A 57,671-nucleotide genomic window follows, 5' to 3' on the forward strand; every position below is an offset into this window, starting at 1 on the left:
ACGCTTGAAATTTGCAGTGATGATCTCATCTAAATTTGACCTTGTCTGCTCGCTTTTTGTGCTGGTTTTTAAAACATCATTTTGCGAATTTCTAAATTTTAAAAATTCTTTTTGTGGGATCTTTGCCTTGTGGCGGAGGGACTTTATCTTATAGGCGAGCTTGGCGTCATCAAAGACATATCTTTTTATATCTTCAACGACGCGAAGCCCTTCTTTTAGCCTATTTAGATTCGCATCTATCACTCGGTAGATGCGCTCGTCATTAGTCATTTCTATTAAAAATGCCTAAAATTTGTAGTAATGATGTAAATAAATTTACAAAATCAAGATACAAAGCAACTGCACCTTCAACTGGTGTCTCGTAGTTGCCACGGATGATATTTTGTGTATCAAAAAGTATGTAAGCACTAAATAAGATCGATGAAATACTTGCGATTACAAGTTGAAACATCGTGCTTTTAACGAAAATGTTGATGATCGCTGCTACAACGATAACTATCAAAGTTATAAATAGCATCTTGCCCATCGTTGTAAAGTCGCGTTTTGTATTCATCGCAAAGACGCTTAATGCACCAAATGCAACTGTTGTCAAACCAAATGCTTGGGCCACGATACTAGCGCCACTTGGCATAGCAAGGATCGCTGAAAGTAGTGGAGTTAGCGTAAGACCACTTACAAATGTAAATGCAAAAAGAAGTATTAAATTTAATCCCTCTTTACGTTTAGCCGCCATTAGACCAAAAAGCAACACAAACTCAAGTATCACAAGTCCCCAAAACAAAAATCTATTTGCCGCAAAAACGCCAGCGATGCTAATGCCTACATAAGCGCCAGCAGTAGCTGAAAGTAGTGATGCTGCAAAAAGTTGATAAGTTTGTTTTATAAAAGTGCTTAGTGAGCTTTGAGAATACGCAAGCTCTTCTTGATTTTGCTTAGCGTAGTTTCTATCATACAAACTCATTTTTTCTCCTTATGAATTTTTGTGGTGAGTTTAGCCTAAAATAATTAAATAATAAATAAAAAGAAGTTTAATAAAAATTATTAGTTTAAAGTCCATTTTAGAGGGCATTTTTTTGATTAAATAAAAGTTGCTATAATCGCGATAAAAATATAAAAAATGGAGATAAATTTTATGGATGATTCAATACTTGAAGGTGCAGTAAAATTTATGGAAGATGGCTTTTTAGAGCACGAAGAGCTCTTTAAAAGCTTGCAAAATAAACAAGATCCGCATACGCTTTTCATATCTTGCGTGGATTCAAGGGTCGTGCCAAATTTGATAACAAACTGCCTGCCAGGCGAGCTTTTCATGGTGCGTAATATCGCAAACATCGTGCCACCATATAGAGTGAGCGAAGAGTTTTTGGCGACCACTTCAGCGATTGAGTATGCGCTTGAAGTTTTAAACATCAAAAACATCATCATCTGCGGACACTCTGACTGTGGTGGATGCGCGGCACTTTACGCAGATGAAAAGAAGCTAAAAAACACCCCAAATGTTAAAAACTGGATAAAACTGATCGAGCCGATCAAGCGAGAAGTGCTTAAATTTACAAGCGACGATCCAGCCAAAATGGCGTGGCTAACCGAGAGGCTAAACGTGATAAACTCGATCGAAAACATAATGACCTATCCAAATGTCAAAGAGGAGTATGAAAGTGGTAAGCTTCAAATTTATGGCTGGCACTACATCATAGAAACTGGCGAAATTTTTAGCTACGATTTAAAAGAGGGCACGTTTAAACTTCTAGCGGACAAAAGAGGCGAAAATGCGTAAATTTCTAACCATCATCCTGCTTTCTTTCATAACTCTTTTTGGCGCTGATAACAACGTAACGCAAGAAGACGATATCATCAGCATAACAAATCAAATTCAAACCCTAAACAGCCAGATAAATATCATAAAATCTCAGCAAAAAGACCTAAACGCTTCAAAGATCGATAACTCAAATTTGATCACTCTTCAAAAGAAAAAGAGCGATCTTTTAGAAAAGATACCAAACTACGTCATGCAGATCGAGGTAACACAAAGCGATATAAATAAATTTAATCTGCAAAAAGAGGCGCTAGAGAAAAAGGTCGCAAGACTTGAGAAGCAGTCAAACAAGGACGCCTATATCCAAAGTGCTATCGAGCTTGAGAAGATGAAGGTTGATTACGCTTACTACTCAGCGCTTATTAGCCTTGAAGAGATCTTTAAAAAGGGTGCTAAAGCAAATTCTATAAGAGATGTGATAGATAATGGACTTTTAAATTTACAGACAAATTCTTATGTAAGTATAAAAGATCTAAAAGACTCACTAAATGACACTTCAGGCTCTTACGACAGCGCCTTTTTTGACCTTGAGCTGAAAAAAGAGAGTGAAGAAGAAATTTTAATCTATCTTAAAAATAACGCCGATCTTCTAAGCTCAAGCATGCTCTTGTCTGAGCTAAATTTAGTCGATGCAGTCGAGTATATAAACAAAACAACAGCCATAAATTCAAGCAAATTTAACATCGGCAAGATCGTTGTTATCGTTGCGATATTTTTATTTTTCGTCTCGCTAACTAGAATTTTAGCCAAGCTCACCTACTGGGTGATGTCACTCGTCGCTTCAGGCGAAGGGGTAAAAGAGGCTAAAAATCAGATCGTTGATATCATCAAAAAGCCGATCTCAGCACTTCTTATCATCTATGCGCTAAACATCTGTATCGGCATTGGATTTTATCCAGTGCCAGTGCCTCTAACGGTAGCAAATATCTTTTCTATCATATATATAGTCGCATTTTCATGGCTTGTCCTCACCATACTAAATGGCTACGGCATCGCTATACTCGACAAGATCGCGCAAAAAAGCAAGCGTAAAGAGGTGATAAACCTAGCACTAAAAGTGATCTACGTGATCGTGCTAATCATCACACTTTTACTGATCCTTCAAAAGCTTGGCTTTGATATCTCAGCACTCATCGCCTCACTTGGTATCGGTGGTCTTGCTGTTGCCTTCGCTGCTAAAGACATCATCGCAAACTTCTTTGCATCTGTTATGATGCTCTTTGACAACTCATTTTCACAAGGCGACTGGATAGTTTGTGGCGACATCGAGGGCACGGTCGTTGAGATAGGATTTAGAAAAACAACAGTTAGAAGCTTTGATAACGCCCTTATCTTCGTGCCAAACTCAAAGCTAGCGAGCGATCCTGTTAGAAACTGGAGCAGAAGAAAGGTCGGTAGACGCATAAGAATGGTTATTGGCATCGAGTATGGACCAACTACAGAAGAGATCAAAAAATGTGTAAATGACATCAAAAATATGCTGATAAATCACCCAGATATCGCTAAAAGTGAAGATATCGCGGCTAATAAAAGAGGATTAAAATATAGACAAAACATAGTCTCAGTTGATGACTACGCTGGATATAAGTCAAATTTATTTGTCGTGGTTGATGACTTTGCTGATAGCTCGATAAACATCCTAGTTTATTGCTTTGCCAAAACTATCGTTTGGGGAGAGTTTTTAGATGTAAAACAAGATGTAATGCTAAAAATTATGGATATTTTAAAGCAAAATGGTCTAAATTTTGCATTCCCAAGCCAAAGCTTGTATATAGAAAATATCAAAGATAAAATTTAAGGAGAGAAAAATGAGTGATGATTTTGACTACGAAGAGGTAGAAGAAGACTACTCTGAATTTAACGATGAGGATGAGGATAGTAGCGATAGCTATGACTATAACTACGACGAAAATGACTACAACTATGAAGATAGCGATGAAGATGAGGATAGTTACGACTCGTATTAAAATGGTCTAATTAAATTTAATGGATGAAATTAACGGAGAGAATGCTTGGTACAGGAATTTATAGAGCAAGATAGCTATAAGGCTATCGATGACATTTACAAAACGATATTAAACGTAGCGATAGTAAGTAACGCCTTTGTCTTGATCGTGCTTTGCAGTTTTTACTTTGACTTAACGATCATTTTTATCTGTTTTTTATTTCTTTCTATTAGCACTGCTTTAAGGATTAGATTTAATATCAAATACAGATTTTTAATCTCTGCCATCTTTCAACTAAATGTCATCACCGCAGTTATCGCTGGCGTTGTTGGCATGGGCTGGAGCTCTAATATATGGATAACACTCCTTGGCGTTATCTTTATAAACTACTTTTTGGCTTTTAACCAAAGACTTCTTACCTACTCTGTCTGCCTTCTTGAGCTATTTGTCCTTTTGTGGCTATATCTTACATATAAGGATAAAGTAGTTGGGATAGACTCCATGGTACAAATAGGCTCAACCTGTATAAGCGTTTTCTTTACTTTTTACTTGGTCTTTAGGCTTTCTTTTTTCTCTGATGCGATCACATCTAGTGGCTACAAACAGATCAGCGAAGAGAAAGAGGAGATAGAGAGAATTTCTAAGTATGACTTTTTAACTGGTCTTTTAAATAGACGCTCTATTGAAAGAACTCTTAGATATGAGCTAAAAGAGCTTAGAGAAAAAAGCAGTGACGCAAATTTAGTCGTTATGCTAGGAGATATAGATAACTTTAAAAAGATAAATGACACCTATGGACACGACTGGGGCGATAAGGTCTTAAAAGAGATCGCAAGGGCCTTGCAAGATACTTTTAGAGAAAATGACCACATTTGTAGGTGGGGTGGAGAGGAATTTCTAGTTATCTTGCCTGAAGTTAAAACTGAAGACGTAAAAAAGGTAGAAACCAGACTTGGTACAAGGATAGCACAGGTAAAGTTGCCTGATAAGAGCTCTGTAACCATGACCTTTGGTCTGGTTCTTTGTGCAAATGGCGTTATAACTGATATCGACACAGTCATAAACAAAGCTGATAAAAAGCTATATGAGGGTAAGAAAAATGGCAAAGACCGCATCGAGTATGAGATCATGAAGGCAAATAAGGACAAAGACAATGCCTAAAATTTCACTTTATATCTCACAAAAGATCATCGTCTTTTCGCTCCTAGCTGTACATACTTTTTACCTAGTTATATTTTGCCTCATGGGCGAAGAAATTTTAACTGTGGCAAACATCCTATCTGTTAGCATATATCTTTTTGCACTAAAGATACTCTTTGATAGCGAAGAGAATAACAAGATCGTGATGTTTATCTTGCAAGCAGAAATTTTACTCCATGCCTCACTTTGCGTCTTTATCCTTGGACTGGGCTGGGGCTTTGAAATTTTATTTTTAACATCGACAATTAGCCTCTTTTTCTTATCAGTTAGCTTTAAAATGTTAAGCAGACTTATCTCTTTGCTAGATATCGCGGCATTTTTGCTTTTTTATCTAGTGATAGATATACCAGTAAAAGATGATACTTTATATAAAGAGATATTTTTTGTATTTAACCTAACTGCATCTTGCGTGTTTGCTGTCCTAACATCATTTTTGCTAGAGAGCTCAAATTTATTTATATTCTTAGGCATCTTAGAAGAGAAAGAGTCTGCTAAGGCTGTCTTTAACCACGACCCACTAACTGGGCTTTTAAACCGCGCTTCGATGCAACAAATTTTTAGACAAAAGAATTTATTTGACAGTAATGACTTTGCTATCGTGATGTGTGACATCGATAACTTTAAAAAGATAAATGACACCTACGGACACGGAGCAGGCGATGAAGTGCTAAAGAGCCTTTCTAAAATTTTCAAAAACGCTTTTAGAAATGAAGATAGGGTTGCAAGATTTGGCGGCGAGGAATTTCTAGCTGTTATATTTGATGTTAAAAAGGCAAAAGCAGTTAGCATCTTAGAGCGTATCAGAGAGACACTTAATCAAAATGTAGTTGAATTTGAAAACAATAGGATCATAGCGACGATGACATTTGGCGTCGTGGCACATAGTGGCAACACTGAGGTAAATATCGAGCGTATGATCAAGCAAGCTGACGAGCTACTTTACGTTGGTAAGCGAAATGGTAAAAATATCGTTATGAGTGCGGATTACGATCCAAAAGGATAAATTTAGAGGCCTAGGCCTCTAAATTTTAATGTCCATACATTATGTTTGGTAGCCAAAGTGAAATTTGTGGTATATAAGTAACCAAGATAAGACCAAAGAACAAGGTTAGCGTCCATGGCAAGCACGCCATGATGACCTCTTTTAAGTTCATATTTGTAAGACCGCTTGCGACAAATAAATTTAGTCCAACAGGCGGAGTCACCATACCTATCTCCATATTTACAACCAAGATGATACCAAAGTGTATAGGATCGACGCCAAGTTGCGTAGCTATCGGAAGCAAGAGCGGCACCATGATCATGATAACGCTTGAAGGCTCCATAAACTGACCCATGATAAAGAGCAATATATTTACAAATATCAAAAATCCTATCATGCCAATATTTGCGTCAAGTATCATCGAAGCGATCGCTTGCGGGATCTGCTCGCTAGTTAGCAAATAGGCAAAAACAACGGCGTTTGCGATGATGAAAAATATCATAGCTGTTGTAAGGGCTGAGTCTAGGCAGATATCCCAAAGGTCTCTTATCTTTATATCTCTATAGATAAAAAGTGAGATAAATAGCGCATAGACCGCACTTGCTGCAGCAGCTTCAGTCGGAGTGAATATGCCTCCATAAATTCCGCCAATAACCACAACGACGATTAGAAGCGCCCAAAATGCTTTTGCAAATTTCTGCACCCTTACTTTAAATGGCTCAGCCTTAGTCGCTTTAAATCCAAGCTTTTTTGCTCCGACATAGGTCTGCACTAGCATAAAAGCACCAAGCATAAGACCAGGTACGACGCCCGCCATAAAGAGCTTGCCGATACTAACCTCAGCAGTTACGCCATAAACTATCATAACAACTGAAGGCGGGATCAAAATTCCAAGCGATCCAGCCGTGGTTATGCCGCCCACTGCGTACTCTTTTGGATAGCCAGCCTCTTTTATCGCTGCAAACATAATTGAGCCAATAGCCACAACTGTCGCAGGCGAGCTTCCAGAAACTGCTGCAAAGATGATGCAGGCAAATATCGCACTCATAGGAAGACCGCCTGGCAAGTGTCCGACCATAGACTTTGCAAAGTCGATGATACGTCTTGCTGAGCCGCCTTTACTTAGTAAATTTCCAGCCAAGATAAACATCGGTATCGCCATTAGCGAAAATTTATTGATACCATCAAAAATTAGCTGCGGGATCGTAGCGATGTCTATGTCTGTAAAAAATATCATCGTTAAAACGGTGCTTGTGCCTAATGAAACCGCGACTGGCACGCCTATTAGCATCAGTGCAAAAAGCAGGATAAATAAAAATGCTATTGTCATCTTTTTTCTCCTTAGTCTTTGACTACGCTACCGTGAGCTAGCTCGTGCGCTTCGTTATTTACGACTTGTGCAGCAGGTGTAAGAGCCACTTTGATAGCCTTTTCAGCCGAGCGGTAGCTAGCTGTGACGAAGGCTATTGGAAGCACTAGCATAGGAACCCATTGAGGTATGCCAAGGTCTATGATCATCTGCTCGATCTCGTGCAAAATTTTAAGATAATCAACCGAATAAACCGCGATAAATATCAAAAAGACAGTTGTTAAGATATGCGAAAAGAGTAAGCACGCCTTTGCAAGCGCTGGTGGAAATTTCTCCACCAAGATAGTTACGCTTACGTGGATGCCCTTGTTAAAGCCATACGCTGCGGCAAAAAAAGCCGACCAAATAAATAAGTAGTTTGATAGCTCACTCGCCCATGACCAGCTTTTGTCGAAAAAGTATCTAGCCACGACGTTGGCAAAGGCTAGTAGCGTTCCACTAGCTAGCCCTAAAACGGCGATAGTCTTATTGAGCGAGACTATCAATATATCAAGAGCGTTAATGAAATTTTTCATTATTTTGTCTCGATTGTTTTTTCTATAAGCTCTTTGCCGATGACGTCGTAAAATTTAGGATAGATAGCCTGCATAGTCTTCTCCCACTCAGCTTTTTGTGCGTCGTCTATCTTGAAAATTTCTAGCTTTTTAGTCTCTGCTATATATTTTTCAAGCTCGGCTATGACGTGAGCATCCTCTTTAGCTGTCTCTTCTCTCTCGTAAGCTGTAGCTTCGCTTAGAGCTTGTTTTACATTTGCTTTTAGATCATCTGGTAGTTTGTTCCAAAATTTATCACTCATAACGACTAGATAGCCTAGATATCCGTGGTGAGAGAGCGTAAGAGAGCTTTGAACCTCGTGAAATTTAGAGTTATAGAAATTTGATAGTGGGTTTTCAGTCGCATCAACTACGCCTTGTTGAAGCGCAGAATAAACCTCTGAAAATGGCAGAACTTGTGGGTTGCCACCGATCGCTTTGATCTGCTCTTCAAGCACTTTTGAGCTTTGGATTCTAAATTTTTGTCCTTTTGCATCTTCTGGCACAAGGATCGGTTTTTTGCTTGAGCTAAAGTGCTTAAATCCAGCATCCCAGTAATCAAGCGCCACAAAGCCTTTCTTAGTCACAAGGCCTTTTAGCTCCTCGCCAACTGCGCCATCTTGAACCTTATGAAGGTGGTCTGCATCTTTAAAGATGAAAGGTAGGTCAAAGAGCTGAAACTGCGGCACGATAGGTGTAAATTTAGAAAAACTAGGAGCTGCCATTTGAACGTTACCAAGTTTTAACGCGCCAAAAACTCTATCATCATCAAGAAGTTGTGCTGATGGGAAGACTTGAACTTTTATCTTGCCGCCACTTAGCTCTTCAGCACGCTTTGCAAAAAAGTCAGCTGCCTTGCCCTTTGGCGTAGAAGCTGCGACAACGTGAGCGAATTTGATCGTATAGACCTTATCAGCACCAAATGCTAAGCCACTGATGGCACATGTAAAAAGTAAAGCTTGTAAGAATTTCATCTCTCATCCTTTGTAATAGTTTTGATAGGTGCATTATAAATTTCAAAAATAAAAATTTAGAAATTTTGTTTCATAAATTCACATATCTTTATTTTTATATGTGTATTTTTGTAACATTTTTGATCTAAAATAGATAGTTTTTACTTTGTAAATTTAACGTAAAATTTGTTTATCATTTTTATAGCGTATATTTGTTACTTTTCTACACATATATTTATATTATTTTTTACATTTAGAGAAATTTAAATTTACTTTTCTCTCTTTTGCAAAGCCAAATTTGCTCTTTTTAGGATATAAATTTCGCTTGTTTAACCATAAATTTATAAGATAAATTCACTCATCTTTTATAAATGGAAAATTTAGCTTTTATAAAACGCCCTATTTTAGGGCTAAATTTAAATGATTTTCATTTGTTAATCTTTTATGGCTATAATGCGAAATAACAAATTTTATTATTAAGGAATTATTATGTTTGAACTAAGAAAACTTCCGTTTGACGCAAACCACAATGCAGTAGTAAGTGCTAAAACCTGTGAATACCACTACGGCAAGCACCACGCAACCTATGTTGCAAATTTAAACAATCTCATAAAAGATACAAAATTTGCCAATGCATCATTTTATGAAATTCTAAAAAATAGCGAAGGTGGCCTTTACAACAACGTCGCTCAAGTCTATAACCACGACTTTTACTGGGACTGCATCGCTAAAAAAAGCGAGATGTCAAGCGAGCTAAAAGCTGCTATCGAAGCAAATTTTGCAAACTTTAAAGAGGAGTTTTTAAAGGCAGCTACAACGCTTTTTGGCTCAGGTTGGGCGTGGCTTGTATTTGATCCAAGCAGCAAAAAGCTAGAGATCGTGCAAACTAGCAACGCAAAAACTCCAGTGAGCGATGGCAAAGTGCCACTTCTAGTAGTTGATGTGTGGGAGCACGCTTACTACATCGACAACTTCAACGCTCGTCCAAAATACCTAGAGACATTTTACGAGAATATAAACTGGGAATTTGTAAGCCAAGCTTACGAGTGGGCGCAAAAAGAGGGCCTTGGCTCAGTTGAGTTTTACACAAAAGAACTACATAAATAATATCTGGCGGGACTTTCCCGCCTTTAAATTTCTACTTTTATTCAAATTTAACTATCAAATTTATCATTTTAAACGAGAGCGTAAATTCCCACTTTAGAAAATAACCTTTTTATAAATTTACAACCAGCATAAGCTAGTTCATCTTTAAATTTCTGTTTTTACATAAACTTTAAAATCATCAAATTTATTAGCAAAATCACTTTTTGAAAGATATCAAATTCTCGTTTTGGCAAGCAGCTTCTTTTAAATTTAACGCTAGTGCGAGATATCTCGCTTTCAAGCGCGATATTTACTATTTCAAAAGGGGCAAAATGTTTTTTATGGCGGTCTGTTCTATTTTGATAAGCGACTTTTTCTAAGTTTAAAAGTCAGCGCAACTATCTCACCTTTAAATTTATGTTTTTCCAAATTTAAACTACTAAATTTATAAGAAAAACTGCATTACGCACGTGTGGCGAACACAAATTTGTTGAATAAAGGCAGCATAAAATAGTATTTTGGCGACCGCTCTATTTTTGACTGATAGCTTTTCTAAATTTAAAATAGAAGATAAAAATCAGCGGTGGCTTTAAATTTGATACTCAAAATGAACGCGGTCTTTTTTGCTTTAAAATCAACCATGACTATTTGCATTAACAGCTTTGCTTAATTTTATGTAAATCAAGATCGGCATGACTATCAGCACCTTAAATTTTTCTCTTTCAAATTTAAACTACTAAATTTATGATCCAAAACTACTTAAAACTTTAAAACAACTCCTAAACACGCGACCAAGACACTCTTTATAACGCGCTAGCGCATGCTGGAGAGATATCAAAAATAGCAAAAACTGGCTTTACCACCTACCCTATTACAACCAAATAACTTCCTGCTTAAATTTAAAGCTATCAAAGAACCAACGTAGGCTATCCAACCTTAAATTTATCAGCAAAATTTTTAAAAGCGGAGGCAATATCTGCTACTCTAAAATATCCCAAGTAGCTTTTTGTATCAAGCAAAGGTGGCTTAAATTCCAAAGCCACCCAGCCAAAATTTATCTCTTTGAAATGTATAAATTTATCCCATTTTGCAAGCGTTTTAGCCCTTCAAGCACCCTTTGGCGCTGCGTTGCGATATTCATACGAAGGAAAAATCTATCTCCTCTGTAAGCGTTGCCGTCATTTAGCCACAGCCCTGCTCTGTCGCGCAAGAAATTCATAAACTCACTCGAATCCTCGCAAAACGCACTGCAGTCAAGCCACAAAAGATAGGTCGCACTCGATGGTAAAAGCTTCACTGGTAAGCCCTGCTCTTTTATGAAGTTTGCAACGACCTTTTTGTTTTCAAAAAGATACTCTCTAAGCTCATCAAGCCACGCTTCGCCCTCGTTAAATGCGGCTATTGCTGCAATGATCGCAAAGGCATTTGCCTCGCCGACCTCATCGTAGTTGATAGCGGCATTTAGTCTTGATCTGATCTTTTCATTTGGTGTAACGACGGCCGAGCTTTGAAGGCCAGCTATGTTAAAGGCCTTTGTAGGCGATATGCACGTGATGGAGTTGTTTTTGCACTCCTCGCTCACACTGATAAATGGCACGTAGCTTAGACCTGGATCAGTTATGTCGCAGTGAATTTCATCGCTAATAACCAAAACATCGTGCTTGTAGCAAAGCTCGCCTATCTTTTTAAGCGTCTCTTTGTCCCAAATTTTGCCTATTGGATTGTGAGGATTGCAAAGAAGCATCATAGTAGTTAGCGGCTGAGCTAGCTTCGCCTCTAGGTCGTCAAAGTCGATCTCGTAAGAGCCATTTTTATAGACAAGGTCGTTTGATAAAATTTCACGTCCGTTGTTTTTTATGCAGTTAAAAAAGACGTGATAGACAGGCGCTTGCACTAAAATTTGATCTCCTGGACTGCTAAATCTCCTAATGGCAGTCGAGATGGCCGGTATAACGCCAGTGCAAAAGCACATCCACTCGTTCTCTAAGCTCACGTTGTGACGTCTTTGCCACCAGCTCTTTATCGCCTCGTTCCACTCTTTTGGGATGAACGAGTAGCCAAAGACGCCGTTATCAAGGCGCTTTTGCAAGACGCTTAATATCTCAGGTGCAGCCTTAAAGTCCATATCTGCAACCCACATCGGCAAAACGTCATTTTTCATACGCCATTTTGATGAGTTGGTGCCTTCTCTGCTTACTAATGTGTCAAAATCGTACTTCATAGCTTTTCCTTAAATAAAATTTTAAATCAATTATAACCCAAAAGATACTAAGATGATTTAAAAATTTAATACCAAAAAAGGAAAAATGATGAAACTAGCTCAGGCTCTCATCCTAAGATCTGACACGCAAAAGCGCATCGAACAGCTAAAAGTTAGGCTACTTAGCAATGCAAAAACGCAGGAAAATGAAAGTCCAAGCGAGGATCCAAAGCTTCTTTTAAAAGAGCTTGACAAGCTAACAAGCGAGCTTTTTAGGCTCATTTGCTCTATAAATTTAACAAACTCAAGTGCTAAATTTGATGGCATTAGCCTAACTGAGATGATCGCTAAAAAGGACGCTTTGACGCTAAAAGCAAGCGTGCTTAGGGAGTTTGCAACAAGTGCTAGTCAAAAGGTCGATCTTTACTCAAATAGCGAGATCAAAATTTTAAGCACAGTCAATGTGGCCGCACTTCAAAAGCAAGTAGATGCACTTTCAAAAGAGATCAGAGAGCTTGAGATGAAGCTTCAGGAGGCAAACTGGTCGGTTGATCTAGTAGAGTAAAATTTATGGTAAAAATTTAGCCAAAAGCGAGTAAAAACCATATATTGGCGGCTTGCGAAGACCAGGCAAAAGCTTAAATTTAGTCTTAGCAATCTTACAAATGCAAATTTAAAAAGCACTTTTACTACCACTTACTGGTTTGGCTATATTTTGGGTGGGTTTGGGGAAAATTAATCTTTATCATGTAAAATTTCGTAAAATTTTAAAAAGGAAATTTATGAAACTAGACACTCTCATCGTAAAAGGCATCGAAGCTAAAAACAACCCAAACAAAGCGGTCGTTCCGCCAGTATTTTTAGCTAGCACCTTCGTGCAAGATGACCTTGAAAATTTTCAAGAATTTGCCTACTCACGTGGCAACAACCCTACAAAAAAAGCCTTTGATGATATCTTTGCTAAAGTCGAAGGTAGCAAATACGCATTTAGCTTTGGCTCAGGCATGGCAGCAACAGCAGCCGCACTTAGCCTTATAAAAACAGGGCAAAAAGTCCTGCTAAATAGCAACGTATATGGTGGCACATATAGATATGTCACGACTGTTTTTGAAAGCCACGGCATAAAGAGCGAATTTATAGATGATCTAAATTTTTTAAGCGAAGATGACATAAGCGACGACGTGGCAGCTATCTTCATCGAAACTCCCTCAAATCCTCTCTTAAGAGTGACTGATATCGCCAGGATCTCAAAGATCGCTCACAAAAAGGGCGCTCTAGTCATCGTGGATAATACATTTTTGACGCCTTACTATCAAAAAGTGCTTGAGCACGGAGCTGACATCGTGGTATATAGCGCCACAAAATATATCGGCGGACATGCTGACGTGATCGCTGGTATCGTCACGCTAAACGATGATGCTTTGGCTGAAAAGATAAAATTTGCCAAAAATACGCTTGGTGGCATCATCAGTCCGATGGACGCATACTACCTAATACGTGGGCTTAAAACTCTTAGCGTTAGGTTTGACAGACAAACGCAAAATACCCATAAAATCATCAAATTTTTAGAGGATAGTGACGCCGTTAGCGTAGTGCATTTCCCTGGCTCATACAGCGAGCAAGAGGCAAAGATGCAAGCAGCTCAAGCAAGCGATATCGGCGCTCTTATCTCATTTGAGCTTGATGAAAAATATGATGTAAATAAATTTGTAAAAGCGCTAGAAATTTTTGATCTAGCAGTGAGCCTTGGCGGCGTAGAGAGCCTTATTTGCAGGCCTGCAACGATGACGCACGAGGCATATCCAAAAGAGGTGCTAGATAAGATCGGCATAAAGCAAAATTTGCTTCGTTTAGCCATCGGCATCGAAAATGTCGATGATCTAATAGCTGACCTTGATCAAGCGTTTAAAAAAGCTAAAATATAAGGAGAAATCATGGCAACTACAAAATTTAAAGGCAGTGATGTAAATTTAAGCGGAAACGAGCTATTTGTCGGCTCTTATGCGCCTGAGGCAAGAGTCGTAGCGCAAGATCTTAGCGAATTTAGCGTGGGCGGAAATAATGGCATAGAGGTACTTGTCTGCTTGCCATCACTTGATACTGGCGTTTGCGCGGCAGAAGCACGTAAATTTAACGAAAAAGTAGCTGGAAAACACGGCGTTAGACTTAGCATCATCTCAAACGACCTGCCATTTGCGATGGGAAGATTTTGCACGACTGAGGGCATAGCAAATTTGCGCGTGGGAAGCGACTTTAGATACGGAGAATTTGCCCAAAACTACGGCATGCTGATGAGTGAGGGCGCGCTAAAAGGCCTACTTGCAAGAGCAGTCTTTGTCATCAAAGATGGCGTAATAATTCACAAGCAAATCGTCCCTGAAGTGACAGAGGAGCCAAACTACGACGCAGTTTTTGACGCGATAAAACAAAGCGGCGGATGTGGTTGTGGCTGCGGCTGCCATTAAAATTTACTATGCAAATAGCCCAGCTATGATGGCAAAGAGCTGACTGCCTGCCACCACTAGCTCGGCGCCATCTTTTACGTCCCTTAAAACTGGCTTTATCGAGGCTAGTTTTAGGCTTGATTTTTCTTTTATTTGTTCGTTTTTCGGCGGTAGATCTTGCGTGATGCTTGCATATTTTTTGATGATCTCTACCACCTTTTTTATCTCATCTGGCAAATTTTCATCCAAATTTTTAGGTAGCGAGATATATAAATTTTCGCGGCTTCTAGTTAGCAAGACGTAAATTTTCCTATAAAAAAGCGCTCTTTCATTTTTATATATAGTCTGCAAAAACGGCAAAAAGTTGTGGATGATGACATTTTGCGCTTCAAGGCCCTTGATCGACTGGATAGTCAAAACCTCTACATTTTTACCCTCTGGCAAGACGCTCTCTTTTATGGTATTTACAGCGACCTTGCTATTACTTAAAACGACACTTATTTCGCATCTGGTAAGGCACATTTATTGCCTCTTGCTCTTTAGCGCCAAGGTACTTTTGTATATTTTCATCTAAACATTAAATTTACTTTGTTCTCACACTTTTTTTGAGATTAAAATTCTGCTATTTTTAGCCTTGCCAAAAACACAGTTTTTGCCACAATTTAACATGGATCATGTTTATATTAAGTTATGTTGAGCCCAAATTCTAAAAATTAAAAATAAAAATGATTGAAAATTAAAAGGTGATTTTAAATTTGAAGTGGCCGGGAGATAGGGATTCGAACCCCAGGAGGCTTTCACACCTCAACGGTTTTCAAGACCGCCGCTTTCGACCGCTCAGCCATCTCCCGATTTAAAGATTTGTGATTATAGCCAACTTTGCTTAAAATTTGCTATAACCACTAAGAATTATTCTGTTTTTTCTTTGACGTAACTAGCGCCGTCATTGATCTTTTCTTTAGTCCATTCTTTGGCGTTGTGGCTATCTTCTTTTACGCCGTGCCAAGTGTTTGAACAACCTACTGCAAAAAATGCCATACAAACTATTAAAAGCAACTTTTTCATTGTTAATCCTTTAATTTGGTTTTTTGAAGTCTGGAGGCGACACCCGGATTCGAACCGGGGATCAAAGCTTTGCAGGCTCATGCCTTACCACTTGGCCATGTCGCCGTTTTGGTGGTGCCCGAGACCGGACTTGAACCGGTACGGTAAAAACTACCGAGGGATTTTAAGTCCCTTGCGTCTACCATTCCGCCACTCGGGCAAATTTAATGGAGCGGGAAACGAGATTCGAACTCGCGACCCCAACCTTGGCAAGGTTGTGCTCTACCCCTGAGCTATTCCCGCGTTAAAGGTTGCAATGTTACCCAAAAGTTGCTTAAAAATTTATTTTATAAAAACGACTTTCAAAAAAATGTAAGCCATAAAAAGATAAAATACCAAATCCTTTTGGGGTTATAGCTCAGCTGGGAGAGCGCTTGAATGGCATTCAAGAGGTCGGCGGTTCGATCCCGCTTAACTCCACCATGATTTTATTTTCTTTTTTACTTACAAATATTTCTATGTTTTTCATGAAATTTTATGTCAAATATATGTAAAAATTTAGAATTCTTTCGCTACATTAACAAAATGCAAAATTTAAAACAATATGTAAATGAAATTTTAAAAGATCATAACGACGAACGTGTTTTTAGCTTTGAATTTGATGGGCAAAAATTTTGGTTAAAACGCATTGAAAAGACCATTAAAGGTGGCTTTTTAACTAAAATTTTTAAACCAAACCCTTATAAGTCATTTGCGGCCGAGATAAAAAAGCTTGAAATTTTAAACGAGGCAAATGCTCCTGCGCCAAAACTCGTGTTAAAAAGCGATGAATTTTTCGTTATAGAAGATGTTGGCGAGCCAGTTGCTAGACTATTTAAATATAGTAACGATGAAAAATTTAAACACGAAATTTTGCTAAAAGCAGCCCGCGCACTAGCTGGACTTCACGCACTAAATTCCGCACACGGACGCCCAGCACTTAGAGATATCGCCATAAAAAATGGCGAGATAAAATTTCTAGATTTTGAGTCAAAATTTTTTACTCACGACATAGAACTTCAAAAATGCCGCGACCTATTAGTTTTCATCCACGAGCTCTACCGACAAAAAATTTCACATGAGCTGGTAAAAGAAGTGGTCAATGAATACATTAACGCTGGTGGCGCTCAAATTTACTCGCGCTCGCTGCAACTAATAGTAAAATTTAAACCACTCTACCACCTGCTAAAACCGTTTAAATCTCTAAATAAAAAGGATCTAAATGCAGCCATTAGAACCTTTGAGTATCTCCTGCCGATCGCTCAAAATAGATAAATTTACAAGGCAAAAGCGCTTTTTTGTCAATAAAGCTCTTTGCCTAGTGGTCTATCATGCCAATGAGTAGCCAAATTTTCTCTCATAACTTAAAAAACCTTCTAAATTTTATCTCTGCTTAACAAAAAATAAATTAATATTCGTTATTAAAATCTAAAAGGAGATATATGCTTTTCAAGCGTAACAAAATCATTTTCAACATCCACCTAATAATCGGTCTAATCGCTGCCATACCGCTACTTATCATGACGCTTGCAGCGCCATTTGTCTCTTACAGAGAGGAGATAAAATCTGCGATAAATGAAAAATATATAAATTTAGCACCTAGCGAAAAGCCAAATTTAAGCTTAAGCGAGATTCTCGCCAAGGCAAAAAGTGAGATCAAATTTGACACGCTTGAAAACGTGCAAATCGGCGGCGAAAACAAAGCTTATAGCATCAGTGTCGCTAAAGATAAAAAGCTCTTAAATTTCTTCATCGATCCAAGAAGTGGCGAGGTGATCAGCGAAGATTTGGGCGAGAAAACTCGCATGATAATACTAAGCCTGCATAGAAATTTAGGTCTTGCCCTGCTTGATAGCAAAGTCCCAGCAAACATCGGCAAGCAAATAGTCGCCATTAGCTCGATCATCATGGCACTTCTTGCCATAAGCGGCCTCATCCTCTACGCCCCAGCGATCAAGCGAAATTTCTTAAATTCACTAAAGATCAAAACAAACGCAAAGGGCTACGCCTGCTTTTTCAACCTCCACACGAGCCTTGGCACCTACGTAGCGATCTTGCTTGTAGTGATGTCGCTAACTGGTCTTTACTGGTCTTACGGCTGGGTTAGAAGCAGTGTAAATAGCATATTTTTCGAGCTAAAGCCAAGCCAAGCACAAAGAGCAATGCCTCAAAGAAATTTAACCCCAATAAGCGATGAAAAATTTAAAGAGATCGAGTCTGCGGAGCAAATTTTTAAAGAAAATGTCACGCTAGAGCTAAAATCACTCACGATAAACGTGCCTGAAAACAACCAAAGCACCTACACTATAAACTACGAAACTGCCGAGAGTCAGGTAGGCAAGCTAAAGCTTGACGCAAGCGCTGGCAAGATAAAAGAAAATAAGCTTGTTAGTAAGAGTGATAGCATCCCAGAGGCAAAAAAGGCTGGGCGAAAAGTGCTTAGCCTGCATACCGGAGAGATGTTTGGCGAGGTCGGTCAGATCGTCTTTGCTATCTCTTGCGTGATCGCAGTTTTACTCATAATAACTGGCTTTTTGATGACCATAAAAAGGAGCAAAACCATCTAAATAAAAGTAAATTTTTACCTTGCTTTGGGTAAGATTTTAAGAAATTTTTACCACAAACAAGAGAGAAATTTATGAACAGAAAACGCATTTACAACCCAAGTTCAAATGAAAATTTGACCGACAGAAGAGTCTTTAACGGCAACCCACACGGCATTTTAAATTTCACCAAGGCAAAATACGAGTGGGCGTTAAAGCTTTGGGACCTCATGGAGGCCAACACCTGGTTTCCAAAAGAGGTCGATACCACCGACGACGTGCGCGACTACACCTACAACCTCACAGAGGCTGAAAAACGCATGTACGACCTAGTATGGAGCCAGCTCATCTCGATGGATAGCTTCCAGACAAACAACCTAGCTGACAACATCAACCCCTACATCACAGCGCCAGAGATCAACGCCGTGCTAAGCCGCCAAGCCTACGAAGAGGCAAACCACAGCAAGTCTTACGCTGTCATGGTCGAGGCGATCTGTGACAACACCGACCTTATCTACGAGATGGAGAAGCACGACGACGTCTTGCGTGAGAAAAACGACTACATCTCAAGCGTTTATGAGGAGCTTGCAGGCGAAGTGACTGACGAGAAGCTACTTCTTGCGATGGTGGCAAACCAAATTTTAGAGGGCATTTATTTTTACAGCGGCTTTACGGCGATCTACGCTCTAGCTCGCGCTGGCAAGATGCTGGGCTCAGCGCAGATGATACGCTTCATCCAACGTGACGAGATCACACACCTGCTTTTGTTTCAAAACATGATAAATTCAGTCCGCAAGGAAAGGCCTGACCTTTTCACTCCCGAGACTGAGGCGAAAATTTATGATATGTTTGAAAAAGCTGGAAATTTAGAGATCAAATGGGGCAAATACATCACCCAAAACCAAATAATGGGCTTTACAGACGATATCATCGAGCAGTACATACACTATCTCATCGACCAGCGTCTAGTTGCGATCGGCCTAAAGCGCAAATACAACGTCGCTCATCCGATCAAATGGGTCGATGACTTTGCGAAATTTAACGACCAAAAGTCAAATTTCTTTGAAGCAAAGGTGACAAACTACAGCAAAGGAAGTATCAGCTTTGACGACTTTTAAAAATAGTATCTTATCCCTTGCCTGCGTGCTTTTGGCTGGGTGTGCGAGCAGTAGCCAAAGGATCGTTGACATGGCAAACCGAGATAATCTCGTAAATTTCCCCGCCCACAAACTTGTTAAAGTAAAAGAGACAAGCCAAGCGGAAGTCTATCAAGAGATGCCAAACGGCGAAATTGCACCAAGTTTCGCACCGCTAGGATCTGTTCTAGGAAATGACGTGATGCTTGACATAAACAAGCAGTGTGGCTTTGAGGCAAAAGACCTAAAAGAGATAAGAGTGGTCTTGCATGATGAGGCTAGAGGTCTTGGCTTCGAGGTCTGGATTTTTAACGACTCGCTCTCGCAGAGGGAAGACAAAACCACAGCTATAAGCGTTATTTTAAAAGCTACGCCAAACATCGGTGGCACGGATATAAACTACAAAATTCCAAAAGACTGCCATGATGAAAAACCTATGATATTTGTATTTGAAAAATAGATGAGCGAAAATTTAAACCTAATAAGTCTAACTTTAAAGGCAAAAAATACAACAGATCGCCTAGAGGAGCTTGCAAATTTAGTCAAGGCTGCACCTAAAAATTCGCTCCTGCTTGCAAGCGAGCTTTGCATCAGCGGCTATGATTTCGACGGCTTTTTTGCTGGGGCGAACAAAGCTATGCTTGGTGGCATGATAGGCAGCTTTGATGCGATGCTGCTTGAGCGCTTGCAAGAGGTGCTTAGCCCAGATAAATTTCTAGGTTTTACGCACCTTAGCAGCCTAAACAAAAGCGCAGGGCTCGCTCAAATTTCAAATCTAAATCCGCACCAACCAAAAATTTATAACGAATTTTTACTTCTTAACTCAAATAACGTCTTTCATTCGCAGTTTAAGGCTGAGCTTTTTAGGCCAAATTTAGAACACGAGATCTTTGCCGCTGGTGAGGTGAGCGATATAAATGCTTTTACCTTTAAAGGGCTAAAGCTTGGCGTTCTGATATGCTTTGAGCTGCGTGATAGCAGACTTTGGGCAAAGCTAAAGGGATGTGACATCATCATGGTGCCAGCCATGTGGGGCAAGGCTAGAGAGGAAGCCTACCTTAGCCTTTGCAAGGCACTTGCGATCGCAAATAACTGCTACGTCATGATCTCAAGCTCACTAGATCTTGAAGTCGCCGGGGTCTTTTTGCCAGATGGCACGCTAGAAGCAAGCGCGGTTTTTGACGCAAATTTGATAGCGCAGATAAAGAAAAATTTAGGGCTTTTATAAATTTTAAGATAAGCTTTAAATCGTATAATAACGATTTAAAATTTGTTTAGGATAGAAATTTTGACCCAATTAGAAGCGATAAAATGCCAAAATTTAGCTAGCGACATAGCCGATGAGATCACGCTCAGTCCGCTTTTGTTTGACGCGATATCAACAACCGAGCGTGAAATTTTCGTGCCTATCCCTGCACATGCTTACAAGCTTGACGCGCAGCCGATACTGGGCAATCAGTGGATCAGCTCGCCGCTAACTGTGGCAAAGATGACGATGGCGCTAGAGTGCGAAAACGTGGATAACATCCTAGAAATAGGCTGTGGCAGCGGCTATCAAGCAGCGATATTAAGCAAGCTCGCACATAGAATTTTTAGCGTCGAACGCATAGAAAAGCTAGCCATGGAGGCAAAAAAACGCTTCGAGACGTTAAAGATCAAAAACGTGCACGTAAGATATGATGATGGCAACAACGGCTGGCGAAGCTACGCGCCGTTTGATAGGATTTTACTCTCGGCTGCTGCTGATGAGATCTCGCCAAATTTATTTAGCCAGCTAAAAAATGGCGGCATCTTGGTCGCTCCGATGAAAAAAGATGGCAAGCAGTTTATCGCTAAATTTAGAAAAGACGAGAGTGGAAATTTAGAAAAAGAGTTTTTAGACGAGTGCCTTTTTGTACCACTTCTTGAGGGCAGAGAGTAGAGGCTTTTACCTCTACAACTACCACCTAACCAGCCACTCGCCGCTAGGGTGCTGCGTAAATATAAGATCATCAAATTTTGTAGTTTCTTCGCCATCTGCTGTGATAAATGTAACGCTAAAACTAAATGCGTTTTTGGCGATAAATTTCACATTTTCTATACTCAAAATATCGACGTTGTCGCTACAAGTGCCACTAGCCCTTTTTGAATGGCTATCATCTCTTCGTAGCGCAGGTGTCCTTGTGCCACCTTCCATAAATTTATCATTTTTGTTAGCCCTGTAGCTTGCCATATTTGCTAAAAATTCCTGCATCCTAGGCTTTGCGCTATCAAATTTCGCTTGATACTCCTTTGGCACCTTAATGCCCAAAATAGCGCCTGGCACCGTCTGACCAACTAAATTTCTACTTTTTGTTAGCGTTGGCTCACTTTTTGGTTCGCAAAAGGCAAAGCTACTAAAAACGGCACAGAGCACAATGGCAAAAAGCGATTTGGTTTTCATTTTTCTCCTTTTTAAATAAGAGCCATTCTACCTCGAGTCACTTAAAGGTTGCTTGAGTTATAAATTTAAAGAATAAATGTGAGTTTTTAGGAGAGGCAAAGCCTAAGCCTTGCCTTGAATTAGAATTTGTTAGAATTTATAAGTGTAGCCTGTGTAAATTCCCACGGTTGTATCCCTTAGCTGAGCGCCGCTATTTTTCTTATAAAATGTCTTATCAGCTTTTAAACCAAACTCAAGCGCGTTGTGAGCGTCAAATGAGTAGATACCACCAGCTTTTGCGCCAACTAGCAAGCCTTTGAAATTTTTCTTGCTAGTTTCGTTTTCAAAGCTTTGTCTAACACTTAGATAACCAAGACCAGCATAACCACCAAGCACGGCTTTAAAGTTTTCAGTGATATTTGGAGTGTAGTCAGCGCCTGCTAAAAGCTTATGTTTGCTCCATTTTGCGTCTGCTTCGCTAGCATTTTTTCTAGCTTTAAAGTCATAGTAGTAGCCACCATACGCTCTATAGCTGTCAAAATCATAACCGCCATAAAAGCCAAGTCCGTAGTGACCTTTGTTGAAGTTATTTTTTTCGCTTTTTGCGATATTTTTAGTTTTGATCTTTGAATTAAACGAATAATCGCCCTCGCCACCGACAAATGCACCTTGCGCAAGTGCAGCTGAACTAACTAAAGCTAAAACCAAGCTTGATTTTACAAGTAAATTTTTCATACTTCTCCTTTAAAAATTTTCGTGATTTTACTATTACGCGTTTAATCTATATGAAATTTAAATTTAACAAAGCCCTATTTTTCGCTATTTTTACCCTTTAAAATTTAAATTTATTTATATTTACTATTAAATTTTAAAATTAGAAAAAATTTTCATCAAAGGAGAGAAAATGGCACTAGATAAAGAGCTAGTAAATTTCGGTGAAGAGCATGAGCTAAATGCGATCCTTTCAAAATTTGGCAAATCACAAAGCCAAAAAAATAGAGCAACACTAGGCGAGCTTGGCAAAAAATGCAAGGAAAAACTTGCTAAAAGAATGCTAACTCAAGACGAATTTGGCGAGTTTGTAAAAGCGCACCTAAAAGAGCTTGAAGACAAAAAAGCCTAAATTTCTGGGGGGGGACCCCAGAAAATCTTACTTGCAATCCTCTATTGTCAAATTTATCACAGTAAAATTTTTGCCGTTCTCGTAGTTGTATATCCACGAAGCTTTGTCGATAAGAGGGTTTTTACTGCTACAAAAGTCCTCTTTTAGCATTTCAGTCTGCATCTTTTTAAACTCATCTATCTGTTCTTTAGTAAATTTACTAAATTTAATATCCTCGCTATCATTTATAACAAATGTGGTTTTTAGGGTCTCATTTTCACATGTAGCACCCATTATTACGCTATTTTCATCGACTCTTGTGGGAGCTGGCTCATCGATCATGCTTACAACAGCTTTAATAAATGCGTTATCACAATCAACTGCAAAGGCAGCCGTTAAAAGGACAGAAAGAGCCAATATTATTTTCTTCATTTTGTAGCCTTTTTGGAAAGTATATTAAATTTAATGGTAAAAATACTAGAGATAAATTTGCGCCCAAACTAGGACGCAAATTTCTTAAGGAGGGAATGTTTAAAATTAAAATTTATAAGTGTAACCTACGTAAAGACCGATGTTGCTCTCTCTAACTTTAACTTCTTCAATTTTTCTGTAAAAAGTATAGTCGGCCTTAACGCCAGCCTCTAAAATATTGTTTTGATCAAGTAAGTACTCAGCACCGAATTTTGTGCCCAACACAAAACCAGTTGAGTGTTGTGCACTATCTGAATTATCTACCTTAAATTTTATTCTTGAAACGCCAGTATAAGCACCTGCTACAAGCTTAACATCACTGGTAATGCTTGGAGTATAGTCGGCACCTGCTAGAAAGCTGTGTTTATTCCACTTAATTGTATATTTTTCACCATCATCTTCTAACTCTTTTTTAGTCTGAAAATTATAAAAATAAGCACCATAAGCTCTGAAGTTGTCAAAATCATAACCAGCTTTTATGCCACTGTTAAATTGACCTTTCCTAAGTCTTGCTCCATCGTTAGCCTCAGATAACTTTACATTTGACGCAAAAGAATATCCGCCCTCGTAACCAATAAATGCTCCCTCTGCCATAGCAAATGAGCAAACCGCACATGCAATCATGCTAGCTTTCAAAAATGAACTTTTCATTTTCAATCCTTTAAAAATATAATGTAAATGTAATTTTACGGATTTTTATTTAAAATATTATTAATTTATAATATTAAATAAGCATTGATAAATTTACTTTATTTATAAAGTTCGTATTTTAGGGATTTATAAAGATAAATTTATTAAATTTTTAATTATTAAAAAGTAATACCTAGTCGTTAAATTTCAAACGACTAGGCAAAATGCTATAAAATTTCTCTTATCAAAAGCTGTGGCGTAACAAGCCCGCGGAACGAATTTTTAGATACACAAAAGATGATATCTATCATTTCGCCTACTCTAACGTGCCTTGTGAAGTTAAAAAATAGCGCCTCAAGCGTTTTGTTATCTTTTTGCAAGATAAGTTTTAAGTGGTTTTGATCCCTACCTATGAGCCTCTCGTTTTTCACGACAGCGTTTTCTATCTTAAAGACTGGGCGTGGATTTTTCTGTCCATACGGCTCATAAAATTCCAAAATTTCAAGTAGCTCAAAGTCTATCTCGCTTGGCATTATGTCGCCAAGTAGCTCATCTGAGCTTCTGCACTCTTGCATATTTAGGCATGAGCAGCTTTTATTTATAGCATCTTTAAATTTTTCCAAATTTTCAGGCGCGAGAGTTAGCCCTGCTGCACCTTTGTGACCGCCGTAGCTTGTTAGCAGATCTTCGTGACTTGCGATTAAAGATAAGATATCAAGCTTGCCAACGCTTCTAGCACTGCCTTTTGCGCGGCCCTTATCGATGCTAAAGACGATGGCTGGCTTTGCAAAGTGCTTTGCCAGGCGGCTAGCCACGATGCCTATCACACCCTCATGCCACTGCTCTCCCCAAGTGATGATGACCTCATCGTCCTCTTTTACGTCCTTTAGCGAGCACTCAAAGAGTTGGCGCTCCTCCTCTTTTCTGGAGTTGTTAAACTCGATAATCGTATCAAGGTAGTTGTAAGCCTCCTCGATGCTCTTTGCACGCAAGAAGTTAAATGAATTCATCGCATCGTCCATGCGTCCGGCTGAATTTATAAGAGGCGCTATAAGAAAGCTGATATCATCACACTCAAATTTATCCTTGCCGTAAAACTCTTTTATGACACAAAATGCCGAGCGCTTAGAGGCATTTAGCTTGCAAATACCCATGCGAACAAGCATCCTGTTCATATCTCTTAGCTCCATCATATCAGCTATTATCGCGATGGCTAAAAGCTCTAAAAACTTGCTCATATCGTAGTTTAGCTTGCAAACATCCTTTAGCGCTCCAACCAAATACCAAGCCACTTCAGCACCGCAAATTTCGATATTTGGAAAGTTGCAGTCCTCTTGTTTTGGATTGATTATGGCGTAGGCTTCTGGCAGAACGGCTGGTGGCATATGGTGATCTGTGATGATAAGATCGATGCCTTTTTCTTTGCAGATAGCGGCGGCGTCATTAGCCGAGATGCCGTTATCAACGGTAATTATTAGACTCACATCGCTTGCAAGCTCGTCGATGATCTCAGGGTTTAAGCCGTATCCGTCCTTAAATCGGTTTGGGATCTTTACTAGGTAGTTTTTTACGCCAAGATCGTCAAAAAACTCGGCTAAAATCACACTTGAAACCACTCCATCAACGTCATAATCGCCAACAATAGCGATGTGTTCATTTCTCTCGATCGCTTCTTTGATGCGATTAGCGCCTTTGTAGATATCCTTTAGAGCGCTTGGCGTTGGAATTTCACTAAGTTTTTTGTGTATGTCGTTACAAAATCTACGTGCTAGTAAATTCCTTATATCCTCTTTAGTTAACATAGCTTTGGCAAGGACTTTTTGACGCCCTGCCAACTTTTACTAATGCTATTTGCTCACTTAAATTTATGCCCAAACTGCCAAAAATTTGGCAACAAAAATGCTTTTTTTTCATCGTAATCTTTCGTCTTTATTTTGAATGCTTTGATTATATCTTTTTGAAATTTAATTTCTTATAATTTTCATTGAAAGTAAGATTTTTAGGGCAAAAAACTTTTGTTAAATTGATACTCTTTATAAATTAGCCATTGTAAATTTGAAGTAAAAAATGAGAGAAATTTTAAGTAAAAATAAGGGGTCATAAGACCCCCAAAGATTAAAATTTATATGTGTAGCCTAGGTAAGCGCCAATGTCTGTTGATTTAAGGTCGTCAAACTCTTCTGCATGATACCAAGACTTATCAGCTTTTATACCAAACTCAATAGCGTTGTGTCCATCAAAGCTATACTCAGCACCAAGTCTTGTACCAATTAGCCAGCCAGATTTTGTAAGATCATAAGTGGCTCTAACAGTATTTGAGTTAAAATTAGCCTTGTAGTTAATCACAGAAAGACCTGTATAAAGGCCAGCAACTAACTTAAAGTTGTTAGCTATTGTTGGAGTATAGTCACCGCCTACTACAAATTTATGAGTTGTCCACTTCATATTCACTGTACCCTCAACGCCATTAAGTGTATCATTTTCACTATTTTTAGCTTCTGCATGATAGAAGTATCCACCATAAACTCTAGCTACATCAAAGTCGTAACCACCTTTTATACCTATATTTGGTCTATTGTCCTTTAGCCCATCACCCTCAGATGTTATTTTTGAGCTAAAATCATAGCCGCCCTCAACTCCGACAAATCCACCTTGTGCCAAAGCAAATGAGCCAGCAAGTGAAAGTGCTAAAACACTTTTTAAAACGCAATTTTTCATTTTTTCTCCTTTATAAATGATTGCATAAGCATTGTATGTTTAGCAAGATTAAAAAATACTTAAATTATTTAAAATTTATCAATAATACGTTTACTTTTATTTTTAATATAAATTTGATAAAAATTTAAAGAGAAAATTTGGCAAGAAAGCTTGCCAAATTTATCATTTTACATGATTAGCTAGGCTTGCTTTGATAAAGCCTAGTATCACAGGGTTTGGTCTAGTTAAGCGGCTAGTAAATTCAGGGTGACACTGCACGCCTACAAACCACGGATGGCCTTTTAGCTCGATCGCCTCTACCAGTCCGTCGCTTTCGCCACTTACTATGAGGCCAGCCTTTTCAAAGACCTCTTTATATTTTGGATTTGCCTCGTAGCGGTGGCGGTGGCGCTCTTTTACGCTCTTTGCGTTGCCATAAATTTCAGCCAAAAGCGTCTTTGGTTTGATGTCGCAGTTATAAGCACCTAGCCTCATAGTGCCGCCAAGCGGGCTTGTGTGCGTTCTTATCTGCTTTTTGCCGTGGGCATCGATGAAGCTATCTATTAGATAGATGATAGGATTTTTGCACTCTTTATTAAATTCCATAGAATTTGCATCTTCTAAGCCCAAAACATCCCTTGCAAACTCGATCATCGCTAGCTGCATACCAAGGCAAATTCCAAGATATGGGATCTTATTTTCACGAGCAAATTTAATGGCCTGCATCTTGCCTAAAACGCCTCTTTCGCCAAAACCGCCAGCTACTAAGATGCCATCCACATCTTTTAAAAGCTCATTTACATTACTCTCTTCTATCTTTTCGCTATCTATCCAGCGTAAATTTACCCTAGCGTCCAAATTTGCTCCAGCATGGATGATGCCCTCAGTTAGGCTCTTGTAGCTCTCTTTTAGATCAATATATTTGCCTACAAAGGCGATTGTTGTTTCGTTTGTTGGGGCGATGATCCTTTTTACTAGACTATCCCAGTTTGCCATGTCTGGTTTTAGCTCGCCAAAGCCTAAATTTTCAGCGATCGGCACTAGGATATCTTGCTTTAAAAATGAAAGTGGAATTTGATAGATACTTGCGCTATCTAAGCTTTCTATGACGCAGTTTTTCTCCACACCACAGCTTGCTGCGATCTTATCTTTTAGCTCGCGGTTTAGTGGCATTTCAGATCTGCAGATGATGATATCTGGGCTTATGCCGATGCGTCTTAGCTCACCTACGCTGTGCTGGGTTGGCTTTGTCTTTAGCTCGCCAGCTACCTTTATAAATGGCACGAGTGTTAGGTGGATATTTAGCGCTCTTTTTTTACCAACTTCTACTTTTAGCGCTCTTATCGCCTCTAAAAATGGCAAACCCTCGATGTCGCCAACGGTTCCGCCGATCTCAACGATGAGCACATCTTTGCCCTCGCCTGCTTTTTTGATACGATCAACGATCTCGCCAACGATGTGAGGGATCACTTGTATAGTCTTTCCAAGGTAATCGCCTCTTCGCTCTTTTTCGATGACTGAGCTATAAACTCTGCCCGTTGTGAAGTTGTTATCCTGACTTAGGCTCTCATCTAAAAATCTCTCATAGTGACCAAGATCTAGGTCTGTTTCAGCGCCATCGTCTGTGACAAAGACTTCGCCGTGCTCTAGTGGGCTCATCGTGCCAGGATCTACGTTGATATATGGGTCAGCTTTTAAAACACTCACCTTTAAGCCAGAATTTTTAAGTAATGTCGCGATAGACGCAGCTGCGATGCCTTTTCCAAGTGAGCTTAAAACACCACCTGTGATAAAAATATACTTCGTCTCTTTTGCCATCAAATTTTCCTTAACTTTAGTTATTTTTTAATCCGCCGATTATACCCCTTAAATATTTAGTAAGGCATTAATCGTGCAATTTTTAAAAATTATTCTTTAAGTTTTTTTGTTATAGACTTCGACATCATGATTAAAAACTGCTTAAAAAACATCGCCTCATTATATGTAGATGGCTTTAAAAATATGAAAATAGGCAAGAGACTATGGCTTCTCATAGCGATAAAGCTTATCATTATGTTTGGAATTTTAAAGGTCTTCATCTTTAACGAGACCCTTAATACCAAATTTCAAACCGACGAAGAAAAAAGCGAATTTGTAATTCGTAATTTAATAAAGGAATAAAATGTCTGAGATGGATTTTGTTGATTGGTCTAGGGCTCAGTTTGCGCTGACTGCCATTTACCACTTTTTGTTTGTCCCGCTTACGTTGGGGCTAAGTTTTATCATCGCCATTATGGAGACGATATATGTCAAAACTGGCGATAAGGCCTGGCTTGAGATAACGAAATTTTGGCTAAAGCTCTTTGGTATAAATTTCGCTATTGGTGTAGCTACTGGTATCATCATGGAGTTTGAGTTTGGTACAAACTGGGCGAATTATAGCTGGTTTGTCGGCGATATCTTCGGCGCTCCACTTGCGATCGAGGGCTTGCTAGCATTTTTCATGGAGAGTACTTTTTTTGCCATTATGTTTTTTGGTTGGGAAAAGGTTAGTAAGAAATTTCACCTACTTTCAACATGGCTTGTTGCGATCGGTTCAAATTTAAGCGCACTTTGGATCTTGATCGCAAATGGCTGGATGCAGTATCCAATAGGCATGAAATTTAACCCAGACACAGCTAGAATGGAGATGCAAAATTTCTTCGAAGTTGCGCTAAATCCACTTGGTATCACTAAATTTTTACACACAGTAACTAGCGGCTACACTATCTCAGCTCTTTTTGTGATAGGAATTTCTGCTTGGTTTTTGATAAAAAAACGCCACATCTTGCTAGCTAAAAAAAGCATCGTAGTTGCTAGCGCATTTGGTCTTATCACTTCGGCATTTTTGCTACTTAGCGGTGATGAGAGCGCATATCTTGCAGCTCAAAAGCAGCCTATGAAGCTAGCAGCCATGGAGGGACTTTATAAAGGCGAGAAAAATGCTGGACTAGTTGCAGCTGGTATTTTAAACCCAGCTAAAAAGCTTGACGATGAGAGCGATGCCTTTTTGTTTGAGATAAAAGTACCTTACGCACTTGGTATCATGGCAAACAGAGAGCTTAACTCATTTACACCAGGCATAAATGACCTACTTTATGGCAACAGCGAGCACAATCTAATAAGCGTAGAAGAGAAGATGGCAAAGGGCAAAGTAGCTATCGAAGCTCTTAAAAACTACAAAGAGGCTAAAAAAACAAATGACGAGAGCTTGATGAAAAGCTCACTTTCAAATTTAGAGAGCAACCTAAATTTCTTAGGATATGGCTATCTTAAAGACGCAAAAGAGGCAGTGCCACCAGTTGCGCTTACATTTTATAGCTTCCACATCATGGTCACACTTGGCACTTACTTCATAGCTCTTTTTGCTATCACTCTTTATCTAAATCTCTCAAGAAAATATAAATTTGAAAACATAAGAGCATTTTTGTGGATCTGCCTCTTTACCATACCGCTTGGCTACATCGCAGCTGAGGCTGGCTGGATAGTAGCAGAGGTCGGTCGTCAGCCATGGGCGATACAAGATCTCATGACCGTTGGCGTCGGAGCTACAAATTTATCTGACTCAAATGTCAAAATTTCATTTATATTATTTGCTGTTTTATTTACGGTCTTGCTGATAGCCGAGATCAAGATCATGCTTAAGCAAATAAAGATAGGATTTAACGATCATGCATAGTTTAAGCTTAGAAAATTTACAAATTTATTGGTGGTTTATAGTTAGCCTTCTTGGCGGACTTTTGGTGTTTATGATGTTTGTTCAAGGCGGTCAAACACTCATCTTTAGCCTTGGTAAGGACGAGCTTAAAAAAGATATGCTCATAAATTCTATCGGTAGAAAATGGGAGCTTACATTTACGACGCTTGTTATGTTTGGCGGTGCGTGCTTTGCGGCGTTCCCGCTATTTTACGCTACTAGTTTTGGTGGCGCTTACTGGGTTTGGCTAGCTATTTTATTTTGCTTTATCGTTCAAGCTGTAAGCTACGAGTACCGCAAAAAGCCTGATAACTTCTTAGGCGCTAGAACTTATGAAATTTTCCTTTTCATAAATGGCTCGCTTGGCGTTATCCTTATCGGCATGGCGGTTAGCACATTTTTTAGTGGTAGTGATTTTGTGCTAAATGAGCACAACTTTGTCGAGTGGAAGACTCCATTTCGCGGCCTTGAAGCTTTATCAAATCCTTACTTGTACTTGCTTGGCATAGCGATGTTTTTCCTATCTCGCATAGGCGGCTGCTTATATCTTATGAACAACATTGCTGATGGCGAATTTATACAAAACGCTAGAAAACAGCTAATTATCAACACCGTGCTATTCTTGCCATTTTTCCTAGGATTTCTTGCGTGGATACTTACAAAAGATGGCTTTGCATACGACGCAAACGGCGTAGTTAGCCTTGTGCCTTACAAATACGCTATAAATTTGATCGAGATGCCCATCGCTGGCATATTGCTTCTTGTTGGCGTTCTTTTGGTGCTTGTTGGAATTTTCCAAGGAGCATTTACAAAAAGCATTCGTGGAATTTTTGCTTACGGCGTTGGCGTTACGCTAGCTGTGACTGCACTATTTTTGATAACAGGACTAAATGACACAGCATTTTATCCGTCATTTAGCGATCTTTCTAGCTCGCTAACTATCAAAAATGCAAGCTCTAGCCACTACACACTTGGCGTTATGTCCTATGTTAGCTTGCTAGTGCCTTTCGTGCTTGCCTATATCGTCGTAGTTTGGAGAGCGATAGATAGCAAGAAGATCACGCAAGATGAGATCAAAAACGATCATCACGCATACTAAGGATAAAAGATGTTAGAAGCAGGAATTTTTTTGATACTTTGGCCAGTAACGCTATTTATTAGCTATAAATTTGTTCTCTTTTCTCTTAAGAAATTTGACGCAAATAACTAAAATTTAGGGGCATTTGCTCCTAAATTCTTCTTTTTATTTTCACCCTTTAAAACCACTTCTTTATAAATTTACTTAAGCATCTTTTCATATAAGCGTTAGTTTTGCGTGAAATTTGAGTAGTAAGATATCATTAAATTTCACAAAGGAGCGAAAATGAGCAAGAATTTCTTAGGTTCAGTTGCCCTTGCGGCTGTTTTGGTGAGTGGTTTTGGCTTTAGTGCTCCACTAAACGCTGGAGTCTTGGCTCATCAAGTAAAGGTTCAAGGAGAGCTTGGCTCAGTCTTTATAAACCCATACGATGTATCGCCGCTAACTGCTATCATTGATAGAGCTGGCAAGAACATCAAAGATATCCACGTCAAAGTAAAGGGCAAGCCAGATGGCGGCATAGATATCGACTACAACGTCTCAGAGCATGCCTTGCTCACGCATGATGGCGTGCCTATTTGGGGACTTTACCCTGACTATCTAAACGAAGTAGTCGTAAGCTACACATTTAACGGAGCTAAAAAGGTTGAGACATATAAAATTTACGCCCAACCTATCGTCACATATAGTCGCGACTATAGGTTCTCACACATGCAAAAAACTCGCGTCAAAAAGGTCGATCCTGCCTTTAAAAACAGGCTATATCTCATAAACAACACAATTACAAGCGTCTATAAACCGCTTGATTGGAAAAATGGCGGGGCTGCTAGCTGGAACGACTTTACCGAAAACTACATCGTAGATACCAAGGGCGAGGTCAGATGGTATCTTGACTATCAGAAATTTTACGACCGCAGCGAGAGAAGAGTGATGGATGGGGGCATGATGATGGGCTTTCATCAGCTAAAAAATGGCGATATCAGCTTTGGTATGGCTCAAAGATATCTAAGATATGACCTTATGGGAAAAGAAATTTATAATCGCCCGCTTCCAAGAGGCTACATCGATCTAAGTCACGAGGTGATGCCACTAAAAGATGATCACGCGCTTCTTAGAGTAGCAAAATACAACTACCACCACAAAAACGGCAAAATTTCTCACACCATAAGAGACCACATCATCGAGGTCGATAACACTGGCAAGGTGGTCGAAGAGTGGGATCTAAATGAAATTTTTGGCAACAACGTCTATCGCAGCAACCTCATAAAGGCGCTTGATGCTAGGGCTGTTTGCCTAAACATCGACATGGACGCAAAAGAGATCAAGATAAGCGACGATCAGCCATTTGGCGATGTCACCTCCACTGGCACAGGCAGAAACTGGGCACATGTAAATTCGATCTCGTATGATGAGAGCGATGATAGCATCATCCTTTCGCTTCGTCACCAAGGCATCGTAAAGATAGGACGTGACAAGAAAGTAAAATGGATACTAGCCTCGCCTGAGGGCTGGAGCGAGGACTTTAAAGCAAAAGTGCTAACTCCAGTCGATAGTAAAGGTAACAAGATAAAATGTGAAAACTCAAAATGCGAGGGCGAATTTGACTGGTCATGGACACAGCACACCGCATGGCTAACGCCAAGATACGAAAACAAGGGCGACATAAAACACCTAAGCGTCTTTGACAATGGTGATGCTAGAGGCATGGAGCAGCCAGCCTTTAAAGAGGATAAATACTCCCGCGCGGTTGAATACAAGATAGATGAGAAAAAGGGCACGGTTGAGCAGACTTGGCAGTTTGGCAAGGAGCGCGGATTTGACTTTTATAGTGCAGTCACTAGCAACGTCGAGTGGCAAAAGGATAAAAGCACCTACTTTATCTCAAGCTCAAATGTAAATTTACTACGCCCTGATAAGACTATCAAGATGGTCTTAGTCGAGATCGACCCAAAGACAAATGATATAAAATTTGAAATGGATGTGGATTCTGCATCAAGAGATGATGTCGCTTATAGAGCGATGGTTATCGATCCAGAAGTGTTTAGTTATTAAATTTTGGTGTGAGACCCCCTCTCACACCGAGTGTATTAGTTATTATTTTGAAATTTATAAATTTCTTCTTTGACGCTAGTTAGGTCAAAATTTATCGCTCGCTCTAGCTCTAGCAAGCTTACATCTTTGTCTATCTCAAGAGCCATCGCTATCTCGTTTAGCTCTTTTGCTTCCTCATTTGCAAGGATCGCACTCTTAAAACTAGCCTCATCTATCTGGCCAAATTTTGAAAAGATCGATTTAAATTTATCTTTTAAAATTTCTCTACTTAGCTTTTTATCTTCTAAAGCCTTCTTCGTGCCGCCATTTCTGTTACAGGTTCTAAATATAAAATCTATTGTTTCATTTACTTCATCGAGTAAATTTTTTGTCTTCTCGCTTTGCATACAAACTCCCTTCACCGCAAACAAATTCAAAGCAAGGCAGACTTTGTCCGCCCTGCTTATATTTTTAGACTAGATAACGTGGATCTCGTCTTTAATTTGAATAGTTACGGTGTTGTTTGTATATGTTGTGTAACCATCTTCTGAAGCACCTTGATGCCATCCATTGCCTTTTAGATCAACTGTATCACCTTTATCGCCTGTGATTTTTAGTGTATTTTTATCATCAGTCATATCTAAGACATCTTTGATGCCAACTTTTAGAGTAGTGTTTTTAGCACCAGATATATCAAGCTCTTCAAAATTCTTAGCAAATTTTGAGATATCGCTTAGGTTTACAGACTTGTCAGGATTTTCTAATACTAACTTATCATAACCAGCTCCACCATCTACTTTGCTATTATTTAGGTCTACTTTACCAATAGATAAAGTATCGTCTCCTGCACCTAGATCGACTTTAGAGCTATGGATATAACTACCTACTTTTACTACGTCATTACCAGCACCAGTATCAACAGTTGAGTGATCAATATATGTGCGAACGTTAAGTAAATCATTACCAGCACCTAGTTCAACTATAGAGTGTCCTCTTATATAACCACCGATGCCATTTACACCAACATTAACTACATCATCACCACTACCAGTTTTGATCTCAGAGTTTTGGATATTTGTACCAACGGTTAGCTTATTGTTGCCATCGCCTAGATCAATCTTAGATTCATTGGTTATATAGCCAAAACCATTGCCTTTTAGTCCAGTAGTCACTATATCATCACCACTACCAGTTTTGATTTCAGAATGATCAATATTTGTACCAACAGTTAGTTTATTGTTGCCATCGCCTAGATCAATCTTAGATTCATTGGTTATATAGCCAAAACCATTGCCTTTTAGTCCAGTAGTCACTATATCATCACCACTACCAGTTTTGATCTCAGAGTGATCTATATTTGTACGAACTCTGATCTCATTATCTCCTTCACCTAGATCGATCTTAGAATTTGCTGTTATATAGCCATCTGGTTTGCCTTTCTCGCCAACAACTACTAAGTCATTACCATTTCCAGCTAAAACAGTAGCAGCATGTATGTTTGTACCAACATCTAGCTCGTTATCATAGTAGCGTACTCCGCTTACTTCTATGTGGCTAGCTGCCTTGCTATCACTAGCTTTATTACCAGCAGCATCGACTATCTCTACACTTAATTTCTCGCCAGGTTTGATAGCTTTGTCGATAAACATATCAAATTTGCCATCAGCATCAGTTTTGCCATCACCAATTTTCAAGCCGTTTTTATCTTTAATTATAAATGCGGCATTAATCTCGTCTGATATGCCAGCGATGCGGGTTCTAACTATATTGGCTCCACCTTCACCTAGATTAACTAAAGATCCTTTTAGATATTCTCCTATGGTTATCTTGTCGTTTCCTCTACCAGCATTAATAACCACGCCGTTCTTAACTAATCCACCGATAGCTAAGGTATCATTGCCATTACCTAGATCGATCTTAGCACAATTACTTACCAAATTGTTTACTTTTACATAGTCGCTCTTATCGCCTTGTGATACATAATTACCACCACTAATTGTATTGAAATTAATAGTTGGCGTACTGATATGTGCACCAGGAGTTGTTCCTTCAGCTATTGGAGTAACCTCTGTCAACTCTATCCTTATAGTAGTATCAACATCTATAGTTGCTACATTTGAAACACTTTGAGCACCAGAAGTCCTACTTGTAGCTATCGCAGTTAGTTTATGCTCGCCGTCAGCAAATGGAGTTTTTGGTGTAAATTCCCAAGAACCATCGCCGTTATATTTGATCACTCCATCGATAACACTATTGCCATCTTTGATTGTAATAGTTGTACCAGGTTTTGCTGTGCCTTTGATGGTCGGTGTACTATCGTTTGTTAGTCCATTATTTACACCAAGGATATTTCCTACTTTACCGTTATAGCCAGCCACATCGTCACAAACAGCTGTGATCTTGACAACGCCAGGGGTTGTGTCTACATCTGAAGATGTTTGGTCAGACCTACTTCTGTTTCCAGCTAGGTCAGTTGCTTGTACGACCATATTATGCTTACCATCAGCCATTGGCTCTTTTGGCTGTATTGTCCATTTGCCATCTTCGCCAGCTTTAGTTGTGCCTATTACTTTGCCGTTATCGAAAAGCTCAATAAATGCACCTTTTTCAGCACTACCTTCAAATACTGGTCTATTATCATTTGTTAAGCCACCTTTAACATCACCATGATATACACCACCTTCTACGTTATCAGTGATCTTATCTATAGTTGGTTTCGGCGTTACAGTATCGACATCTATATTAGCTGCATTGCTAGGTGCACTTTCTACATCTAGAGCATTTTTAGCTACCGCAGTAATGCTATGTTTGCCATCAGGTAGTACTGCACTTATCTCTGGTGTAAATTCCCAGTTGCCATTAGTATCAGCTTTTGTATCTCCGATCCACTTGCCGTTATCGTAAATATCAACTTTTATGCCAGCCTCAGCTGTACCTTTGATAGTTGGGGTATTGTCGTTTGTTAGACCACCTTCTACTTTAAGCACATCGCCTACTCTAGTATCATCATCATAGCCTTTATGGTCATCAATAACCTCTTTGATAACTGGGGCTGTAGGAGCAGCCTTGTCAAATTTAACTGTATCCCAATGCTCTGTACTGACATTACCAGCTTGATCTACTATCCTATAAGATGGAGTTTCGAAGCCAGACTTGCCTTTTACAAAATCCGCACTGAAATCGTCTCTTGCAACCTCGCCTTTAGCTATGTCAGCAGCACTTAGGGTTAATATAGTTACCCACTCTCTATGGCTATTAGCCACTTCGATTCTATCGCCTACTTTTGCATCCTCTGGTAGCTTGATAACCCATTTTAGTTTGCCATCAGTTATAGAAGAAGCTTCAGTGGCTGTTAAGATGCTGTTATCATCTTTATCAGCTGTGATCATTACTTTTGGAGCTCCTGCGGTAGTATCAACAGTTACACCAACAGTATCAGAATCTGGGCTATTTGTGCCTGCTTTATCGGTTGCTTTAACAACAAATAAATGACGACCATCTTCTAGTTTTGGAAGTATAAATTCCCAAGTACCATCTCCTTTGGTAGTTGTAGTCCAATCATAAATAACTTCACCATTAACAAGAGAAGCTTTAGTTAAACCGTCTATCCAAACTTTAACAGTTGAACCAGGCTCAGCTGTACCTTTTAGTGTTGGAGTGCTATCATTTGTTAGGCCATTTTTAACATCACCATTTACTACGCCACCAGCCACATTATCTACAATCTCAGTAATAACAGGTTTAGGACAGTTGGTGTCAATGTTAATCGTTGCAACATTTGATGGATCGCTAACATTGCCAGCTTTATCTGTTGCTATAGCTGTTACATTATACTCACCATCAGCAAGTGCAGTTTTTGGTGTAAATTCCCAGTTGCCATTAGCGTCAGCTTTTATAATGATGTCTTTACTAATAATATCGTTACCATTTTTAAGAACGATTGTTGCACCAGGCTCAGCTGTACCTTTAAATGTAGGTGTACTGTCATTTGTTAAACCATCGTCAATGCCAAGAACGTTGTTGCCATCTTGTATTCCGCCATATTGATTATCTGTTACTTGATCGATAGTCGGAGTCATAGAGGTTAGGTCCACATCTATACTGCTAGTTACTGCTTCACTTGCATTACCTGCTTGATCAACGATCTTAGCTGTTACGCTTGAAGTTTGACCATCAGTTACTGGTACTTTTACTTCTACATGACCAGCTGCTTTATCAGCATCAGTTATAGGATGAGACTGCTCTGTGCCACCATTTACAGTGTATTTGATAACATCGCCTACTACTGCATCTGCTGGGATAGAAATTTTAGCTGTTGTGTTAGCGTTATCACCATCTTTACTATTCTCATCTTTATTTAGTTTGCCATCTTTTGGTTTGATATCTTCATCAAATGTAATAGTTGGCTCTGATGGAGCTGTATGATCGTTTGGATGGATCATCTCACCAGCTGTAACTTCTGTTACGCTAGTATTACCTGCTTTATCAGTTGCTTCAACTGTTATTTTATCTCCTGGTTTTACACCCTCAACATCAGTGATTAAGAAACCACCAGTGTTATTAGCTTTACCGCTACCTATTACCTTACCACTAGCATCTTTAAATACTAGATCAGCTTTTGGTGTATCTGTATGTCCTGTTACATTAGTTAGCTCTGCCGTACTATCAGCTGGATTGCTTGTATCAACTGGAGTTATTGTAATCCTATCAATGACTGGAGCTTTAGTATCAAGATCAATTGTAACTTCATTACTTGAACCACTCTCACCAAATTCGTTCTTAGCTATAGCTGTAAATTTATGCTCGCCTTGTTTAGTAAGTTCTGGAGTTGTAAATTCCCAGTTAGCATCTGCTTTTTCTATCCTACCGATCTCAACGCCATTGTCGTAGATTATAACTTTTGATCCAGCTTTTGCAGTACCTTTAATAGTTGGAGTACTATCATTTGTTAGGCCACCTTTAATGTCTTCGTTAAATTTACCACCTTTAACATCATCTATTACTTCATTGATAACTGGAGCTTCTGGAGCTTTAGTATTCTCACTATCTTCACCTATCACCTTGCTATCCTTGCCTGGGTTGTTAGGGTTATTTGGATTGATGATCTCTGCTGTTATGGTGTTGTCTTTGCCTGGGTTTAGATCAACTGGAACTTTGATACTACCATTGTCGATATCACCTTGTTCAATTGTTTTTTCTGTTTGTTTGCCGTTTTCATCAGTAACAACTAGTTTATCGCCTGGTTTTACACTGCCATCTTGTGGGATAATAACTTCAGATGTTGTTTTACCAGCATCTTTGTCACCAGCTTTATTTTCTTTATCAGAAATTTTGCCATCTTTTGGATCATTATCTTCTGGGAATGTGATAGATGGGTCGCTTGGTTTTCTGATGGTTTCTGGATCAGTTAAATCTACATCTAAACTTTCTTTTGCTTCCTTGCCTACATTACCTGCTTGATCAACGATCTTAGCTGTTACGCTTGAAGTTTGACCATCAGTTACTGGTACTTTTACTTCTACATGACCAGCTGCTTTATCAGCATCAGTTATAGGATGAGACTGCTCTGTGCCACCATTTACAGTGTATTTGATAACATCGCCTACTACTGCATCTGCTGGGATAGAAATTTTAGCTGTTGTGTTAGCGTTATCACCATCTTTACTATTCTCATCTTTATTTAGTTTGCCATCTTTTGGTTTGATATCTTCATCAAATGTAATAGTTGGCTCTGATGGAGCTGTATGATCGTTTGGATGGATCATCTCACCAGCTGTAACTTCTGTTACGCTAGTATTACCTGCTTTATCAGTTGCTTCAACTGTTATTTTATCTCCTGGTTTTACACCCTCAACATCAGTGATTAAGAAACCACCAGTGTTATTAGCTTTACCGCTACCTATTACCTTACCACTAGCATCTTTAAATACTAGATCAGCTTTTGGTGTATCTGTATGTCCTGTTACATTAGTTAGCTCTGCCGTACTATCAGCTGGATTGCTTGTATCAACTGGAGTTATTGTAATCCTATCAATGACTGGAGCTTTAGTATCAAGATCAATTGTAACTTCATTACTTGAACCACTCTCACCAAATTCGTTCTTAGCTATAGCTGTAAATTTATGCTCGCCTTGTTTAGTAAGTTCTGGAGTTGTAAATTCCCAGTTAGCATCTGCTTTTTCTATCCTACCGATCTCAACGCCATTGTCGTAGATTATAACTTTTGATCCAGCTTTTGCAGTACCTTTAATAGTTGGAGTACTATCATTTGTTAGGCCACCTTTAATGTCTTCGTTAAATTTACCACCTTTAACATCATCTATTACTTCATTGATAACTGGAGCTTCTGGAGCTTTAGTATTCTCACTATCTTCACCTATCACCTTGCTATCCTTGCCTGGGTTGTTAGGGTTATTTGGATTGATGATCTCTGCTGTTATGGTGTTGTCTTTGCCTGGGTTTAGATCAACTGGAACTTTGATACTACCATTGTCGATATCACCTTGTTCAATTGTTTTTTCTGTTTGTTTGCCGTTTTCATCAGTAACAACTAGTTTATCGCCTGGTTTTACACTGCCATCTTGTGGGATAATAACTTCAGATGTTGTTTTACCAGCATCTTTGTCACCAGCTTTATTTTCTTTATCAGAAATTTTGCCATCTTTTGGATCATTATCTTCTGGGAATGTGATAGATGGGTCGCTTGGTTTTCTGATGGTTTCTGGATCAGTTAAATCTACATCTAAACTTTCTTTTGCTTCCTTGCCTACATTACCTGCTTGATCAACGATCTTAGCTGTTACGCTTGAAGTTTGACCATCAGTTACTGGTACTTTTACTTCTACATGACCAGCTGCTTTATCAGCATCAGTTATAGGATGAGACTGCTCTGTGCCACCATTTACAGTGTATTTGATAACATCGCCTACTACTGCATCTGCTGGGATAGAAATTTTAGCTGTTGTGTTAGCGTTATCACCATCTTTACTATTCTCATCTTTATTTAGTTTGCCATCTTTTGGTTTGATATCTTCATCAAATGTAATAGTTGGCTCTGATGGAGCTGTAGTATCTGTGTATATTGTATTACCAGCTGTTCCTTCGCCTTTACCAGTGTTGCCTGCGTTATCAGTTATTTCTACAGTTACTTTATCACTTGGGTTTACTGGTTTAGTAGTATCAATAACAAATTTACCATCATTGTCTGTCTTGCCTTCACCAATTACATTGTTATCTTTGTCTTTTATTACTACTGGAGCATTTGGTTCATCTGATTCACCAGTTACAGTTGCTTTGTTTGGGTTGCCATCAGCTGGGCTGTTTGTATCTACTGGAGTGACTTTAACATTTTCAACAGTTGGAGCTTTTGTATCTACATCTAAACTTTCTTTTGCTTCCTTGCCTACATTACCTGCTTGATCAACGATCTTAGCTGTTACGCTTGAAGTTTGACCATCAGTTACTGGTACTTTTACTTCTACATGACCAGCTGCTTTATCAGCATCAGTTATAGGATGAGACTGCTCTGTGCCACCATTTACAGTGTATTTGATAACATCGCCTACTACTGCATCTGCTGGGATAGAAATTTTAGCTGTTGTGTTAGCGTTATCACCATCTTTACTATTCTCATCTTTATTTAGTTTGCCATCTTTTGGTTTGATATCTTCATCAAATGTAATAGTTGGCTCTGATGGAGCTGTAGTATCTGTGTATATTGTATTACCAGCTGTTCCTTCGCCTTTACCAGTGTTGCCTGCGTTATCAGTTATTTCTACAGTTACTTTATCACTTGGGTTTACTGGTTTAGTAGTATCAATAACAAATTTACCATCATTGTCTGTCTTGCCTTCACCAATTACATTGTTATCTTTGTCTTTTATTACTACTGGAGCATTTGGTTCATCTGATTCACCAGTTACAGTTGCTTTGTTTGGGTTGCCATCAGCTGGGCTGTTTGTATCTACTGGAGTGACTTTAACATTTTCAACAGTTGGAGCTTTTGTATCTACATCTAAACTTTCTTTTGCTTCCTTGCCTACATTACCTGCTTGATCAACGATCTTAGCTGTTACGCTTGAAGTTTGACCATCAGTTACTGGTACTTTTACTTCTACATGACCAGCTGCTTTATCAGCATCAGTTATAGGATGAGACTGCTCTGTGCCACCATTTACAGTGTATTTGATAACATCGCCTACTACTGCATCTGCTGGGATAGAAATTTTAGCTGTTGTGTTAGCGTTATCACCATCTTTACTATTCTCATCTTTATTTAGTTTGCCATCTTTTGGTTTGATATCTTCATCAAATGTAATAGTTGGCTCTGATGGAGCTGTAGTATCTGTGTATATTGTATTACCAGCTGTTCCTTCGCCTTTACCAGTGTTGCCTGCGTTATCAGTTATTTCTACAGTTACTTTATCACTTGGGTTTACTGGTTTAGTAGTATCAATAACAAATTTACCATCATTGTCTGTCTTGCCTTCACCAATTACATTGTTATCTTTGTCTTTTATTACTACTGGAGCATTTGGTTCATCTGATTCACCAGTTACAGTTGCTTTGTTTGGGTTGCCATCAGCTGGGCTGTTTGTATCTACTGGAGTGACTTTAACATTTTCAACAGTTGGAGCTTTTGTATCTACATCTAAACTTTCTTTTGCTTCCTTGCCTACATTACCTGCTTGATCAACGATCTTAGCTGTTACGCTTGAAGTTTGACCATCAGTTACTGGTACTTTTACTTCTACATGACCAGCTGCTTTATCAGCATCAGTTATAGGATGAGACTGCTCTGTGCCACCATTTACAGTGTATTTGATAACATCGCCTACTACTGCATCTGCTGGGATAGAAATTTTAGCTGTTGTGTTAGCGTTATCACCATCTTTACTATTCTCATCTTTATTTAGTTTGCCATCTTTTGGTTTGATATCTTCATCAAATGTAATAGTTGGCTCTGATGGAGCTGTAGTATCTGTGTATATTGTATTACCAGCTGTTCCTTCGCCTTTACCAGTGTTGCCTGCGTTATCAGTTATTTCTACAGTTACTTTATCACTTGGGTTTACTGGTTTAGTAGTATCAATAACAAATTTACCATCATTGTCTGTCTTGCCTTCACCAATTACATTGTTATCTTTGTCTTTTATTACTACTGGAGCATTTGGTTCATCTGATTCACCAGTTACAGTTGCTTTGTTTGGGTTGCCATCAGCTGGGCTGTTTGTATCTACTGGAGTGACTTTAACATTTTCAACAGTTGGAGCTTTTGTATCTACATCTAAACTTTCTTTTGCTTCCTTGCCTACATTACCTGCTTGATCAACGATCTTAGCTGTTACGCTTGAAGTTTGACCATCAGTTACTGGTACTTTTACTTCTACATGACCAGCTGCTTTATCAGCATCAGTTATAGGATGAGACTGCTCTGTGCCACCATTTACAGTGTATTTGATAACATCGCCTACTACTGCATCTGCTGGGATAGAAATTTTAGCTGTTGTGTTAGCGTTATCACCATCTTTACTATTCTCATCTTTATTTAGTTTGCCATCTTTTGGTTTGATATCTTCATCAAATGTAATAGTTGGCTCTGATGGAGCTGTAGTATCTGTGTATATTGTATTACCAGCTGTTCCTTCGCCTTTACCAGTGTTGCCTGCGTTATCAGTTATTTCTACAGTTACTTTATCACTTGGGTTTACTGGTTTAGTAGTATCAATAACAAATTTACCATCATTGTCTGTCTTGCCTTCACCAATTACATTGTTATCTTTGTCTTTTATTACTACTGGAGCATTTGGTTCATCTGATTCACCAGTTACAGTTGCTTTGTTTGGGTTGCCATCAGCTGGGCTGTTTGTATCTACTGGAGTGACTTTAACATTTTCAACAGTTGGAGCTTTTGTATCTACATCTAAACTTTCTTTTGCTTCCTTGCCTACATTACCTGCTTGATCAACGATCTTAGCTGTTACGCTTGAAGTTTGACCATCAGTTACTGGTACTTTTACTTCTACATGACCAGCTGCTTTATCAGCATCAGTTATAGGATGAGACTGCTCTGTGCCACCATTTACAGTGTATTTGATAACATCGCCTACTACTGCATCTGCTGGGATAGAAATTTTAGCTGTTGTGTTAGCGTTATCACCATCTTTACTATTCTCATCTTTATTTAGTTTGCCATCTTTTGGTTTGATATCTTCATCAAATGTAATAGTTGGCTCTGATGGAGCTGTAGTATCTGTGTATATTGTATTACCAGCTGTTCCTTCGCCTTTACCAGTGTTGCCTGCGTTATCAGTTATTTCTACAGTTACTTTATCACTTGGGTTTACTGGTTTAGTAGTATCAATAACAAATTTACCATCATTGTCTGTCTTGCCTTCACCAATTACATTGTTATCTTTGTCTTTTATTACTACTGGAGCATTTGGTTCATCTGATTCACCAGTTACAGTTGCTTTGTTTGGGTTGCCATCAGCTGGGCTGTTTGTATCTACTGGAGTGACAGACTTGACGGTCACTTTCGGTGGTGTAGTGTCGATATAAAAACCCGTACCGCCACCAGTGCCGCCATTATCTAGGCCACCTCTTACGCCTGTTTCTGGGCTAGCAAAACCGAAAGCTCCTAAAGGATTTATCGCACTAGTGCTAGTGCTTACATTTGAATAATGTCCGCCATGCTCAAATCTTGTCTCGCCAAGACTCATACCATCGCCAGCACGACCGCCGCTCGTACCGCCAGCTGCTGTCTCTTCTAGGTCTTCTAAATTTGCACCATTTAATAAGGCTTTTTGAAGTGCTGCTACTTGAGTATCGCCAGCAGTTGCCTTTGGATCAAGTGTTAGCGTATCTTCGCCGATCATTGATAGCTCTTTTCCATTATTTGTTGCTATCACAACCTTAGAATCAGCTGAAGTTGTTTTTACACTCTCACCTTCATATAGGCTATCACCAACTTTTAGCACTCTTTGATTACCGCTTTTATCTACTGCGATAACCTCAGCAGAACCTGATATAGACTTGATTGTGCCTAGTTTCTTTGCCATGTTAATTCCTTTAGGATTAAATTAATTTTGGCATTATTTTATAACTATTAGGAGAAATTGTAAATTGTACTAAAGTACAATATAGTTATATTTCTTTATTATATGTTACATTTATAAAATTTTTTGTAATTAAAAGATGATATTTCTATGACGCTTATATAAATTTTAATTTTCTAATAAGAATTGATTAATGATATTTTAAGTTACAAATGTTTTTATTTGATTATAGTAAATTTTAAAAGGATAATAGAATTTATAGAAAATATTTGTAAATTTATATAGAAGAAATTTAGACCCAAAAAGGGTCTAAATTTTAAAGATCGACGTGGATATCGTTTTTTATATCTACATGGATTGTCTGAGTATATTTTTCACCTGTGTTATCATCAGTAAAATTCTCATTTTTAAATTCATACCTTTGATATCCCTCTTCTGCTCCATCAGCTTTATGATATTTTTCATAAAGTTTTACGCCACCATTTGCCTGGCTGATCTTTGGCAGATAGACATCTGTCGTGTGGTTATTATCATCTTGTAAAACATCATTTATAAATACATGATTTTTCGTGCCTATACGATAAGCTTCATTACCAGTTATCCTTAGCTCTTCAAAATCTTTAAATTTGTTATTATAGCCTCCTATATAATCTTCTATTGTAGCTACATCATAGCCATCGCCACCATCCATTTGTAAACTACTGTTGTTTGTTTTCATTGATAAAAAGACATTATCATCGCCTGCTCCAAGATTTACTTTTAGCTTATTTATAAACCCTTCATCTATCTTGATAGTATCATTATAAGGGCTTAAATTCCACTCTGATGATTTAACTTCTTGATCGGGTTGACCGGGCGATCTATGATTTATACGTGCATAATCAATGTCTATATGCGTCTCGTTGTTTCCAGATTCGATATTTACACCCTTTAAGTCAGCAATATCTCCTTTTATATCTAATGTACCCTTTTCAGAGCGATTTGAACCTATAGTTACGCCATCAAGGTATGCCCAACCCAAATTTAAAGTATTGTGTGCAGATGAAACATCGATATCATAAACATCTTTTGGAGTTGTACTAGTAAATTTTACAGGTTTGTCTATCACGTTCATATAATCACCAAAATCAAAATTTATCGTATTTACCGCATCCTTGTCATCTGATGACATATCTAAGATCACATCTTTTAGTTCAGCACCTCCGATATTTACAGTATTACTACCACTACCAAGTTTAAATTTACTATTTTCTATTTTGCCAACAGAATTATCCAGAATGCTTAATCCTAAAACATCATTGCCAGCACCCATATCTGCATTTACTTCTTTTAAATTATAAGAGCTACGTATATTAATAACATCATCACCACCATAAGTATTGATATCAGTTTTTATTAGATTTACAGATTCAGCATATAATTCGTCTTTTCCGCTAAGTTTTTCGTCACCAAAATTTATCTTGTTAGTTCCTTCTTGATCTAAGCTTCCAAGGATAGAATGACCATATTTTATTTTTAGTATATTGTGACCATCACCTGCAAATTCTATATCAAAAGGATTTGTACTATGATAGCCTATAGGTATAGTTACTTCTCTGTCGTTATCCACGATATACTCATCTGCTGATGTGATAGTGTCATCTACTTCAACAATTAAAGTGACGCTTTCTTTATATTCGCCATTGCCCTCAATGCCTTCTGCGTTTTTATAAATTTTATTTGTAGGATCAAACTTACCTTCATTTAATCTGTTGTCGTCCAGTACTCTTGCACGTACGGTTAGGTTATTTATATCACCTGCTTTTACATTTATAGTGGCGCTATAATCTTTTAATGGTAGCAGCTCCCAGTTCTTACCATCGATTGAGTACTCAACATTATCATAGTCTTTACCATGATCTGCCTTTCCGCCAAAGCCAAAAAAAACTTTTAACATTTTATCGGCGTTTGCTTTATCTACATTGGCTCTTATGCCATACTCTAGATATGAGTCATTTCCTAGTTTTTCAGAAACTTCTTTAGTTATGGTCTCTACTCTTAGATCGCTTACTATTGTGCCATTTGGATTAGGCGTTGGTTGTGGAGTTGGCTCAGGTTTTGGCTCTGGTTGCGGAGCTGGATTTACAGGCTCGACTGGCGTAGGCTCTGACTTAGCACCAAGATCGACATTGATACCATCTTTTACATCTATATAGCCTTTTCTCGTATAAGATCTGCCGTTATCTTGAAAACTAAAGTCGCCCTCATATCTTGTAAAACCATCTTTTGGACCTCTTCCGGACTCTGAAAGCTTAAAGCCTGCTAGCTCTACCCCGCCAGCTGCCTCTGTGACTGTCAAGATATGTTTGCTATCGCCATTTTTAATGTCAAGCATATCATATAGCTCTTCTAGTTTTAGGCTGACCTTCTCGTTGCCAGTCACTTGCAACTCTTCAAAGCTCTTAAATTTATTAAAATCAACATTGCCGTCTATCACAAGTGTATCGGTCTCGTAGTTGGTGCCACCATTTATCGTAGCGTATCCATCAAGCTTCATAGCTTTTGAGACGACAACTTTATCTTCGCCATTACCAAGATTAACAGTCATATCATTTAATGTGCCTGATCTTAGCTCTAAAGTATCATCTGTATCTGCAAAATTCCACTTTGTAGCATTTTCTGGGTAGCTACCAGTCACCTTTGTATCTTCAACTACTACGTGAGTTTTGTATATAGTGTTGAGATTTACATCATCAAGAGTAGATGATTTTAAATTTAGATCGAAATTTAGTGGATTTCTATTTACATTAGTGCCTGTGTTGGTCTCTGTGCCTATGTTGATGCCCTTTAAAGTTGAGTTTTCAACATTTACGGTATTGTTTTTTGATTCGGCGATGATGTGGTTGGCTGAATTTTTGTATGTTGAGTCGATATCAGCGTATTTGATATTTATCTCGTCTCTCTCACCTGAGCCGGTTCTTAGGTACATATCTGTCATTTTTATATGATTATCTTTTGTGCCATTTAAATTTAATACATCATTTCCGCTATCAAGCGTGAAGCCACTTTGATAAGGATCGGTGCCTATGTAAGTTCCGCCGTTTAAATTTACAGTATCGTTGTCTGCGCCAGTTTCGACGTGAAGTCTCTCGTGTCTTCCGCCATTTATATTTATGGTGTCATCTCCGCCTTGGGTGTTGATATTTAGCCAGTTTAAATTTGAGTTATCGGCATTAATAACATCTTTTCCATCGTTGTAATATACATTTTCTCCAAATTCTATAGCACTAGCCACGTCGCCAGCTTTGTGGCTTATGGTTGCGTCTTTGAAATTTAGCGTATTGTCACCGTTATCTTTAAATTTAGCGTCAAAAGATGAGTTATTGTGAAATTCGCTAGTAACTGTGACGTTGTGATCGTTATCTACTATATATTCGCTATTTGTAGCTTTTGCGCTGCCGACGCTAAATTCTAAAGTCACGCTCTCTTTAAAGTCGCCATTGTTTTCAACGCCTTTGTCCGCGTCTTTGAAGATCTTGTTTGTAGTATCAAGCGTACCTTCGTTTTGATCGTGATCGTTTGTCACTTCAACACGCACACTTACATTATTTATATCGCCAGCTCTTACATCTTTTATCACGCCACTATCATCTAGCTTTTGCCAAGTTTTACCGCCATCTAGCGAGTACTCTGCGTTTTCATAGTCTTTGCCAGCAGTTGCCTCTCCGCCAAATTTAAGCGTCACATCTACCTTTTTATCAGCATCAGCCTGTGCTACTTCGCCTTTTAGGTTGTACTCTAGGTATGATTTGTCATTTGAGCTTCTTGGGTCTGAGCTCTTTTCGTAGCCAAATTCTGACTTGTTTTCAACTGAAATATTTTTAACTATATCTTTGCTCTCGTCTGGCTTAGGCTCTGGTTTTGGTTCTGGTTTAGGTTCAACTGGCTCAACCGGTTTAGGCTGCGGAGTTGGAGTTGTATTTTCTGGTTGTGATGGCTCAACTGGGGCTACAGGTGCAATGGCAGAATTTATATCACTATCTGAACCATCAAAAACATCACTACCGCCACCTTTTACCTCTTGGTTAGTTAGTTTTACAGCGCCAAAAGTATCTGAAAGTGGCCTAAAGCTAGCTGATACATCAGAGCTTTCATGACCGCCATGCTCAAACCTTGTCTCGCCAAGGCTCACGCCGTCTCCGCCTCTGCCACCGCTATTGCCGCCAGCGGCACTCTCTTCGAGATTTGCTAAATTTTCACCTTTTAAAAGGGCTTTTTGTATAGCTGCTACCTCTTTGTCTGAGCTAAGGTCGTTATTTAAATTTAGAGTTTCGCCATCTTTTAGCTCAAACTCTTTGCCGTCGTTTGATGCGATAGTTACCTTTGCGCCGTTTGCTTTAACAACATCGCCCTCGTATAAACTATCTCCCGCGACAACAACTCTTTCGTTGCCATTTTTGTCTATAACTACTACTTCCTTGGAGCCAAGAATGTTTTTAATAACACCTACTTTAACAGCCATCGCTGCCTCCTTTAAAATCAATTTGACACATTATAAATATTTCCTTTAAATATAAAGTAATGTAAATATGATGTTAATTCTTAAGATTACGCTATTGCAGTGGGTTTTAAAAATTAAATTTTTGATAAATGTAAGCAAGATCCCAAAAGGGATCTAAAATTTAAAGATCGACGTGAATGTCCTCTTTTATATCTATATAGACTGTGCCTTGACGATCGCTACCGTCTGCTAAGTGCGTATTATAGGCACTTTCATATCTGTGGTAGCCATTTTCTGCTCCGCTAGTTTCACTAAAACCATTAAGTTTTACAGTACCATGGGCTTCACTAAATTTAACTACATTAGAGCCATTGTCTAAAATGTCACTCAAATGAGCCACATCATTGCCATTTAATGTCACATAAGCACCGCTCGTTACTTTTAATTCTTCAAAACCAGAGACCTTTGAGAAGTCGATATTATTATCAAGCATAAGAGTATCATAGCCCTTGCCACCAAATATTTGAGTATTATTATCTATATCTGTTCTTGTCATAGTTAAACTAACTGTATCGTCGCCACCACCTAGATAAAATTTAGAATTTTTTATGATAGCTGATGTCACATTTAAAGTATCATTTTGATTATCTGAGAAGTAAAATTCGTTATTTTTACCATGAAATTCTGAGTCGTCTATGTGCATATTGACTTTGTTATTTCTGCCGTCAAATTTAACGTCACCCATAAATTTTGGACCAAGGAAATTCATATCGAAAAGCGGCGTGTGGTCTAAATTTGCATGCGAGCCTTTTATATCTATCTCGCCGTCCCCGCCGCACACTTTTATGTTCATAGTGGTCTTTTCGCCGTCATTTGCTTCGATCGTAGTGTGGCCGTTAAAGATAGTGTTGTCCATATTTAGCGTATCTACTTCGTTTGGATTAGTAAAGCTAGAAAGAGAAATTTTTGTTTCACCAAAAAAGCCCACCCAGTCGGTGTTTATAGTGTCGTTTCCTCCGCCAAGCCTTATATCAGCACCGTTTTTGATCTCAGATCTTTGGATATCGACCACGTCGTCACCTAGCCCTGTATTAATGGCAGCATTTTCCATCGTCGCACCATAAATTTTCACGCTATCTTCGCCGTCGTTTGTATATAAAAGCGTGTGATCTCTTATGCCGACATTGTTTCTTATCTCTATCTCGTCATTGCCAGCCCCAGCGTCAAATCTCAGCCCTCTAACCTCGATATTATCGTGAATTCTTAGCTTATTGTCGCCATCTCCTGCGTCTATCTTGGCATCATTTACGATAGATCTTGTCATATCGACTATGTCGTTGCCATTGTCAAAACGCACATCATTTGCACTCGTGGTTGCGTCTGCGATGTTTAGAATTTGATCCTGCGCTTTTGGCCTTGCATCTGCCACCCTTCGTCCGTATAGCTCAGCGAGAAAATTCTTGGGCTCAAGTATCTCAAGCGACTTTACCTCCTCTATGATCCTCACGTAAGGGTCGTTTTGCCCGCCATTTTGGCTCACGCCACCGCTTAAATTTAACCCCTCTTTGTCGGCTACTTCTACGCTCATATTAATCCTTTCTTAAAAAAATTGACTTTTGGATTTTAATAAGCGTTTTTAAATCACATTGAAATATAAATTATATTGATTATCAAAAGAAATGCCTAAATTTAGGCTTTTTGTATAAAAAATTTTATTAAATGAAGCAAGGGGAGTTTAGACCCAAAAAATGGGTCTAAAACTTACATTGAAGGATCTATAGTAACATCTTTTATTGTAAGAGTAAATGTCTGACTGCCTTCACTTACGCTATATACGTGGTTTCCATTACTATCTACTGTACCAGCACTTGCTATTTCAGATGAGCCTTCTATAAATTTGCCAACAAATTTATCACCTTTTACGAATAGCGATGTTGCACCCTCACCACCGACATTTTTTATGAAATTTGCGATATCTGAAGCATGGTGGAATGTAAATTCCTCATCAGCGTCTGACATATCAAGCACCTCAAAGCCACTTATCTTACCAGCATTTGTTGTCTTAAACGAGTCATCGTGGATTTTTAGCGTATCTATGCCGTCGCCTCCATTTATAGCAGTGCCATTTAGGCTTACATTCTTGCCAAGATCGACTAAGTCGCTGCCGTTGCCACCTGAAAGGTAGGTTTTGGTTAGTGTTACATTATCAGCTATATTGATAGTATCGTTGCCTTTGCCTGAGTTGATGTTTGATGCATCGCGTTCATGCGCAGCTTCGCCTGCAGCTGGACTTAAATTTACATTTGATGTACCAGTTAGATCAGAGTTGATATTTATCGTATCGTCTCCGCCTTGAGTGAAAATTTTAACATCAGTATTATCATGAGTGCCAGCTCCGATAGTCACACTATCGCCGTTATCTGCGGTATTTATGGTGACCCTTCTAAGCTCAGCGTTATCGATAGTCACGGTTTTTACGCCAGCATTTCCAACGCCTGCACCCTCTATATTTGTATCAACTAGACCAGTAGCCTTTGCAACATTTAGTGTTACATTGCCATTTTCAAGCATGATGTTTGAATCCACCATAGAGACGTCACCATCGACATTTACATGGTCATCTCCGCCGTTTGTGTAGATGATAGCCTTGTCAAATGAGCTATTTCCAGAGACATTAATGGTGTCATTTCCACCGCCCGCACCGATATATGTGCTATATCCATCGTTTGAGATCATGGTGACATCTTTTAAATTTATCTCATCATCACCATATCCAGTCTCAATGGCAGCGTTGTTAAATTTAGCGCCAGCAACATCTACGCTGTCTCTATCGTCACTTATTCCAGCATCAGCTGAGCTAGTGTTTATCTTAGTGTTTGAAATTTCAGCGCCTCTTTCGATAGTTAGTGTATCGCGACCTTTGCCCATCTCTATGTAGTTTGAGTGAATTCCAGCTTGGTTAGCTACCGGATTTGCCACGTGAGCTGGTGAGCTTATAGGGTCATTGTGTGCGGCACTATTATTTTTTATTTCAGTGCTACCTTTGATAGTTAGGCTATCATTACCCTCACCTGTGTATATATCCATAACATCTGCTTTGGCATCTTGAAGCACGATCTTATCATTACCATTGCCACTTTTTATTTCAGAGTTATATATACCTGCGCTGATGAAATTTAGCATATCACCTGTGTCTGAGTCACCAGAGTCGATATCAACTCCACTGATACTTGCGTCAGTTACATTTATAGTGTCGTTACCCTCACCTGTTTTTATAAAGCTGGCAGTTCTAACACCTTCATACTCGCTTCCATCTGTCGATCCATGATTAGACCAGTCATCTATCAAATCATGTTTTATATTTACAACATCATTATCAGCTCCCGTATCTATCTTTACTGATTTTAATGATGTCACTGTTATTCCGCTTTCGATATTAACAGTATCTTCTCCTTTGCCAGTTTTAAAAAGCACATCTCCTAATGTCGCATCGCCTCTAACAGTAAATTTATCATTGCCATCATGGCTTGTAATCATAGTATTTAGCACAGTGCCACCATCTATTATTACTGTATCTTGGTTGTTCTTTCCAGCATTACCCATATCTATTTTTGTAGAGCTAACACTGCCATATTTCATTTCACCATTTATTTCTGCATCAGATTTTTCTATCTTAAGCACATCGTCGCCATCGCCCATTTTTATGACATCATTACTATCGTCTTTAAAGTCAGACAACCCACTTCTAAACTCTACGCCTTCTTTTATAGTTATCGTATCATCGCCATCTTTTGTGTCGATGATAGTTTTCATAGTGTTATTGCCATTGTCTGGATCATAGTTTATAAAGCTGCGGTTTATGGTAGGTTCTACACCTTCGTAATCATCTGGATTTATATCCTGCGTGATGTCGATCTTATCATCATTATCGATGATCTTGCCCTCAGCCGTGCCAGATGTGATAACTGCGTTGTTTGTAGTCACGCTAAGAGTTACGCCCTCTTTATAAACGCCGTAGTCTTTTATGCCAGGAGCGATATTTGCGCCTAGATCTTCGCTGCTTGCGCCCTCGTTTTGGTTGCCAGCTGTTTGACCGTAGTCGTCAATAACCTGCACTCTAACCTTTACATTTGCGATATCGCTTGGTGCCACACCACTTATCGTGCCGCTATTTTGTATCGCAGTCCAGCTATTTCCGCCATCAAGTGAATACTCCATAGCGTTTGAGTAGTCTCTGCCTGCACTTGCACCACTTAAATTTAGCGTTAGATCAGTAGGTGTAGTTGAGCTTGTAGCAGCCGATAGGCCTAGATTATAGACTAGATACTCGTTTGGAGTTGCCTCTCTTGCCTCGCCACTACCATCAAGTGATACGCTTAGTGCTACAGGTGTTGCTGGAGTAACTGGAGTAACAGGGGTTGTTGGAGTTGCTGGGCTAACTGGAGCCACTGGGGTTGCTGGAGTTGCTGGGTTTTGCGGTGCAACACTATCGCCCTCGCTATTGTCGTTATTATCAGCATAACCGCCGATTGGGCTATTAAAAGAGTCAAAAGCTCTATTTGCGTCAGTTAAATTTCTGTAGTTTTCATTGATATTTGCGTAGTGACCACCCTCAGCAAAGCTAGCAGCACCTAGACTTACGCCATCTCCGCCAGCTCCACCAGCTGCTGCGTTACCACCAGCTGCTGTCTCTTCAAGATCTGTGATGTTTGCACCATTTAAAAGAGCGTTTTGAAGCGCTGCGATCTCTGGGTTAGCACTTTGTGCGTTTGCCGCCTCTTTTGGATCAAGCGAGATAGTATCTTCGCCTACTATCGAGACTTTCTTGCCGTCATTTGCAGCGATGACTACCTTTGCATCAGCTGAAGTTGTCTTTATGCTCTCGCCCTCGTACAAGCTATCGCCAACTTTTAAAATTCTCTCATTTCCACTTTTATCAACTGCTATCACTTCAGTTTGACCTGAAATTGATTTTATACTTCCTAGTTTTGCTGCCATGTTCATCCTTGTTAAATTTTTCCTCGCATTTTAATGAATTTTATAATTCATGTATATTGTACCCAGGTACAATAAGGCCCTTAAATTCGGTATTTGTGACACATGTATGACAAATTTACGTTATCAATTTATATATCATTTTGATCAGAATGAGGCAAATTTCATTTTATCTGTCTTATCTTTTAAGAGAGAGTTAAATTTAACGTGTGCTTTTTGTGATAAAATGAGCAAAAATAATATTTTTTAAATTTATAAAAATATTTTAGAAATTTATTTGAGCTACTTTATTTTTTGTCTATTTGCTTGGTTTGGTATTACGAAAATTTAAAAATGCGTAAAATTTCTTACTAGGAGGATAGCTATGAAAAAGCTAGTTTTACTAATCTGCATTCTAGTTGCTTCGCTCTATGCAAAGCCAAACGTCGTCATCTTAGCCACAGGCGGCACTATCGCAGGAAGTGCTAGTGGCGCGACAAATGCCCAGTACGACGCGGCCCAACTTGGCGTCGATATCCTCATCAAAGCCGTGCCAGAGATAGCAAATTTAGCAAATGTAAAAGGCGAGCAAGTCGCAAACATCAGCTCAAACAACATGACTGATGAAATTTGGCTAAAGCTTGCAAAACGCGTAAATGAGCTACTTGCCAGCAAAGACGTGGATGGCATCGTCATAACTCACGGCACCGACACCCTCGAAGAAACCGCCTACTTCTTAAATTTAGTCGTCAAGTCAGATAAGCCTGTAGTTTTAGTAGGAGCCATGAGAAGCGCCACATCTATGAGTGCTGATGGTCCGCTAAATTTATATAACGCAGTAAGCGTCGCAGCTAGCAAAGAGAGCGCAGGTAATGGCGTTTTAGTCGTGCTAAATGACGAGATCAACGCCGCTAGAGAGGTTACAAAAACAAACACCTCATCAGTTGATACATTTAAATCAAGAAACACCGGCGCCATCGGCAGAGTCTATTATGGCAAGGTCGTTTACAGCACAAAAAGCCTCAAAAAACACACTGCAAATAGCGTCTTTGACGTAAGCAAGCTAGAGACCTTGCCAAGGGTTGACATCATCTACTCACACGCAAATGACTACGGCGATATCACAAAACACCTGATAGATGTTGGCTCAAAAGGCATCATCCACGCAGGCACAGGTAACGGCAGCATCCACAACAACGTATTTACCGTGCTTCAAGAGGCAAATGCCAAAGGCATAAAAATAGTAAGAAGCGCGATCGTCGGCAGCGGCTACGTGGATAGCAGTAAAAAGATGGATGATAATGGAAATTTCATCACCGCAAGCGATCTAAACCCACAAAAGGCTAGAATTTTACTCATGCTAGCCCTCACAAAGACGAGCGACACCAAAGAAATTCAAAAATTCTTTGACGAATACTAAATTTACTTGGCTGCCATGTGCGGCCAAGCTTTAAAATTTTTGATACTTTAGATGTGATAAAATCCTCTCAAATTTTAAAAAAAGGATCAAATTTGAGAAGCGATATAATCAAAAAAGGCTACACAAGAGCCCCACACCGCTCACTTTTACGTGCGACTGGGCTAAAAGACGAGGACTTTGCTAAGCCATTTATCGGCGTTGCAAACAGCTTTATAGAGATCATCCCTGGGCACTTTTTCTTAAACAAATACGCACAAATTTTAAAAGATGAAATTCGCAAAAATGGCTGTGTGCCGTTTGAATTTAACTGCATCGGCGTGGATGATGGCATCGCGATGGGGCATGGGGGCATGCTATATAGCTTGCCTAGCCGCGAGATCATCGCAAACTCGATAGAGACCGTGATGAACGCGCACGCACTTGACGCGCTTGTTTGTATGCCAAACTGCGACAAGATCGTCCCTGGCATGGTTATGGGCGCTTTAAGGGTCAATGTCCCGACCATTTTTGTAAGCGGTGGCCCTATGAGAAAAGGTCACACAAAAGATGGCAGGCCGATCGATCTTGCGACTGCATTTGAGGCGGTTGGTAAATTTGAAACCAAAGAGATAGATGAGGCTGAGTTAAGAGATATCGAGTGTAACGCATGTCCAAGTGGTGGAAGCTGTAGCGGTATGTTTACGGCAAATTCTATGAACACACTTTGCGAAGCGATGGGTATAGCGCTCCCTGGCAACGGCACCATCTTAGCGCTAACTCCAGAGCGTGAGGAGCTCATCAGGCAGGCTGCTCGCAGAATTTGCCAGATCGCCCTTGATGAGAAATTTAATATAAGAAACATACTAAATGAAAAGGCGATCCGCAACGCTCTTGTCGTTGATATGGCGATGGGCGGCAGCAGCAACACCGTCCTTCACATGCTAGCCATCTCAAGAGAGGCTGGCGTAAATTTAGACATAAAAGAGCTAAACAAGATCAGTCAAAACATCGCTCACATCGCTAAGATCAGCCCAAGCTTGCCAAACGTGCACATGGAGGATGTCGGCAGAGCTGGCGGTATGAATGCAGTGATAAAAGAAATTTCACGCAGAGACCACGGCATGCTAAATTTAGACAACCTAACAGTTAGCGGCGAAACTTTGGGTGAGCGCGTAAAAGCAAGTTACATCAAAGATGAAAGCGTCATTCACAAGGTGGAAAACGCCTACTCGCAAGTTGGCGGACTTGCCATTTTGTTTGGAAATTTAGCCGAGCAAGGCTGTGTCATCAAGACAGCTGGCATCGTTGGCGAGCGTAAATTTAGCGGCAAAGCGGTCTGCTTTAACTCACAAGATGAAGCCATAGCTGGCATCTCAAGCGGTAAAGTCGATAAAGGCGACGTCGTAGTCATCCGCTACGAAGGCCCACGCGGAGGACCAGGCATGCAAGAGATGCTAAGTCCTACTTCGCTCATCATGGGGCGAGGACTTGGCGCAGACGTAGCGCTCATCACAGATGGTCGCTTTAGCGGGGCGACAAGAGGCCTAAGTATCGGCCACGTGAGCCCGGAAGCGGCTGAAGGCGGCATGATAGGCTTGCTACAAGATGGCGACATCATCGATATAGACGTCGATAAATACGAGATCAACGTGCGCCTAAGCGAAGCTGAGATCGCCGAGCGCAGGGCTAAATTTAAACCAGTAGATAAAGCGCTAACCTCTCGCTGGCTAAGGCAGTATCAAAAGCTAGTCACAAACGCAAGCAATGGAGCGATACTGGAGGCGTAAGGCAAAACTATCAAATTTAAGCCTAAATTTTAGGCTTAAATTTACTTCGCTCCGTGCCAAAGTAGGCGGTTTTTGCCTAGCTTTGTGTCGATACTCTCTTTTATAATGGAGCAGATATACTCTTTTGAAAGCCCTATAGCCTCCTCTAGGCTCTTTCCCTTTGCAAGGTAGCAAGCAAGCGCCGTTGAGAAAGTGCAACCAGTCCCACTCATCACAAGCGGGCTAGCAAGTGGCGTTTTGAAATTTTGCAGTGAGCCATCTTTTCTATAAAGCGTATCTATGCTATTTCCCTCACTCACTCGCTTTTTCACGATGATATCGCAAGGCAGATCTTTAAAATTTCCACCAAAAAGGACATTTGCCTCGTCTAAATTTGGCGTGGCGACGGTGGCAAGCTTCATTAGCTCTTTTAGCTTTTCTACTGCGCTATCTTTTATGAGCTTGTGGCCGCTCTTTGAAACGCAGACCGGATCAAGCACGACTTTTGCCTTTTGGGTGAGTAAAAACTCATACACCACGTCCATTATCTCCTCGCTAAAGAGCATACCGATCTTTATG

General features: G+C 39.4%; 43 protein-coding genes and 5 tRNA genes (2 of these 48 only partly in view). 23 read left to right on the forward strand and 25 right to left on the reverse strand.

The features are described 5' to 3' along the window. On the reverse strand, positions 1 to 270 hold the 5' portion of the coding sequence (locus tag MTT29_RS06180; RefSeq protein ID WP_103607283.1) for a thiamine-phosphate pyrophosphorylase. 114 nt of this gene lie to the left of the window's left edge; the window shows 270 of its 384 coding nt (coding positions 1-270); it begins with the start codon at positions 268 to 270; the stop codon falls past the left edge of the window. Further along, positions 263 to 961: a Bax inhibitor-1/YccA family protein gene (locus tag MTT29_RS06185; RefSeq protein ID WP_002941542.1), complete on the reverse strand. Its 699-nt coding sequence runs from the start codon at positions 959 to 961 to the stop codon at positions 263 to 265. The genes MTT29_RS06180 and MTT29_RS06185 overlap by 8 nt, the downstream gene beginning before the upstream one ends. Positions 962 to 1,132: 171 nt before the next feature. On the opposite strand from MTT29_RS06185, the gene MTT29_RS06190 reads away from it, so the two are divergent. Genes MTT29_RS06190 through MTT29_RS06210 form a run of 5 tightly spaced genes read left to right on the forward strand, consistent with a single transcriptional unit; the run spans position 1,133 to position 5,965 of the window. Further along, positions 1,133 to 1,777, forward strand: a complete 645-nt coding sequence (locus MTT29_RS06190) for a carbonic anhydrase (RefSeq protein ID WP_103571348.1) — start codon at positions 1,133 to 1,135, stop codon at positions 1,775 to 1,777. Continuing rightward, positions 1,770 to 3,614 carry a mechanosensitive ion channel domain-containing protein gene (locus tag MTT29_RS06195; RefSeq protein WP_429800075.1) on the forward strand — a complete coding sequence of 615 codons (1,845 nt, stop codon included), beginning with the start codon at positions 1,770 to 1,772 and terminating at the stop codon, positions 3,612 to 3,614. Before MTT29_RS06190 ends, MTT29_RS06195 begins: the two co-directional genes overlap by 8 nt. Positions 3,615 to 3,624: 10 nt before the next feature. Further along, positions 3,625 to 3,783, forward strand: a complete 159-nt coding sequence (locus tag MTT29_RS06200; protein ID WP_002941615.1) for a hypothetical protein — start codon at positions 3,625 to 3,627, stop codon at positions 3,781 to 3,783. Positions 3,784 to 3,828: 45 nt separating this feature from the next. Further along, positions 3,829 to 4,923 carry a GGDEF domain-containing protein gene (locus MTT29_RS06205; RefSeq protein WP_103557782.1) on the forward strand — a complete coding sequence of 365 codons (1,095 nt, stop codon included), beginning with the start codon at positions 3,829 to 3,831 and terminating at the stop codon, positions 4,921 to 4,923. Beyond that, positions 4,916 to 5,965, forward strand: coding sequence for a GGDEF domain-containing protein (locus MTT29_RS06210; RefSeq protein WP_429800076.1), 1,050 nt, complete (start codon positions 4,916 to 4,918; stop codon positions 5,963 to 5,965). Before MTT29_RS06205 ends, MTT29_RS06210 begins: the two co-directional genes overlap by 8 nt. 25 nt (positions 5,966 to 5,990) lie before the next feature. Here MTT29_RS06210 and MTT29_RS06215 read toward each other — a convergent pair whose 3' ends face one another. Genes MTT29_RS06215 through MTT29_RS06225 form a run of 3 tightly spaced genes read right to left on the reverse strand, consistent with a single transcriptional unit; the run spans position 5,991 to position 8,820 of the window. Then, positions 5,991 to 7,274: a TRAP transporter large permease gene (locus MTT29_RS06215; protein WP_087583616.1), complete on the reverse strand. Its 1,284-nt coding sequence runs from the start codon at positions 7,272 to 7,274 to the stop codon at positions 5,991 to 5,993. An 11-nt stretch (positions 7,275 to 7,285) separates the two neighbouring features. Beyond that, positions 7,286 to 7,828 (reverse strand): TRAP transporter small permease, encoded by a 543-nt coding sequence (locus tag MTT29_RS06220; RefSeq protein ID WP_103570706.1) that lies wholly within the window; start codon positions 7,826 to 7,828, stop codon positions 7,286 to 7,288. Next, positions 7,828 to 8,820 carry a DctP family TRAP transporter solute-binding subunit gene (locus MTT29_RS06225; protein WP_002941552.1) on the reverse strand — a complete coding sequence of 331 codons (993 nt, stop codon included), beginning with the start codon at positions 8,818 to 8,820 and terminating at the stop codon, positions 7,828 to 7,830. Before MTT29_RS06225 ends, MTT29_RS06220 begins: the two co-directional genes overlap by 1 nt. 468 nt (positions 8,821 to 9,288) lie before the next feature. On the opposite strand from MTT29_RS06225, the gene sodB reads away from it, so the two are divergent. Beyond that, a complete protein-coding gene (sodB, locus tag MTT29_RS06230; RefSeq protein WP_002941550.1) occupies positions 9,289 to 9,906 on the forward strand; it encodes a superoxide dismutase [Fe] in 618 nt (205 codons plus the stop codon). Between the two features lie 1,033 nt (positions 9,907 to 10,939). Here the strand turns inward: sodB and MTT29_RS06235 are convergent. Further along, positions 10,940 to 12,106 carry a MalY/PatB family protein gene (locus tag MTT29_RS06235; RefSeq protein ID WP_429800077.1) on the reverse strand — a complete coding sequence of 389 codons (1,167 nt, stop codon included), beginning with the start codon at positions 12,104 to 12,106 and terminating at the stop codon, positions 10,940 to 10,942. Between the two features lie 88 nt (positions 12,107 to 12,194). Between MTT29_RS06235 and MTT29_RS06240 the strand changes: the two genes are divergently transcribed. The 3 genes from MTT29_RS06240 (at position 12,195) to tpx (ending at position 14,550) form a co-directional block, all read left to right on the forward strand. Then, a complete protein-coding gene (locus MTT29_RS06240; RefSeq protein ID WP_429800078.1) occupies positions 12,195 to 12,650 on the forward strand; it encodes a DIP1984 family protein in 456 nt (151 codons plus the stop codon). A gap of 217 nt (positions 12,651 to 12,867) precedes the next feature. After that, positions 12,868 to 14,010, forward strand: a complete 1,143-nt coding sequence (locus MTT29_RS06245) for a trans-sulfuration enzyme family protein (protein ID WP_429800079.1) — start codon at positions 12,868 to 12,870, stop codon at positions 14,008 to 14,010. 9 nt (positions 14,011 to 14,019) lie between these two features. Further along, positions 14,020 to 14,550, forward strand: a complete 531-nt coding sequence (gene tpx / locus MTT29_RS06250) for a thiol peroxidase (protein ID WP_103574150.1) — start codon at positions 14,020 to 14,022, stop codon at positions 14,548 to 14,550. Positions 14,551 to 14,556: 6 nt separating this feature from the next. On the opposite strand, the gene MTT29_RS06255 is transcribed toward tpx, so the two are convergent. From MTT29_RS06255 to MTT29_RS06280, 6 genes are all read right to left on the reverse strand, one after another. After that, positions 14,557 to 15,051, reverse strand: a complete 495-nt coding sequence (locus MTT29_RS06255) for an ATP-binding domain-containing protein (protein WP_429800080.1) — start codon at positions 15,049 to 15,051, stop codon at positions 14,557 to 14,559. 239 nt (positions 15,052 to 15,290) lie between these two features. Further along, positions 15,291 to 15,380 (reverse strand) — tRNA-Ser (locus tag MTT29_RS06260). Positions 15,381 to 15,438: 58 nt separating this feature from the next. Continuing rightward, on the reverse strand, positions 15,439 to 15,594 hold the full coding sequence (locus MTT29_RS06265) for a hypothetical protein (RefSeq protein WP_021086361.1): 156 nt from the start codon (positions 15,592 to 15,594) through the stop codon (positions 15,439 to 15,441). Positions 15,595 to 15,625: 31 nt separating this feature from the next. Continuing rightward, a tRNA-Cys gene (locus tag MTT29_RS06270) sits at positions 15,626 to 15,699 on the reverse strand. 7 nt (positions 15,700 to 15,706) lie between these two features. Further along, positions 15,707 to 15,793 (reverse strand) — tRNA-Leu (locus MTT29_RS06275). Between the two features lie 8 nt (positions 15,794 to 15,801). Beyond that, positions 15,802 to 15,876 (reverse strand) — tRNA-Gly (locus MTT29_RS06280). Between the two features lie 104 nt (positions 15,877 to 15,980). On the opposite strand from MTT29_RS06280, the gene MTT29_RS06285 reads away from it, so the two are divergent. The 7 genes from MTT29_RS06285 to MTT29_RS06315 all read left to right on the forward strand — a co-directional run bounded on the left by MTT29_RS06285 (position 15,981) and on the right by MTT29_RS06315 (position 21,212). Then, a tRNA-Ala gene (locus tag MTT29_RS06285) sits at positions 15,981 to 16,056 on the forward strand. Positions 16,057 to 16,110: 54 nt separating this feature from the next. Further along, complete coding sequence (locus MTT29_RS06290; RefSeq protein WP_429800081.1) at positions 16,111 to 16,887, forward strand: spore coat protein; 777 nt, start codon at positions 16,111 to 16,113, stop codon at positions 16,885 to 16,887. Between the two features lie 167 nt (positions 16,888 to 17,054). Then, the gene (locus tag MTT29_RS06295; RefSeq protein ID WP_429800082.1) at positions 17,055 to 18,179 is read left to right on the forward strand and encodes a PepSY-associated TM helix domain-containing protein; all 1,125 of its coding nucleotides are present in this window, start codon (positions 17,055 to 17,057) and stop codon (positions 18,177 to 18,179) included. Between the two features lie 71 nt (positions 18,180 to 18,250). Further along, entirely contained in the window at positions 18,251 to 19,273 is a 1,023-nt protein-coding gene (locus MTT29_RS06300) for a ribonucleotide-diphosphate reductase subunit beta (RefSeq protein ID WP_002940575.1), read from the forward strand. After that, positions 19,260 to 19,751, forward strand: coding sequence for a hypothetical protein (locus MTT29_RS06305; protein ID WP_298039713.1), 492 nt, complete (start codon positions 19,260 to 19,262; stop codon positions 19,749 to 19,751). Before MTT29_RS06300 ends, MTT29_RS06305 begins: the two co-directional genes overlap by 14 nt. Beyond that, complete coding sequence (locus tag MTT29_RS06310) at positions 19,752 to 20,519, forward strand: carbon-nitrogen hydrolase family protein (RefSeq protein ID WP_429800083.1); 768 nt, start codon at positions 19,752 to 19,754, stop codon at positions 20,517 to 20,519. Between the two features lie 60 nt (positions 20,520 to 20,579). Then, positions 20,580 to 21,212: a protein-L-isoaspartate(D-aspartate) O-methyltransferase gene (locus tag MTT29_RS06315; protein WP_103620436.1), complete on the forward strand. Its 633-nt coding sequence runs from the start codon at positions 20,580 to 20,582 to the stop codon at positions 21,210 to 21,212. Positions 21,213 to 21,230: 18 nt separating this feature from the next. On the opposite strand, the gene MTT29_RS06320 is transcribed toward MTT29_RS06315, so the two are convergent. Both MTT29_RS06320 and MTT29_RS06325 read right to left on the reverse strand, forming a co-directional pair. Next, a complete protein-coding gene (locus MTT29_RS06320; RefSeq protein ID WP_429800084.1) occupies positions 21,231 to 21,713 on the reverse strand; it encodes a hypothetical protein in 483 nt (160 codons plus the stop codon). Between the two features lie 129 nt (positions 21,714 to 21,842). After that, a complete protein-coding gene (locus tag MTT29_RS06325; protein WP_103571496.1) occupies positions 21,843 to 22,427 on the reverse strand; it encodes a hypothetical protein in 585 nt (194 codons plus the stop codon). A gap of 169 nt (positions 22,428 to 22,596) precedes the next feature. Here MTT29_RS06325 and MTT29_RS06330 point away from each other — a divergent pair, with 169 nt between their 5' ends. Then, entirely contained in the window at positions 22,597 to 22,815 is a 219-nt protein-coding gene (locus MTT29_RS06330) for a hypothetical protein (RefSeq protein WP_103571497.1), read from the forward strand. A gap of 27 nt (positions 22,816 to 22,842) precedes the next feature. Here MTT29_RS06330 and MTT29_RS06335 read toward each other — a convergent pair whose 3' ends face one another. The 5 genes from MTT29_RS06335 to MTT29_RS06355 all read right to left on the reverse strand — a co-directional run bounded on the left by MTT29_RS06335 (position 22,843) and on the right by MTT29_RS06355 (position 28,410). After that, positions 22,843 to 23,226 (reverse strand): hypothetical protein, encoded by a 384-nt coding sequence (locus tag MTT29_RS06335; protein ID WP_103571498.1) that lies wholly within the window; start codon positions 23,224 to 23,226, stop codon positions 22,843 to 22,845. A gap of 105 nt (positions 23,227 to 23,331) precedes the next feature. Further along, on the reverse strand, positions 23,332 to 23,916 hold the full coding sequence (locus MTT29_RS06340) for an outer membrane beta-barrel protein (RefSeq protein ID WP_230855702.1): 585 nt from the start codon (positions 23,914 to 23,916) through the stop codon (positions 23,332 to 23,334). 206 nt (positions 23,917 to 24,122) lie between these two features. After that, positions 24,123 to 25,697 (reverse strand): single-stranded-DNA-specific exonuclease RecJ, encoded by a 1,575-nt coding sequence (recJ, locus tag MTT29_RS06345; protein ID WP_429800085.1) that lies wholly within the window; start codon positions 25,695 to 25,697, stop codon positions 24,123 to 24,125. Positions 25,698 to 26,010: 313 nt separating this feature from the next. Continuing rightward, positions 26,011 to 26,613, reverse strand: a complete 603-nt coding sequence (locus tag MTT29_RS06350; RefSeq protein WP_103598869.1) for an outer membrane beta-barrel protein — start codon at positions 26,611 to 26,613, stop codon at positions 26,011 to 26,013. Between the two features lie 162 nt (positions 26,614 to 26,775). Next, positions 26,776 to 28,410 carry a CTP synthase gene (locus tag MTT29_RS06355; RefSeq protein WP_103598868.1) on the reverse strand — a complete coding sequence of 545 codons (1,635 nt, stop codon included), beginning with the start codon at positions 28,408 to 28,410 and terminating at the stop codon, positions 26,776 to 26,778. Positions 28,411 to 28,536: 126 nt separating this feature from the next. Here MTT29_RS06355 and MTT29_RS06360 point away from each other — a divergent pair, with 126 nt between their 5' ends. The 4 genes from MTT29_RS06360 to MTT29_RS06375 all read left to right on the forward strand — a co-directional run bounded on the left by MTT29_RS06360 (position 28,537) and on the right by MTT29_RS06375 (position 33,437). After that, positions 28,537 to 28,752 carry a DUF4492 domain-containing protein gene (locus tag MTT29_RS06360; RefSeq protein ID WP_429800086.1) on the forward strand — a complete coding sequence of 72 codons (216 nt, stop codon included), beginning with the start codon at positions 28,537 to 28,539 and terminating at the stop codon, positions 28,750 to 28,752. Between the two features lies 1 nt (position 28,753). Then, positions 28,754 to 30,289 (forward strand): cytochrome ubiquinol oxidase subunit I, encoded by a 1,536-nt coding sequence (locus MTT29_RS06365; RefSeq protein ID WP_429800087.1) that lies wholly within the window; start codon positions 28,754 to 28,756, stop codon positions 30,287 to 30,289. Then, entirely contained in the window at positions 30,279 to 31,406 is a 1,128-nt protein-coding gene (locus MTT29_RS06370) for a cytochrome d ubiquinol oxidase subunit II (protein WP_429800464.1), read from the forward strand. The genes MTT29_RS06365 and MTT29_RS06370 overlap by 11 nt, the downstream gene beginning before the upstream one ends. A 264-nt stretch (positions 31,407 to 31,670) precedes the next feature. Next, entirely contained in the window at positions 31,671 to 33,437 is a 1,767-nt protein-coding gene (locus MTT29_RS06375; RefSeq protein ID WP_429800088.1) for an aryl-sulfate sulfotransferase, read from the forward strand. A 35-nt stretch (positions 33,438 to 33,472) separates the two neighbouring features. Here MTT29_RS06375 and MTT29_RS06380 read toward each other — a convergent pair whose 3' ends face one another. From MTT29_RS06380 to MTT29_RS06400, 5 genes are all read right to left on the reverse strand, one after another. After that, a complete protein-coding gene (locus MTT29_RS06380; RefSeq protein WP_103594517.1) occupies positions 33,473 to 33,823 on the reverse strand; it encodes a hypothetical protein in 351 nt (116 codons plus the stop codon). Positions 33,824 to 33,892: 69 nt separating this feature from the next. Further along, positions 33,893 to 44,476, reverse strand: a complete 10,584-nt coding sequence (locus tag MTT29_RS06385) for an Ig-like domain-containing protein (protein ID WP_429800089.1) — start codon at positions 44,474 to 44,476, stop codon at positions 33,893 to 33,895. 313 nt (positions 44,477 to 44,789) lie between these two features. Then, positions 44,790 to 48,974 (reverse strand): hypothetical protein, encoded by a 4,185-nt coding sequence (locus tag MTT29_RS06390; protein ID WP_429800090.1) that lies wholly within the window; start codon positions 48,972 to 48,974, stop codon positions 44,790 to 44,792. A gap of 160 nt (positions 48,975 to 49,134) precedes the next feature. Next, a complete protein-coding gene (locus MTT29_RS06395) occupies positions 49,135 to 50,541 on the reverse strand; it encodes a hypothetical protein (protein WP_429800091.1) in 1,407 nt (468 codons plus the stop codon). 173 nt (positions 50,542 to 50,714) lie between these two features. After that, positions 50,715 to 53,951, reverse strand: coding sequence for a retention module-containing protein (locus MTT29_RS06400; RefSeq protein WP_429800092.1), 3,237 nt, complete (start codon positions 53,949 to 53,951; stop codon positions 50,715 to 50,717). Positions 53,952 to 54,312: 361 nt separating this feature from the next. On the opposite strand from MTT29_RS06400, the gene MTT29_RS06405 reads away from it, so the two are divergent. After that, positions 54,313 to 55,347: a type II asparaginase gene (locus MTT29_RS06405; protein ID WP_429800093.1), complete on the forward strand. Its 1,035-nt coding sequence runs from the start codon at positions 54,313 to 54,315 to the stop codon at positions 55,345 to 55,347. Between the two features lie 92 nt (positions 55,348 to 55,439). After that, positions 55,440 to 57,113, forward strand: coding sequence for a dihydroxy-acid dehydratase (ilvD, locus tag MTT29_RS06410; protein WP_429800094.1), 1,674 nt, complete (start codon positions 55,440 to 55,442; stop codon positions 57,111 to 57,113). A 41-nt stretch (positions 57,114 to 57,154) separates the two neighbouring features. Here ilvD and MTT29_RS06415 read toward each other — a convergent pair whose 3' ends face one another. Continuing rightward, a protein-coding gene (locus MTT29_RS06415) for a hydroxymethylpyrimidine/phosphomethylpyrimidine kinase (RefSeq protein ID WP_429800095.1) crosses the window boundary here: on the reverse strand, positions 57,155 to 57,671 show its 3' portion. The gene runs 218 nt beyond the window's last position; 517 of the gene's 735 nt are visible here — the last part of the coding sequence; its start codon lies off the right edge, out of view; the stop codon is at positions 57,155 to 57,157.

This window comes from Campylobacter concisus (genome assembly GCF_050447485.1).
GTDB classification, from domain to species: Bacteria; Campylobacterota; Campylobacteria; order Campylobacterales; family Campylobacteraceae; genus Campylobacter_A; species Campylobacter_A concisus_BQ.

Excerpts from the sequence above, each read along its gene's own strand:
- MTT29_RS06185 (WP_002941542.1), bottom strand. The coding sequence starts at position 961 with ATGAGTTTGTATGATAGAAACTACGCTAAGCAAAATCAAGAAGAGCTT.
- MTT29_RS06190 (WP_103571348.1), top strand. The coding sequence starts at position 1,133 with ATGGATGATTCAATACTTGAAGGTGCAGTAAAATTTATGGAAGATGGC.
- MTT29_RS06195 (WP_429800075.1), top strand. The coding sequence starts at position 1,770 with ATGCGTAAATTTCTAACCATCATCCTGCTTTCTTTCATAACTCTTTTT.
- MTT29_RS06200 (WP_002941615.1), top strand. The coding sequence starts at position 3,625 with ATGAGTGATGATTTTGACTACGAAGAGGTAGAAGAAGACTACTCTGAA.
- MTT29_RS06210 (WP_429800076.1), top strand. The coding sequence starts at position 4,916 with ATGCCTAAAATTTCACTTTATATCTCACAAAAGATCATCGTCTTTTCG.
- MTT29_RS06215 (WP_087583616.1), bottom strand. The coding sequence starts at position 7,274 with ATGACAATAGCATTTTTATTTATCCTGCTTTTTGCACTGATGCTAATA.
- MTT29_RS06220 (WP_103570706.1), bottom strand. The coding sequence starts at position 7,828 with ATGAAAAATTTCATTAACGCTCTTGATATATTGATAGTCTCGCTCAAT.
- MTT29_RS06225 (WP_002941552.1), bottom strand. The coding sequence starts at position 8,820 with ATGAAATTCTTACAAGCTTTACTTTTTACATGTGCCATCAGTGGCTTA.
- sodB (WP_002941550.1), top strand. The coding sequence starts at position 9,289 with ATGTTTGAACTAAGAAAACTTCCGTTTGACGCAAACCACAATGCAGTA.
- MTT29_RS06235 (WP_429800077.1), bottom strand. The coding sequence starts at position 12,106 with ATGAAGTACGATTTTGACACATTAGTAAGCAGAGAAGGCACCAACTCA.
- MTT29_RS06240 (WP_429800078.1), top strand. The coding sequence starts at position 12,195 with ATGAAACTAGCTCAGGCTCTCATCCTAAGATCTGACACGCAAAAGCGC.
- MTT29_RS06245 (WP_429800079.1), top strand. The coding sequence starts at position 12,868 with ATGAAACTAGACACTCTCATCGTAAAAGGCATCGAAGCTAAAAACAAC.
- tpx (WP_103574150.1), top strand. The coding sequence starts at position 14,020 with ATGGCAACTACAAAATTTAAAGGCAGTGATGTAAATTTAAGCGGAAAC.
- MTT29_RS06255 (WP_429800080.1), bottom strand. The coding sequence starts at position 15,051 with ATGTGCCTTACCAGATGCGAAATAAGTGTCGTTTTAAGTAATAGCAAG.
- MTT29_RS06265 (WP_021086361.1), bottom strand. The coding sequence starts at position 15,594 with ATGAAAAAGTTGCTTTTAATAGTTTGTATGGCATTTTTTGCAGTAGGT.
- MTT29_RS06290 (WP_429800081.1), top strand. The coding sequence starts at position 16,111 with ATGTCAAATATATGTAAAAATTTAGAATTCTTTCGCTACATTAACAAA.
- MTT29_RS06295 (WP_429800082.1), top strand. The coding sequence starts at position 17,055 with ATGCTTTTCAAGCGTAACAAAATCATTTTCAACATCCACCTAATAATC.
- MTT29_RS06300 (WP_002940575.1), top strand. The coding sequence starts at position 18,251 with ATGAACAGAAAACGCATTTACAACCCAAGTTCAAATGAAAATTTGACC.
- MTT29_RS06310 (WP_429800083.1), top strand. The coding sequence starts at position 19,752 with ATGAGCGAAAATTTAAACCTAATAAGTCTAACTTTAAAGGCAAAAAAT.
- MTT29_RS06320 (WP_429800084.1), bottom strand. The coding sequence starts at position 21,713 with ATGAAAACCAAATCGCTTTTTGCCATTGTGCTCTGTGCCGTTTTTAGT.
- MTT29_RS06325 (WP_103571496.1), bottom strand. The coding sequence starts at position 22,427 with ATGAAAAATTTACTTGTAAAATCAAGCTTGGTTTTAGCTTTAGTTAGT.
- MTT29_RS06330 (WP_103571497.1), top strand. The coding sequence starts at position 22,597 with ATGGCACTAGATAAAGAGCTAGTAAATTTCGGTGAAGAGCATGAGCTA.
- MTT29_RS06335 (WP_103571498.1), bottom strand. The coding sequence starts at position 23,226 with ATGAAGAAAATAATATTGGCTCTTTCTGTCCTTTTAACGGCTGCCTTT.
- MTT29_RS06340 (WP_230855702.1), bottom strand. The coding sequence starts at position 23,916 with ATGAAAAGTTCATTTTTGAAAGCTAGCATGATTGCATGTGCGGTTTGC.
- recJ (WP_429800085.1), bottom strand. The coding sequence starts at position 25,697 with ATGTTAACTAAAGAGGATATAAGGAATTTACTAGCACGTAGATTTTGT.
- MTT29_RS06350 (WP_103598869.1), bottom strand. The coding sequence starts at position 26,613 with ATGAAAAATTGCGTTTTAAAAAGTGTTTTAGCACTTTCACTTGCTGGC.
- MTT29_RS06355 (WP_103598868.1), bottom strand. The coding sequence starts at position 28,410 with ATGGCAAAAGAGACGAAGTATATTTTTATCACAGGTGGTGTTTTAAGC.
- MTT29_RS06360 (WP_429800086.1), top strand. The coding sequence starts at position 28,537 with ATGATTAAAAACTGCTTAAAAAACATCGCCTCATTATATGTAGATGGC.
- MTT29_RS06365 (WP_429800087.1), top strand. The coding sequence starts at position 28,754 with ATGTCTGAGATGGATTTTGTTGATTGGTCTAGGGCTCAGTTTGCGCTG.
- MTT29_RS06375 (WP_429800088.1), top strand. The coding sequence starts at position 31,671 with ATGAGCAAGAATTTCTTAGGTTCAGTTGCCCTTGCGGCTGTTTTGGTG.
- MTT29_RS06380 (WP_103594517.1), bottom strand. The coding sequence starts at position 33,823 with ATGCAAAGCGAGAAGACAAAAAATTTACTCGATGAAGTAAATGAAACA.
- MTT29_RS06385 (WP_429800089.1), bottom strand. The coding sequence starts at position 44,476 with ATGGCAAAGAAACTAGGCACAATCAAGTCTATATCAGGTTCTGCTGAG.
- MTT29_RS06390 (WP_429800090.1), bottom strand. The coding sequence starts at position 48,974 with ATGGCTGTTAAAGTAGGTGTTATTAAAAACATTCTTGGCTCCAAGGAA.
- MTT29_RS06395 (WP_429800091.1), bottom strand. The coding sequence starts at position 50,541 with ATGAGCGTAGAAGTAGCCGACAAAGAGGGGTTAAATTTAAGCGGTGGC.
- MTT29_RS06400 (WP_429800092.1), bottom strand. The coding sequence starts at position 53,951 with ATGGCAGCAAAACTAGGAAGTATAAAATCAATTTCAGGTCAAACTGAA.
- MTT29_RS06405 (WP_429800093.1), top strand. The coding sequence starts at position 54,313 with ATGAAAAAGCTAGTTTTACTAATCTGCATTCTAGTTGCTTCGCTCTAT.